We start from the raw sequence: 56,805 nt of genomic DNA, 5'->3' as shown, positions 1-56,805 counted from the left end.
GAATTCATCGTGCCCCCACACCGCGTCGAAGCGTGTCCGCACGCGCACGATCAGTTGTGCGATCAGCGCGCCGGCGAGTCCGCCCACCACGAGCCCCGCGACCGTTGCCCACACGAGGTCTATCGCCCACCACCGCCAGCCGCCGGTGCCGAGATCGTGCAAGCCGAGCAGGCCGAGTCCGAGCATGACGAAGGGAAACGCGGTGCCGTCGTTCAGGCCCCCTTCGCCGGCGAGACCAAAGCGAACGAGATCGGGCTCGCGCCCGCCGTGCGCCTGGACGCCCGAGGCGAGCACCGGGTCGGTCGGGGCGAGGATGGCGCCCAGCAGTACGGCGGCCCCCAGCGACAGGTCCAGCCCCAGAACGCCCACCGCGGCAATCAGGCCCACCGTGCCGGCCATGGAAACGAACGCCAACTGCAGCGGGAGCCGCCAGCGTGCGTCCGTCACCGGAACCCCGAGTCGCAGCCCCACCGCGAACAGCGATATCAGCACGGCAACCTCGGCCGCCAGCTCGAGTGCATACGCGTTGCGCAGCGGGTCCGGTGCGATGCTCAGCGGCGCGGCCCAACCGGCGGCCCAGCCGATTGCGAGATAGATCATCGCGCTGCTGAGTGGCAGGCGCGCGACCAATGTGCCGACCAGCACCATCGTGAGCAGTAGCAGGCCGAGAAGCAGGGACCACAAGGGAACGGACATCGGCGCGGGGACGTGCGGGACGCCCACCTCGTAGCAAGGCCAGGTTTCAGCATAGCCGTGGCCGCACAAGGGCGCCGGTCGTCCGTGGCCCCGCCGGGCCGGGCGGTCAGGGAGGTCGCCCGTCGTGGCCGCTTCTGCCGTCCCGTGTAACAACCGGTTCGAATCCACGATGCGGCGTGTATCGCCACCCGGGACGGTCTACAGTGAAAGTTCCGCTTCCGCTTCGAGCCCGGGATGAGGACGGGTGACGCATTCCGGCGCTCTTCCGCCCGGGCTGGCAGGACGGGGGAGAAGCACCATGTTGGAACATGCCATCCGCGCCATCGTCCAGAACCGGCGCTGCGTTACCGTTCCGGACGACATGTCCGTGCGCCGCGTTGCCGAGCTGATGAGGGTCAATCACATCAGCGCGGTGCTCGTAACCGACCTCCGCTCCAACACGCTGAAGGGCATCTGCACCGAGCGCGACATCGTGTTCGGCGTGGTGGCGAGCGGCAAGGACGCCGAAACGGTCGGGGTGGGTTCGATCATGACCCGCTCCCCGCAGGTGATCTCGCCCGACCGGCCGTTCAGCCACGCCCTGCACCTGATGTACGAAGGCCAGTTCCATCACGTGCCGGTGGTGGAGTGCGGCGCCGTGGTGGGCATCCTCAGCGCGAAGGACGCGGACGGCTACGATGCGCGGCAGTTCGAGGGCGAACTGGTGCGGCGGGAGGAGATTACCGCCATCCTGTAGCGGCGGCGGGCCGCGGGCGCGGATCGCCTCAGCGCCGCGCGGAACTCTCCAGCTGGTCGTACACCGCGGTGGCGATGCGGGCGAGCTGCGCCTTGTCGATCGCGGCGGACAGCGCATAGCCGAAGCGGCCATCCACCCAGTAGAACACCTTCACACCGTTCTCTTCGGCAAAGCGGAAGCCGGCGTCGCCGTGGCCGGCCACCTCGCCGGAGACATACAGCGTCAGGCGCTGGCCGCTCGGGTCCTGGTACATGAACAGCGCCACCGGCCCCTGCTGCCCCGGCAGCAGGCGGCCGCCCACCAGTTCGAAACCCAGCGCCCCCAGCCGCGGCGCATGCAGGGGCGCGCCCAGCCGCTTCGACAGCCAGGCCACCAGCTGCTCCTCGTGCGCGCCGTCCACTTCCACCGGGCGGCGCACTTCGGGCGTATAGACCGCGTGGGCGATCGCCGCCTGGCGCGAAAACTCGGCCACCGCCGGCGACGCCGGGGCCGTACCGAAGCGGGCGTGGCCCAGCCAGCCGGCGACCGCGCCGAGCACGCACAGCGCCACCATCGCGGCGGCGCGCAGCGCCGGGGCGGACCCCCACCGGCGCGGCGGGCTGCTGGCGGCAGGGGGCAACGCCGCCGCGCGGCGCAGCGCCGCGGGCAGCGGCTCTTCCAGCACCGGGTCGAAGGCGGCACGCAGCGCGCGGTTCTGCAGCCGGTAGTCGTGCAGGCGCGCGGCGTCGCCCGGATGGGCGGCGAGCCAGTCCTCCACCTCGGCGCGGCGCTCGTCCGCGAGCAGGTCGTCCGCCCAGGCGTGGAGATCGCCTTCGTTGATCTTGCGTTTGCTCATCGCACCACCCGCAGGCGGTTGGCCGCCGGCGCCTCGCCCATGATTGCGCGCAGTCGTTCGCGCCCGCGCGACAGCCGCGACATCACCGTGCCCAGCGGCACGCCCAGTGTCGCGGCGATGTCTTCGTAGCGCATGCCTTCCAGCGCCACCAGCAACAGCACCGCGCGCTGCTCCTCGGGCAGCCGGGCGAGCGCGGCGTCGAGATCGCCCACCTCGAGCGCGTCGCTCTGCGTCGCGCGCACCGGCAGCTCGAAATCCTCGTCCTCCAGCGGCCGGGTGTGGAGGCCGGGGCGGCGCAGCTGGTCGATGCGCAGGTTGTGCATGATGCCGAACAGCCAAGGGCGCAGCGGGTTCTCCGGGCGCCACTGGGCGGCGCGCCTCCAGGCGCGCTCCAGGGTGTCCTGCACCAGGTCGTCGGCGGCCGCGCGCTCGCCCACCAGCGCCCGCGCGTAGCGGCGCAGGCGGGGCAGTTCGGCCAGCAGCGCGGCGCCGTCCATGCCGGGCTCAGGGCTTGGCGGCGTGCCAGACGTTGTTGAAGTTATCGCCGGTCTTGTCGCCCGGCTTGCCGTCCTTGGCCCAGAAGTACAGCGGCTTGCCCTTGTGCGCCCACTGCTTCTTGCCGTCGTCGCGGGTGATGATGCTGAAGTCGCCGGTGGCGGTTTCGCCTTCCTTGACCATCAGCGGCGGCCAGTTGGTGGCGCAGGTGTCGTTGCACATGCTCTTGCCGCTGCCGGCGCTGTCCTTGTCGAAGGTGTACAGGGTCATGCCGTCGGTGCCGGTCAGCACACCGTCCAGCATCTTCACCGAGGGCGGCATCGCATCGGCGGCAAAGGCGGGGGTGGCGAGGGCGCCCAGCAGGGCGAAGGCGAGGGTGGTGGCAGCGCGTCTCATGGTGGTCTCCATCGGGTTGTGGGTGCTACACCCGCATATACGCAGGGGCCGCGTGTTTTATTCCCGCCAGCGCGTCGGGCGCGGGTGCCAGTTCATCAAAGCACGCCGCACGGCACTTTTCTGCCATCCGTACAAATGGAAACGGGGACCGCAGTCCCCGTTGTGGTGTCGCCGGCGCGTCAGTGCGCCGCGAACGGCGTGGGGCGCGGCGTGGAATCTGCCGAAGGCGGCAGGATGGGCAGCGTGAAGGTCGGCTGGTCGCCGGTGAGCGTCTTCAGGAAGGCGACGATCTTCGCATTCTCGTCGGGCGAGAACTTGCGCCCCAGCTGCAGGCGGCCCATCACGTCCACCGCCTCGCCCAGGGTGTTGGCGGCGCCGTCGTGGAAGTACGGGTAGGTGAGTTCGACGTTGCGCAGCGTCGGCACCTTGAAGTTGAAGCGGTCGCTGTCCTTGCCGGTCACCGCCGAGCGGCCCTCGGCCTTGCTCCTGGCCTTGTACGGCTCGATCAGACCCATCTTCTGGAAGGAGTTGCCGCCCACCGCCTCGCCGTTGTGGCAGGCCACGCAGCCGCTGGTCTTGAACAGCTCGTAGCCGGCGAGTTCGGTCGGCGTCAGCGCGTCTTTCTTGCCGAGCAACCACAGGTCGAAGCGCGAGTTGGGCGTCACCAGGGTTTTTTCGAACTCGGCGATCGCGAGCGTCACCTGCTCGATGTCGATCTTGTCCTTGCCGAACACCTGGCGGAACTCACGCGTATAGCCGGGGATGGACGACAGCACGTTGAGCGCCAGGGTGTGGGTGAAAGCCATCTCGCCCGGGTTGGCGATGGGGCCGCCGGCCTGTTCCTTCAGGTCGGCCGCGCGGCCGTCCCAGAACTGCGCGAGGTTGAGGCTGGCGTTGAGCACGGTGGGCGCGTTGATCGGGCCCTGCTGCCAGTGGTCGCCGATCGAGGTGGGAATGTTGTCGGTGCCGCCCATCGACAGGTTGTGACAGGAGTTGCAGGAGATGAAGCCGGACTTGGACAGGCGCGGGTCGAAGTACAGCTTCTTGCCCAGTTCGACCATGCCCAGGTTGATGTTCTGCGGCGCGCGGATCGGCTGGATGGGCTCGGAATCCGCGGCGTGCACCGCGCCCCAGGTGGCCAGGCCCGCCGCAAGGGCGACGGAAAGCGAGGTCAGTACGCGTTTCATCGGTGTTCCTCCCTGGTTGAAATCGCTCCCATTCTTTTCCTCGCCCACCCGGCGCTTCTTGACCTGAGTCAAGGCAGGCGGCCGAACTTACACGTCGTTGTAATTTTTCCTTTTCGCTCCGGCACGCAGCATGGGGTCGGCGCAGGGGCGGGCGCGGGCGGACGGCGGCACGTGGATTGCTGAATCCCGTAGAGGAAAAGGCCCGACCGCGCCGGGAGGTGCGGCGCCTTACCGCACACGGGCATGGACCCGTGTTTTGTTGCCACTCGAGGAGACGCCGAAATGAGATCGCAGCGCGAACAAGCTTACGGTCAGCAGGGCTACGACCAGGACGAAGATTACGGCCAGCAGTACGGGCAACAGTCCCGCCAGGGCAGTCAGCAAGGGTGGGGCCAGCAGCCGCAGCAGAACATCGGCCAGCAAGGCTATGGCCAGCAATACGGACAGGGCCAACAGGGCTACGGGCAACAGGGCTATGGCCAGCAAGGCTACGGCCAGCAGCACGAGCAGGGCATGGGGCAGCGTTACGGCCAGCAGCAGCCGCAGCAAAGCTATGGCCAGAGCTACGGTCAGCAGCATGACCAGGGCTTCGGCCAGAGCTACGGCCAGGGCAGCCAGCAGTACGGGCAGGACTACGGCCAGCGCTATGGCCAGCAGCAGCCGCAGCAGAACTACGGGCAGCAAGGCTATGGCCAGCAGGGCTTTGGTCAGCAGGGCTACGGCCAGCAGCAGCCCCAGCAGCACTTCGGCCAGCAGCATTACGGCCAGCAGCATTACGGCCAGCAGGGTGGCTTCGGCCAGAGCGGCGGTTATGGTCAGGGCAGCCAGCACGAGCAGGGCTTTGGCCAGCACTACGGCAGCAGCCAGCATCAGCAGCCGCAGCAGCACTATGGGCAGCAAGGCTACGGCCAGAGCCAGGCCGGTGGTTTCGGCCAGCAAGGCTACGGTCAGCAGCAGCCGCAGCAGAGCTTCGGCCAGCAGGGCGGCTACGGCCAGCGCGGCGGCATGGGCCAGCAGTACGGCTCAGGCAGCTACGGGGGCCAGGGCAGCTCCGGCAGCCAGGGCAGTCAGGGTTACGGCCAGATGAGCAGCGGCCAGCAGGACTGGGGCCAGCAGCCGCAGCAGTTCCTCGGCGGACAGACCTCGCAGGGCATGGGCGGCTACGGTGCCTTCCACGGCTCGACCCAGGGTCAGCAGTGGGGGCAGGCCGGCCAGCAGATGCGTAGCCGGCGCGGGCCGAAGAACTACGCCCGCTCCGACGAGCGTATCCGCGAGATGGTGTGCGAACGGCTGGTCGACGAGCAGGACATCGACGTCACCGAGGTGACCATCGACGTCAAGGACGGCCGCGTGGAGCTGGAAGGCACGGTACCGAGCCGGCAGATGCGCCACCGCATCGAGGACATCGTGGATGACTGCTGGGGCGTGAAGGACATCGAGAACCGGCTGCGCGTGCAGTCCCAGTCGCAAGGCCAGCAATCGCAATCCTCGCAGTCGGGCACGCAGTCGCAGGGCGGGCAGGAGTCGCGCAGCGCGGGCGGCAGCACTGGCGGGTCGTCGTCGGGCGGCTTCTCCGGCATGTCCGGCTCGTCGTCCAGCGGCCTGTCCGGCAGCAGCGGCACAAGCGCGTCGTCGAGCGACAAGTCGCGTACCGGCGGCAGCAGCGAAACCAGCCGGAGCAAGAAGGACGAATAAGTCAGGTCTGGCGCTTCGACTCCGCCCACGGGCACGGGGCGGGGTCGTCCGCGCCGGGGCCGGCCGCCAGCACGGGGCCGGCTCTTTTCATTCACGCCTCAGCTTTCGCGGCGCGCCTTGCGGCTGGCGCCGTCGCGTTCGCGCAGCGCTTCTGCGGTGAGGTGGATGCGCTCCCAGTCGGGGTCGGGCAGTTCGACGAAGGCATCGCGCAGGCGCTGGCTCCATTGCTTGCGGATCAGCTCGAAGTAGGCGTTGTCCTCGCGCAGCACGCAGTGATGGCCCACGCGGAAGGCGTCGCGCTCGTAGGTCAGCAGGTCGAGCGGCAGGCCCACCGACAGGTTGGAGCGGATGCTGGAGTCCATCGATACCAGCGCGCATTTCACCGCTTCGTCGATCGAGGTGCGGTGGGTGATCACGCGCACGATGATCGGCTTGCCGTACTTGGATTCACCGATCTGGAAGTAGGGCGTGTCCTGCGTGGCTTCGGTGAAATTGCCCGCGGCGTAGATCTGGAACAGCCGCGGCTCCTCACCCTTGATCTGGCCGCCGAGCAGCAGCCCGGCGGAAAAATCGACGCCGAACTCCTTCAGCGATTCGGCATCGCGGGCGTGCACCTCGCGCAGGCAGTCGCCCACGTGTTTGGCCGCCTCGAACATCGACGGCACGTTGCACAGGTTGCGCCCCTTGTTGGCCTCGATGCGTTCGCGCAGCGTGTTGACCACCGACTGACTGATCGACAGGTTGCCCGCGGTCATCAGCACCACCACGCGCTGCCCTTCGCGCTCGAAGAAATGCATCTTGCGGAAGGTGTTGATGTGGTCGACGCCGGCATAGGTGCGCGAGTCGGACAGGAACACCAGTCCGGCGTCCAGACGCATGGCGACACAGTAGGTCATGGGGCCCCCCATCATTTTGGGCGTTCCACACGCGTTACGCGGACAGGGCGGATCGCCGGGTGTTGTTGGGTCGATGATGCTGCGCTGCGCGGTTAGACCGCCTCGGGGTTGCGGCGATTCCACCGGTACTCGCCGAATGCAGTCGGCGTACCCGGCCGCTGCCGCCCGGAAGCCCACGCTGCCGGAGGCGATCCGGGGCAGGGCAGATCGCGCTTGCCGTTTCAAAAAAAGCGTTGGCAAGGACCGCCGCGGGGCGGTAAAACTCCGCATCTCTAGCTGTAAAGCATATGAAGACGGCGTCAAGGTGTGAGACTGCAATGAAGACCATGACACTCCGACCGCTTGCGCTTCAACAGCGCGACGGCACTTGGGTTCGCCAATGCGAGGTCCGGCGCGAAGGCGATGGAGAAGCGCCCCACACGGCCGCACTCTGGTTCGAGTCGGAGGCAAGCATCCCTCCGCCGGACGACGATGACTGCGACAGCTATGTGCTGGCGACGGTGATGGAGGCGATGCGCGAGGACCGCGCGCTGATCGTCGAGGGGCGCGTGTCGCACCGGCTGTTGAGCAATCTCACCGAGTTGCAATGGGCGTGGGCGAAGTGGCGGCCCCGGCTCTATCGTCCCGTTGAAATCCACGTGGACCACGAGGTGCGCGCAGAGACCGCTGGCGCGGCCGCGCCCGGCGCCGTGTGTGCTTTCTCGGGTGGAGTCGACGCCACGTTCTCGGTGTGGCGCCACAGCCAGGGCCTGGCCGGATACCGGAGCCAGGACATCCGGTTCTGCGCACTCGTTCATGGCTTCGACATCCCGCTTGCCGAGCACGAAGCCTTCGAGCGCGCCCGGCGTCGCGCTACTGCCACGCTGGCCGACATCGGTTTGAACCTGGTGCCGATACGCACCAATTACCGGGAAGTGGCGCGCGCAAGCTGGGAGCACTCGTTCTCGTGCGCCTTGGTCTCCGTGCTCGTTAACTTCCGTCGCGTTGCCGGCGCCTGCCTGGTGGGCAGCAGCGAACCCTACGATTCGCTGGTGATTCCGTGGGGGTCTTCGCCGATTACCGATCACCTGCTGGGCACCGAAGGCTTTGAAGTCATCCATGATGGCGCCAGCCACAGCCGCACAGAAAAGGTCGGGGTAATCAGTGGCTGGAAGGCTGGCGCAGAGAACCTCCGGGTGTGCTGGGAGGGCGACCTGAAGGATGCCAACTGCGGCCAGTGTGAGAAGTGCCTGCGTACCCGGCTCAACTTTCTTGCGACGGGACAACAGCCGCCGGGCTCGCTGCGCGGCGCCGACCTGATGAATGCGCTGCGCCACATCCGTTTGCGCAACGACGCGGTGCGCGCCGAATGGCGTCAGATTTACGAGTACGCCGTTGCCCACGGTGTGCACGGCGACTGGGTGGATTACCTGCCGCGCTTGTTCGACGCGCACGCCGACCACTGGCTGGGGCGGTTGATACCGGCGGGAAGCGTTGGCCGACGCTGGATCAACCGGCTGTTGCAGGGCTGATGACTACAGGCAGGGTCAGCCCGGCTGCGCTGGCACGCCGTCGTCCGCTTCAGCGCCGCGTGCAGTCCTCGGTGCCGTAGTTGCCGCCCTTGAATTCCGGCTCGTAGTAATACTTGTGGAAGCTCAGCTTGCCGTTCTTCTTGCTGAAACGGGCGATGCCGGTGCCGTAGTCGCGGGTGCTCTGGTCAGTGAGCGCGAAGTGGACCGCCATCTGTTGTCCGTGCGCCGCCGCCTGGCCGAGGTAGGTGCCGTAGCCGGGCACTTCCAGCTTGAAGCTGTAGGCGCCGTATTCGCCCACGCTCTGCGCGCGGTCCAGCGCCAGCGTGACGACGCCGGTGTATTTGCCTTCGTGGGCGTCGTCGCCGCTGCAGTCGTAGATGCCGCTGTAGTCGGTGCCGGTGAAGGCGGGCGCTGCCAGGGCGGGAACGGGGAGGAGGGCGGCGAGGAGGAGCGCGGTCAGTCGCATGGGTGTGCAGGGCTGTGGATGGAAAAGCGTGGTGTTAGCTCGGCCGGCGGCGCGGGTCAAGCGCGACGGGGAAAAACGGCGCGCGCGACCCGGCGCCGGCGAGAATGCGCTACAGCCCCGATTCCCGGATCACCACCATCAGCGCGTTGCGCAGGTAGCGCTGCAGCGGCGCTTCCCAGCGCGCGCGTATGGAAACCGTGCCGCGCAGCATCTGGTCGTGCCCGGCGGTGCCGGCGGCGGGGTCTTCGTCCACCGCCAGCACGACGTGGTAGACCGCATGTTCCGGGATGAGCTGGCGGTTGCGTTCGCGGACCAGGATGTGGCCGCCGGCGGGCGCGGCCAGGATGCCGCGGCCGAGCACGCGGCTGGCGTCGGCGTCGATCGCGCTGACCGCCAGCCGCAGCACCGGACCCTCGCCGCTGTCGGGCACGAAGACGCCGCGGTCGCCGACCGCGAGGCGCTTGACCGCCTCTTCGTCCAGCCAGGTTTCCACGATGCGCCCGCCGTCGCCCACCAGCAGCGCGATCTGCTCCTTGTTCGCCAGCCATTGCCCGGCCTGCAGGTCGGGGTCGAGGTCGCGCAGGCGGCCGGCGAAGGGCGCCGCGGGGCGGTAGCGCGCCGCTTCCTCGTCGATGCCGGCCAGCTCGGCCTCGGCGGTGGCGAGTTCTTCCTGGCTGCTCTGCAGCCGGCTGCGCGCCTCGGCATCGAAGCCGGCGGTCTGTGCCTGCCAGCGCAGGCGCTCGACCTTGGCCACCACCGCCTCGCGGCGGGCCGCGAGTTCCGGGTTGTCGAGCACGGCGATCACCGCGCCCTCGGCGACGGCGCTGCCCTCGCGCAGATCGAACTGCTGCAACCGGGCCGCGGCGGGCGCGAACACCGGCCACACCGCGGCGGCGCGCACCACGCCGCTGGCGGTCACCCGCCCCGGCAGCGGCAGCGCCAGCAGCACGAGCAGCGCCAGCAGCGCCGGAGCCACCAGGCGGATGCGCCGCCGCGCCCGGATTGCCGGCCAGCGCTGGCGCCAGGCCTGCAGTTCGTGGCGCACCGGTAGCGCGATGAACCAGGCGATCTCCACCAGGAACAGGAACACGCCGAGCAGCTTGAAGAAGAAGTGATAGACGAGCAGCGCGATGCCGATGAACACCACCAGCCGGTACAGCCACGTGGCCCACGCGAACAGGATCAGCCCGCGCGCGCGCGCCGGGGCAAAATGCTCCGGGCAGGGCTCGCGCAGGTCGAACAGCGCTTCGCGCAGCTTCCAGCGTGCGAGCGCGAAGCTGCGCTCGTGCAGGTTGGGCAGGTCCAGCCAGTCCGACAGGATGAAATAGCCGTCGAAGCGCATGAAGGGACTGGCGTTGATTGCGAGCGTGGCCACCCAGCTGGTGGTGGCGAGCACGAAAAAGGCCGAGCGCAGGCCGCCGTCCGGCAGCAGCGCCCACGCCAGCGTCGCCCATGCCGCGATCAGCAGTTCGGTGACGATGCCGGCCGCGGCCACCTGCAGCCGCTGGCCGCGCCGGGTCAGGCGCCAAGTTTCGTTGGTGTCGGTATAGGCCACCGGCCACATCACCAGAAAGGCCACGCCCATTGCCGGCACCCGGCAGCCGTGGCGCTTGGCGGTGAAGGCGTGCCCCAGCTCGTGCAGGAACTTCACCGCGATCAGCGCCACGCCGTAGGCCGCGAGCCCGGACCAGGTGAAGGTGTCCACCAGCGAGCCGACGAAACCGTCCCACTGGCGCGCGACCTGCCACGCGCCGAGCACGAAGGCCGCGAGCGTCAGCAGCAGGAAGCCGCGCGAGTAGAAGTGCTCGGCAAACGGCATCCAGCGCGTCAGCCAGGCGTCGGGCCGCAGCAGCGGCACGCGGAAGAACAGGTAGTGGTGCAGCAGCCATTTCAGCGTTCCGCCTTCGGCCCGCGCCAGGCTCTTCGTCATCCGGCGCGCGCTGTCGGCGCCGGAGGGGCGGACGAGCTGGTTGTCCGACAGGAAGCGCACGACTTCGAGCACGTCGTCCGCCTGCAGCTGCAGGGTGGTGTCGGCGGCGATGGAGGCGGCGATCGAGGCGGGGTCGTCGAAGGACCAGCGCTGCAGGATCTCGAAGGTGGGCCAGTCGATGCTGAAGAAGCGGCCGCGCACCGGGTCGTGCAGCGTCCAGCTCGGCTGGCCGTCGGCCAGCGCCGGGCCGGGCAGCAGCGCAAGCTCCTCGCGCAGCACGGGTAGCGCCATGCTTACCAGCCGAGGTAGGCGCGCGCGCTGGCCAGCGGCCGCCGCATTGCCCAGTAGGCCAGCGGCACCCAGCGTCCGCTGAGCTTGGCGGTGCCCTTGAGGCCGACCCGATGGTCGGTGTCGCCGACCAGGGTGGCGCGCAGGCGGTAAGCGTAGCTGCCGTCCGGGCGCTGCACTGCGTCGTGCGCCACGTAGCGCACCTCCGCTTCCACCGGGGAGAGCGGGCTGGCGGTGAGGTAGAGGCTGACGCGCGCCTGCGGCGCGAGCGGGATCGCATCGGCGACCGGCACCCAGGCTTCCACTTCGAGGTCACCCGGCTCGGCGATGCGCATGATGCGTTCGCCCACGCTGACCGGTCGCCCCAGCCATTCCGAGGGGTCGTCGAACAGCGCCACGCCGTCGCGCGGCGAGAGCACCCGCGCGCGGGCGAGTTGCGCCTCGACGAAGGCCGCCTCGGCGCGCCGTTCCTCGATCTTGCCGGTGAGCAGCGCGAGCTGGGCCTTGGAGCGGCCGTCGCTGAGCGCCTGCTGCGCGGCCTGGCGGTATTCCGCCTCCGCAGTGGCCTGCGCCTGGCGGCTGACGGCCAGCCTGGCCTGGATCAGCGCCTCGTCGAAACCGAACAGCGGCTGGTCCTGCTTGACGGTCTGGTTGGGCTGCACATGAAAGGTGTCGATGACGCCGTCGAGCGGGGCGCGGATCACCGCCGGATGGGCGGGCACCAGTTCGCCCGGCGCCAGCACCGTCAGCCGTACCGGCAGCGCAGCCAGCAGCAGCGCGCCTGTTACCCAGCGCAGCAGCGGGCGGCGCCACCAGGGGCGGCTGTCGTCCGCGGCGCCGCGGCGGCGTGCAACCAGCGCCCGCAGGGACCCGCGCGGCGGCCGGTGGAGCGCCCGCCAGGCGTGGGCCCAGGCATCGAGCCACTCACCCAGCAGCACGATCTCCGCTTCGGTCCAGGGCAGGTCGCGGGCAAGCAGCAGGCCACCGCCCGCGGCGCTGCCCGGCAGCGCCAGCCACAGGGCGTAGGCGGGCAGCCACTCGGCCCACTCGGCACCGAGTGCCGGCGGCAGCTCGGCGGCCGTCAGCCGCTGCGCCGTGTGGCCGGCTTCCGCCTGGGCGCGGCACACCTTGTCCAGCCACTGCACGTAGGGCACGTTGGCCTCGACCTGCAGCACCCCGGACAGGCCGTACACGCCGCTGCCTTCCAGCCACAGCGCCGCCTGGCGGTAGGGCGCCAGCGCATGGCTGTCGTTTACCGCGATGAAGCCGAGTTCGCGCGCCGATTCGGCGTGACGCGCCTTGCGCGTGAGATCGAGCAGCGAAAGGACCGCTGCGCCCGGCAGCGCGGTCTGCTCCGCCATCAGGCGCGGCCGCTAGGGCCCGTGGCGAGCGGGGCCGCCCGCAGGCTGGCGGCGAATCCGCCGCGCTGTGCGGCCTGGCGCAACTGCTCGCTCAGCGCGGCGCGGCCACGCTTGTCGAGCGCCTTCTCGCCGACCGTGAAGCGGAACAGCACGCTGACCTCGCGCCCCTTGCTGTCGCGCGCGGTGATCTTGATCACCATCTCGCCGACGAAGTCGTCCGGCGCGTCGTAGTCGAACTTGCCGCTCTGCGGATCGAAGCGCACCCAGCCGGGCAGGTTGCCACCGTCGGCGAGCTTGGCAGACAACACGATGCGCTCGTCCGGATCGGTATGGGCGAAGGCGTCGTACGGCACCGCAAAGCTGCTGCTCGCGCCGCGCTCGGCGTGCTGGTCCGCCACGCCGCGGTAGATGCTGAGCGTGGGCAGCGGCGCCTCGATCACGACGACGCGGAAGCCATCGACGCTGGTGAGTACGTCCTGCGGCAGCGCGCTGGAGCGGGTATCGAGCACCAGCCGTTCGAGCGGTGCGGAAACGAAAGGCGCGGGCGCCGCCGGTGCCGCCTGGGGCGCTTCGGGCGGTGCAGCAGCGGGCACCGGCACCGGCGGCGGCACCGGAACCGGGGCTTCGGGCAGCGGCGGCGGTTCGACCGGCGCGGTGTTCTCGGCGACGTCGGTCAGGTCCAGCGTCACCGCCACCCCGGCGGACCAGTTGCCGGCGGCGTCGCGCGCACGCACGGTGAGGGTGAAGCTGTTGGGGCCGGTTTCGTAGTCGTTGGCGGCGGCCAGCGCAGCCGCGCCGGCGGCGGTGAGGGTGACATTGCCCGCGGCGTCGATCGCGAAATAGCCGTCGGCATTGCCGGCGGTGATCTCGAAGGCGGTAACACCAACCGCGTCGGTGGCGACGACCTGTCCGATCACATGGCCGGCGGCGCGGTTTTCCGGGTAGGAGAACTGCTGGCCCGCGGGGATGACCGGTGCGGTGTCGTCGAGGTCGGTCAGCTCCAGCGTCACCGCCGCCCCGGCGGACCAGTTGCCGGCGGCGTCGCGCGCACGGATGGTGAGGGTGAAGCTGTTGGCGCCGGTCTCGTAGTCGTTGGCCGCGGCCAGCGCAGCCGCGCCGGCGGCGGTGAGGGTGACATTGCCCGCGGCGTCGATCGCGAAATAGCCGTCGCCATTGCCCGCGGTGATCTCGAAGGCGGTGACGCCGACCGCGTCGGTGGCGACGACCTGTCCGATCACATGGCCGGCGGCGCGGTTTTCCGCGTAGGAGAACTGCTGGCCCGCGGGGATGACCGGTGCGGTGTCGTCGAGGTCGGTCAGCTCCAGCGTCACCGCCGCCCCGGCGGACCAGTTGCCGGCGGCGTCGCGCGCACGGATGGTGAGGGTGAAGCTGTTGGCGCCGGTCTCGTAGTCGTTGGCCGCGGCCAGCGCAGCCGCGCCGGCGGCGGTGAGGGTGACATTGCCCGCGGCGTCGATCGCGAAATAGCCGTCGCCATTGCCCGCGGTGATCTCGAAGGCGGTGACGCCGACCGCGTCGGTGGCGACGACCTGTCCGATCACATGGCCGGCGGCGCGGTTTTCCGCGTAGGAGAACTGCTGGCCCGCGGGGATGACCGGTGCGGTGTCGTCGAGGTCGGTCAGCTCCAGCGTCACCGCCACCCCGGCGGACCAGTTGCCGGCGGCGTCGCGCGCACGGACGGTGAGGGTGAAGCTGTTGGGGCCGGTCTCGTAGTCGTTGGCCGCGGCCAGCGCCGCGGCGCCGGCGGCGGTGAGGGTGACGTTGCCCGCCGCGTCGATCGCGAAATAGCCGTCGGCGTTGCCGGCGGTGATCTCGAAGGCGGTGACGCCGACCGCGTCGGTGGCGACGACCTGTCCGATCACATGGCCGGCGGCGCGGTTTTCCGCGTAGGAGAACTGCTGGCCCGCGGGGATGACCGGTGCGGTGTCGTCGAGGTCGGTCAGCTCCAGCGTCACCGCCACCCCGGCGGACCAGTTGCCGGCGGCGTCGCGCGCACGGACGGTGAGGGTGAAGCTGTTGGGGCCGGTCTCGTAGTCGTTGGCCGCGGCCAGCGCCGCGGCGCCGGCGGCGGTGAGGGTGACGTTGCCCGCCGCGTCGATCGCGAAATAGCCGTCGGCGTTGCCGGCGGTGATCTCGAAGGCGGTGACGCCGACCGCGTCGGTGGCGACGACCTGTCCGATCACATGGCCGGCGGCGCGGTTTTCCGCGTAGCTGAACTGCTGGCCCGGCGGGACCACCGGCGCGATTTCGTCGAGGTCGGTCAGATTCAGCGTTACCGCGACGCCGGTGGACCAGGTGCCGCCCGCTTCGCGCGCACGCACGGTGAGGGTGAAGCTGTTGGCGCCGGTCTCGTAGTCGTTGGCCGCGGCCAGCGCCGCGGCGCCGGCGGCGGTGAGGCTGAGGTTGCCGGAGGCGTCGATCGCGAAATAGCCGTCGGCATTGCCGGCGGTGATCTCGAACTCGCTCACCCCGATCGGGTGTGTGGCCGCGACCTGGCCGATGACGAAGCCGCTGGCGCGGTTCTCGGGGTAGGAGAAGCTCTGCCCCGGCGTGACCACCGGGGCCGGCACGATGTCGTTGTCCGTGAGCGTGGCGGTGCCGGTGGCGCCGAAGGGGTTGGCGACGGTGCCGGAGATGTAGCCGGTGGACAGCGTGAATTGTTCGGACAGCTCGGCGGTCGGGTCGTCCACCGTGGCGATGCGCAGCATCACCGAAGATTCGCCGGCCGCGATCGTGACCGCACCCGAAAGCGCCACCCAGGTGGTGCCGCCGTCGGTCGAGACCTCCACCGTGCTGAGGGCGGCGGTGTCGGTGCCGAGCTGGGCGGTGAGGTTGGCGAACACCGGCGTGAAGCTGATCGGCGCGCTGGCGAGCTTGTCGATGCTGATGGTGAATTCGACCATGTCGCCTTCGACCACGGTGGGGCTGGAGACGCTGATCGTGGGGCGGTCGTCGTCGAGCGTCGGGAAGCCGGCGTCGCCCGGCGCGTTGGGCGTGCCGCCGGGGTTGGTGGCGAGGAAGACCTCGCCTTCGCCCTCGTCGCCGACCGTGCCCGTGCCGATGCTGGCGTTGCCGTCCGCCGTGGTGGCGGTCAGCGTGAAGGACTCGTTGCCTTCGTGGACGTCGTCCGGGTTCACAGCGACGCGCACGAAGAGCTGACCGCCCGCGGGCAGCGCGGGCGGGTTGAGCGCGTCGTACTGGACCCAGTTGCTGCCGTCGAAGTATTCCAGCTGGCTGCCGATGTCGGCGCCGGGGCCGGTGAGCGTGGCGCGGGTGTCGCTGGGGGCAAGCCCGCTGGTGTTGCCGAGTTCGAGGCTGACGACGACGCCTTCCGCGCCGCTGACGGTGAACACCGCGTAGGGCGAGGCCTCGTTCACGAACACGCTGTTGACCGCGACCGTATCCTCGGCGCCACTGAGGGTGATGGTGAGCACCGCGTCGTCGGAGAGGCCGGTGCCGCTGCGGTCGGTGACGGTGTAGTTGAAGGCTTCGACCAGGGTCTGCCCGGGCGCGAGCGCATTCACCGTCGGGTTGGTGTTGTCGACCACGTAGGTCCAGCTGCCGTTGGCGTTCAGCGTCAGGCGGCCGTAAAGGCCGACGATCTCCTGTCCGACCGTGCCGGCGGTGCCGGCGCCTTCCACCGCGCCGGTGCGCACCGCGGTGACGCGGAGTTCGCTGGCCGCGTCGTCCACATCGGTGACGTAGGCGAGCACGTTGCCGGCCGGGTTGTAGCCCGGCGTGGCATTGCCGGTGCCGCCGGCTTCCGTCGCGCTGGCGGAGACATCGGCTGCCACCGGCGCATCGTTGGCGCCGGCGATGGTCACCACCAGCGTGGCGGAATCGCGCAGCGGGTTGCCGCTGGCGGTGAGGCCGTTCTCGACGGTGTAGATGAAGGTGTCGCTGAGCGTGTCCGAGCTGTTGCGCAGCGCCTGCACCGCGGTGTCGCTGTTGTTGAGCGCGTAGCTGTAGCTGCCGTCGGCGTTGAGCGTGAGCACGCCGTAGCGGCCGGTGATCTGGGTATTGCTGCCGACCGCCGTATCTGCCGAGTTGCTGGCGCTGCGTGCCGACACCACGGTTTTGGTGCCGCCCGGCGTGGTGTCGTTGTCGAGCAGGTTGCCGCTGGGGTCGGTGCCCGGCGTGCCGTTGGCCACGCCGCCGGCCTCGGTCGCGGTGATGGCGTCGTTGACCGCGTTGGGGTCGTTGCTGCCGGAGCCGAGCACGCGGATGGTCAGCGTGGCGATGCTGCGCGACGTGGTGTCGGTGGCACCGGCCGCGTCGCGCATGGTGTAGGTGAAGGTCTCCACCCCGACCTGGCCTTCGGCCAGCGCCGCGTTGTTGGCGGTGGGGGTGTAGACGTAGGAACCGTCGGCGTTCAGGCGCAGCACGCCGTAGCGGCCGACGAGGTCGGTGCCGGCGCTGGCGGCGGCGGTGAAGCTGAGCGCCTGGTTGGTCAGCGCGACGGAGGCGCTGAGCGTCAGCGAGGTGATGTTGCCGCTGCCGTCGTACTGGATGGCCTGCACCGTGGGCGCGGTCGCCAGGCCGGTGCCGCCAACCGACATGCCCACGGCAATGGTGCCGCTGGGCGCCGAGATCAGCACCGAGGTGGAGGCAGCGACGGTGGTGTTGGTCACGGTGCCGAGGAAGTTGGTCCCCAGGCTGGCCGGGTTGCTGCTGGTGCTGACCGTGAAGCGGGTCACGCCGTTGAAGGCGGTGGGGTCGGAGAACGTGAAGCCGATGTTCTGCCCGGTGCCGCTCTTGGTCAGCACGGTGACGCGGGTCACGCCGTCGCTGTGGTACAGCGGCGTGATCGTGCTGCCGTCCACCTTGTAGGCGTAGTAGGTGTTGTTGCTCGGGTTGATGGAGTTGGTGTTCTGCGTGTCCATCGTTACCGAGAAGGTCACCGTGCCCTGCGAGAGCCCGGTCGCACTGCCTTCGATGCTGACGCCGACGACCCACTTCTCTTCGCCGGAGCGGTCCGGGTCGGTGTCGTTGGCCAGCACGTTGCCGGTGGCGAGCGTGCCGCTGCTGTCGCCTGCGCCGTACTGGCCGCTGCCGGCAATCGATTCCTTCGCCACCGCGTAGTCGTTGTTGGCCATCGGGGTGTCGTTGGCGCCGCGTATCGTCACCGTCAGCGTGGTGGTGGCGGTGCCGCCGGCGCCGTCAGCCATCGTGTAGGTGAAGCTCTCGGTCAGCGTGTTGCTGCTGCTGCGCAGCGCTTCCACTGCGGCGTTGCCGTTGTCGACCACGTAGCGGTAGCTGCCGTCGGCGCCGAGGGTGAGGGTGCCGTACTGCCCCTGCACCGCGGTGCCGTTGGCCGAGGTGGTGGTGGCGTTTACCGTCTGGCTGGCCGTGGTGGTGCCGACGCGGATCACGGTCTTGCTGGCGCTGCCATCGACGGTGTCGTTGGTCAGCACGTTGCCGAAGGCCTCATTGCCTGCGGTGCCGTTGTTCAACCCGCCCGCTTCGACCGCGGCGCCGCCGCTGGTGCCCGGCGTGCCGTTGGCCACGTCGGCGACCGCGGTGGGGGCGACATAGGCTTGCACCAGGCTGTTCAGCGCGGTGTCCACCCGGTCGGACGACGAACCGATGTTCTTCAGGTTGGCGGTCTGGTCGACCCAGCCCAGGCTGTCGAAATGAGCCTGGTCGACCACCAGGATGAAGCCGCGGTTGTCCGCCACGTTGCGGTCGCCGTCCTGGTTGCCGTCGGCCTGCGCGGCCGCGAGCGAGGTGAAGTCGGCGTCGGTCCAGAAGTAGAAGCCGCGCACCACGCCCTGCACCTTGATCGGCCGGCTCACCCAGCCGTAGTAGGTCTGGCCGCCGATGTTGATGCCGACCGCGGAGACGTCGTTGCCGCTGAAGTAGCGGCTGTTGGTGTCGTCGTTGATCACCGCGGCGCCGAGGCTGGTGAACACGAAGTCGTGCGAGTTGGCTTCCTTGCCGGCGGGCGTGGTTGCCGCATTGACCTCGTAGGCGTTGACGAAGCTGAGGTTGGCGGCCTCGATCTCGACCGGCGTGCCGTCCAGTTCCAGCGTGCGGTGGTCGTTGTCGAGCGCGAAGCCGGTGGCGCTGGTGGATTCGCCGAGCACGGTGGCCGCGAACAGCTGGCCTTCGTCGCCCGGGGTGTCGCCGCCGGGGTTGAGGCGGGCGTCGAGCGCGTGGCCGAGTTCCTCGACGAGTACGCGCTGGATCCACTCGGCGCCCGCGCCCGCATCCAGCCAGTCGCGGTTGAGGTAGATCACGGCCTCGCCCTGGGTGCCGCTGGCCGAGAAGCCGCCGAGCGCGCCCTGCAGTTCCGCGTCGGACCGCAGTTCCACCGAGATCTTCGCGTCACCGTCCGCGAGCGAGCCGAGCAGGGAGTCGACCGCCTGTTGCCATTGCGCGGAGGGTTCGCTCTGGCCGCCGTTGAACAGCGCGAAGAGCTGCTCGCGCGCGTCGGGCCGGGCGAGGAAGTCGCCCACCGCCTGCTCGGCCAGCGCCTCGGCCGCTTTGAGCGCCGCCGGGGCGTCGGCGGCAAAGCTCAGCAGGTCGGCCGCCGGCGCGGCGGCGCCCTCGACCACATGCGTGGCTTCGGCGACGGCGGCGCCGTCGAACATGAAGCGCTGCTCCAGCGCCAGCGGGCGCGGACTGCGGCGCACCAGGCGCGACGTGGGGACGCGGGAGGCGGGCGGGAGGACGATCGTCGGGGACGTTTTGTTGTTCATCTTCGAACTCGTGCGGCGCAGTGCCGACAGTGATGACGCGTTTGGGGGCGAGGTTCTCGGACGCGCGGGCTGCTCAGGGCGGCGTGATCCGCACCCGTCCGCTCATGCCGGTGATCAGCTCCGGAAAGCGGCCGTCGATGGCGGCGGCGACCTTGACCGACTGGCTGACCGGATCGACGCGCGCGCCGATGCGGGTGAACTTGGCCGGGTAGCTCTTGCGCGTCTCGTCGATATCCACCTGGAAGCGGACGCCGGGCTTGAGCCAGCCGAGCCACGCCGAGGGCACCAGGAATTCGAGTTCCAGCACGCTGTCGTCGAGGATGTCCAGCAGCGGCTGGCCGGGTTGCACGTACTGCTGCTCGCGCACCTTCTGTTCGGCGATGCGTCCGGCGAAGGGCGCGGCGACGCTGCACTTGGACAGCACCGCCTGCTGCGCGCCGACTTCGGCATTGGCCTTGGCGAGCGCCGCGCGGGCGAGGTCGACGTCGAGTTGGCCGATCGAGTTGAGTTCGAGCAGGCGGCGGTTGGCGGTGAAGGTGTGCTCCGCGGCGCTCTGTTCCGCGCGCGCCTTCTGCAACTGCGCCTGCTGCATCGAGCAGTCGAACTGCACCAGCAGCTGGCCGGCCTTGAAGGCGCCGCCTTCGGCCACCGGCAGGCGGCTGATCTTGGCGCCGATCTCGGCCGCGATCACGGTGAACTGGCGCGGCATCAACTGCGCGCGGATGTCCTGGCGCTCCATCGCCGAACGCGCGGCGGCCGGCTGCGCGGCGTCCTGCGCGGCGAGCGGGGTGGCAAGCAGCGCCAGCAGCGCGGCCAGCGAGGGGCGAAGGGCGGGCGTCCGCATCACTTGGCGGCGGCCCCGGTGGCGTCACTGGCTTCGGCGGCGCGCGGGCGGCTGGCGAGCGCGGCCCACACGTTGCGCGACTGGCTCACGTCGCGCGTGAGGTCGGCCAGCGGGATTTCGCCGACGCTACCGATGCCCGGCTCGATGCCGAGCGTGGCCTGCAGGCGTGCTTCCGCGGCCTGGGCCTGGGCCAGCGCCTGGTAGCGGCGCAGCAGGCTGAGGATGGCGGTGGTCTGGTTGGCGACGACGTCGAGCTTGCTCTGCGCCTGGCTGGCTTCGCGGTTGCGGGTGTGCTCGGCGATGCGGCGGTCGGTCTCCCAGATCGCGTCGGCGCGTTCGAACTGGTTGAGCGCGTTGGCGAGCTGCAGGCGGCCGACGTGGACCTGCGCGAGCACCGCCATTTGCGCCGCGACGCGGCGCTGGTCGGCCAGCGCCACGCCAGCGTCGGCCAGGCGCAGCTGGGTGGGGCCGGTGAAGAGGTTGAAGAGGTTGAACGAGAGCTGCACGCCGGCTTCGTTCCAGCGGTTGTTCACCAGATAGCTGTCGGTGTCGTAGCTCAGCCCGTAGTTGAAGCTGAGGTTGGGGAACAGGCGCACCAGCGTCTTGCGCGTTTCCTCGCGCGCGATGCGGGCGTTGTAGTGCTGCTCGCGCACATCGGCGTTGGAGGTCATCGCCACCTCTTCCATCAGCTCGGCCGAAATCTCCAGCGGCTGGCGGTCGACCATCGCGGGCGGTTCCACCAGCGTCAGCGACTGCCCGAGCGGGGCGTTGATCAGCGCCGCGAGTTCGATGCGGGCGGTGGACAGTTCCTGGTCGATCGCTTCGAGCAGGCGCAGGTTCTCCAGCACCTGGCGCTGGTAGCGCAGCGCGTCGATCGGGTTGCGCAGGCGCTCGGCTTCGGCCTTGCGCGAATCCGCCAGCGCCTCTTCGGCGGTGCGGGTTGCGGCGCGGACATCGGCCTGCAGCTTCTGCGCGCTCGCCGCGCGCCAGAACGCGGTGCGCACGTCCTGCATCAGCAGGTGCATCGCCTTGCGCCGCTTTTCGGTGGCGATCAGCACGCGGTCGGCCTGCTGGCGGGTATTGAAGTAGCCGACGCCAAGGTCGAGCAGGTTCCAGCTCACGCCGAGCGAGTTGAGGGTGTGCTCGCGGTCCTGCGAGATGAAGCCGATCTCGTTCACCACCCCAGTGTCGGGGTTGAGGCTGCGGCTGGTGCGGTCGTTGTTGCGCCAGCTGTAGCCGGCCTGCGCCAGCAGGCGCGGCAGCATGTCGTAGTGGGCGACGTCGAGCTGACGGAAGGTCAGCGCCTCTTCCATCATCTTCACGCGGCGGTCGAGGTTGTACTTCAGCGCGCGCGCGATCGCCTGGTCCAGCGTCAGCTCGGTGTCGAGCGGTTCGACGTCGGCGGCAGCGGCCGCGTGATCCTTCGCACCTTGTTCGCGCAGGGCCGCCTCGCCCAGCGGCTGGGGCTGGATGGTGCTGCAGGCAGAAAGGGTGAGTGCGGCGAGGGCGGCGAGGGCGAGCTTGCGATGGGCGATGAGCGTCATGAATGCGGCGGTCGGAAAAGGGGACTTGGAGCGGGCACCGGGAGGCGTTGGGGGCGGCCCGTGGAGCGCTGAGGGCGGCACGTCATGGTGCCACACGAAACTGCCTGGAAGATACAACAAAAGAAATAGATTGCGGGCCCGTGAAATTGTGCCCGTTACGCCGTGCGGCAAGGCATTCAGTACAGTTTGCCGCAGCACCGGAGCCAGGGGAAGTGGCCGGCCCGCACCGAGCGGTTTCCGGGGGCGGATCGACTCTGGCCGCCCGCCGGGACGCCGGGCGTGAGCTGCTTCACACCACCGGCGAGAGGCGGCGCACAGGGGTGGAGATCAGCGGCCGCAGGCCAGGCGCCACATCTCGTCCTTGTGCCAGCGTCGCTGCTCGCGCAGCCATTCCTGGCTCTCCGACGACTGGCCGCGGCGTGCGGCTTCGTCGATCCGCTTGATGTCCCGTTCGTGCATCGCGCACAGGGCTTCATTGCCTTCTCCCGGGCGCGGACCGCGGGCGATCAGTCCCACTTTCGGCGTGGGGGTTTCAACGCTCGCCGCAGGGGGTGGAAGCGGGCGCGGCGGCGGCACCGTCACGGTGCTCAACGTGCCGCCGCTGACTTCGGCCTGGCGGCTGCCGGGCGTGCAGGGATGGGACTGGTAGCTGGTGCCGGCGGGACCGTCGCAGTGGTAAAGGCCGTTGCGGGGGAGTGCCTGGACGGGCGCCGGCGCCGGGCGCGCGGCGGAGCGGGCGTCGATCGGGAAGGACGCGGGGTCGGGCGTGGGATGCGGCGTTGCGTTACGCCGGTAGTCCCACCACAGCGCGAGCCCGAGCAGGGCGGACAGCAACAGCGTGAGGGCGATGGCGAGCGCGTTGTGTTTCATCCCTTTGGCGTAATTCCGTTCGAATCACGCCGAGTGTAGGGCGAACGCCCGCCAAGGCCGCGTGCGCTGCGCCACGGCGACGCCAAAAGCGCGGCCTCGCCGCGCGGCCGTCATTCCAGCTTGAGTTCGGCCGTGGCGGCCGGCGGGGTTTTCTCCGGTTCCGGCTCCAGTTCCAGGCGGGGCTTCTGCTGTTCCTTCTGCTGGAATTCCTGGCGGTGGATTTCCTGGTTCTTCTGCTCCTCTTCGCGCATCGCCTCCAGCTCTTCCGGGGTCGGCGCCTGGTCGAAGCTCAGTTCCATGCCGGAGGCGGTGCCCGGTTCGCCGCGCTGGCTCTTGAGCTTGATCGCGAGGCGCAGCTCGTTCACCGAGTCCGCATTGCGGATCGCTTCCTCGTAGGAGATGTGGCCTTCGTTGTACAGCTCGAACAGCGCCCAGTCGAAGGTGCGCATGCCCAGCTCGCGCGACTTCTCCATGATCGCCTTGATGTCGTTGTACTGGCCCTTGAAGATGCGCTCGGCGATGGTCGAGGTGTTGAGCAGGATCTCGATCGCGGCGCGCCGGCCCTTGCCGTCCTCGGTCTTCACCAGGCGCTGCGAGATGATGCTGCGCAGGTTGGAGGAGAGGTCCATCAGCAGCTGGTTGCGCCGCTCTTCCGGGAAGAAGTTGATGATGCGGTCGATGGTCTGGTTGGCGTTGTTGGCGTGCAGCGTGCCCAGGCAGAGGTGGCCGGTCTCGGCGAAGGCGATCGCGTGTTCCATGGTTTCGGCGTCGCGGATCTCGCCGATCAGGATCACGTCGGGCGCCTGGCGCAGGGTGTTCTTCAGCGCGTGGTGCCAGCTGTGGGTGTCGACGCCGACCTCGCGGTGGGTGATCAGCGACTTCTTCGACTTGTGCACGTACTCCACCGGGTCTTCGATGGTGATGATGTGCCCGGCCGAATGGCTGTTGCGGTAGTCGATCATCGCCGCCAGCGTGGTCGACTTGCCCGAGCCGGTGCCGCCCACCACCAGCACCAGCCCGCGCTTGTTCATGATGACTTCCTTCAGCACCTCGGGCAGGCACAGCTTCTCGAAGTTGGGGATTTCCGCCGCGATGGTGCGGATGACCATGCCCACATAGGTCTGCTGCACGAACACGTTCACGCGGAAGCGCGACAGCCCCGGCACGCTGATCGCGAAGTTGCATTCCATCTCGCGCTCGAATTCCTCGCGCTGCGCCGCGTTCATCAGCGAATACGCCAGCGAGCGGGTGAGTTCGCCGGTGAGCTTCTGGTTGGTCATCGGCTGCATGCTGCCGTGCGACTTCATGCTGGGCGGGAAGTCGTGCGAGATGAAGAGGTCCGATCCGCCGGCGTTGCTCATCGCAGCCAGCAGCTTGTGCATGTAGGTACGGGCCTGTTCTTCGGTGAGGGCGGTCATGGGGGCGTCCTTGTGGAGCGCGGCGGCGCGGCGGGCGCATCCATCCGGCTTAGGCAATCGGGATTGCGGCCGAGTGTAGCAGCGCCCCCCGCGCGGTCCGCCGCCGCGGCGACGAACGCGCGGTGGCGCAGGCGGGGCGGCGGCGGACCGCCCCGCGCCCGCTCAGCGGCGGGCCCGCAGCAGCAGCGGCGCCACCGCGGTCCATTGATGCAGCGCAAGGCCGAGCATGATGACGCCGGCGCCCCACCATACACGCGCGTCGATCGCCTCGTTGTTCAGCGCGTGGCCCATCAGCAGCGCCATCACCGGCGTGATCAGCGTGATCAGCGCCACCTTGGCGGCTTCCAGGTGCTTGATCAGGTAGTAGTAGAGCGCGAAGCCGAGCACCGAGCCGACCACGCCCAGATAGACGATCGCCAGCCAGGCCTGCGGTGCCACCGCCGACAGCGGCGGGCCTTCGCCCAGCGCCCAGGTGAGTGCAAACAGCGGCACCGCCACCGCGAGCGAGCCGGCGGTGGTGGCGAGCGGCGGGCTGTCGTCGCCGATGCGCTTCACCCACACCATGCTGGCGGAGTAGATCAGCACCGCGCCAAGCAGCGCGGCGAGGCCGGGCAACGCGGTGCCGTGCGTGGCGCCGTCGCCGGGCGCGAAGATCACGCCGAGTCCGGCGACGCCGAGCACGATGCCCGCGATCTTGCCGGCGCCCAGCGACTGTTCGCCCAGCCACAGCGCGGCGAGGATGCCGGTCATCAGCGGGGTGAGGCCGAACAGCACGGAGATCAGCCCGGAATGCAGGTACTGGGCGCCCCAGTAGGTGAGGAACATGGCGCCGAAGGTTCCAAGCCCGCTGGCGAGATAGCTGCGGCGGGCGCGGGCATGGAGCGGAAAACCGATGCGTGCCACCGCGAGAATGGTCAGCGAAACCAGCAGGCCGATCAGCATGCGCGCGAGCACGGCGAAGGAGAAACCGCCGCCAATGGAACTCCACTGGATGGCGAGCGGGGTGGTGGACCAGATGAGGATGACGGTGAGATAGGCGAGAACGAGCGGCATGACGACTCCTGCGGGATCAGGGTTGCGGTGGCGGGGAGGGCGGCTGGCTGTGGTCGGTGCCGGGGCGCCACACCGGGCGGATCGTCGGGGCGGTACGGAATGCGGCAACGGCGGCGATGGCGCCAAAGGCGGGCAGGGTTCGGATGTTCATGGCGTGCTCCTGGGTGGGTGAAATGAAAAAGGCCGCGATCCTGTGCGGATTCGCGGCCCTTGCGCGGCGTCCTGGTGGTGGTGCTTCAACTCACCCGCGACGCGCTGTTTCCAGCCCCGAATCCATGACGAATTCGCCATACGCGCAGGGCGCGACGGCGGCAGGTGGCATTCGTTCGGGATAGGACGGCGGAAAACATGGACCGAGTGTAGGCGCGCGCCGGAAGGCGGGTCAAGACGTCCGCATCAACGCGCGTCGCGGCGTGCTAGATGAGCTGCAGCGCGCGCAGCGCGGTGATCGCCAGGCTGGTGGTCAGCAGCGAGGCGAGCGTGGTGAGCGCGACGATGTTGGCGGCTAGCGCCGCGTTGCCGCCCATCGCGCGCGCCATCACATAGCTGGCCGCGGCAGTGGGCGCGGAGGCGAGCAGCAGCATCACGCCCAGTTCGATGCCGCGAAAGCCGAAGGCGATGCCGCCGGCCGCAAACAGCAGCGGAATCGCCACCTGCTTGCCCACCACGGCAAAGGCGGTGTTGCGGAAGTCGGCGCGCAGGCTGCGGAAATTGAGCGAGGCGCCGGTGCACAGCAGCGCCAGCGGCAGCGTGAGGTCGGCAAGGTACTGGCCGGACTGCAGCAGCACCCGCGGCAACTGGATGCCGTTGGCGGAAACCGGCAGCGCCAGCACGATGCCGATGATCAGCGGATTGGTGGCGATGCCGCGCAGCATGCGCGCCGGACTGCTGCTCTTGTGCAGCGAACGGCTGAGCGTGATGACCGACAGCACGTTGAACACGATGGTGACGATGCCCACATACAGCGACGCGGTCGCGAGTCCGGCCTGGCCGTAGGCATTGACGCAGTAGGCCAGCCCGATGATGCCGAGATTGGAGCGGAACGCGCCCTGCACGACCACGCCGCGGTCCTCGGCCGGATGCACGGTGCGCGCCGCGAGCCACTCCAGCGCCAGCCACGACAGCACGGTGGCGCCCACGCCGTAGGCGATCAGGCCGGGGTTGGTGGTGTCCTCGATGCGGGTGCGGGCGATGCTGAGGAACAGCAGCGAGGGCAGCGCGAAGTTGAACACCACGCGCGAGCCGACCTCGATGAAGGCGTCGTTCACCATGCCGATGCGCAGCAGCCATACGCCCAGCGCGAGGATGACGAAGATCGGCCCGGTCACCGAGAACGAGAAGGCGAGGACATCGAGGAATGCAGACATGGCGGGCCGTGTGGCAGTGGCTCGCGCCCGGCGGCGCGACGAAGGGCCGCCACTCTACGCCCGGCGCCGCGGGGGCGACAATCCGCACTAACCGCCGCCGCGGGGCTTGCTGCGGCGCAATCACGCGCTACCATCATGGTTTTTCGCCCCTCGAGTTCGCGATGAGCACCGATCCTTCCCGCGGCCTGTTGTCGGCCACCCTGGGCGCCGTGCTGGCCAACCCCGCACTCAATGTGCTGCGCATCGCCGCGATGGCCGCCGGGCCGGATGGCGAGGTCGACCCCGAAACCGTGGAGATGATGCGGGCCCAGGTGGCGGCCGGCGCGCTTGCCACCCTGGCCCCGGCCGCTGCGTGGCCCGAACTGGAGCGCGGCCTGCTCGCGGCGGCGCCCTCGCGCATGCTGCGCGCGCTGCGAGACTGCGGCGCGCTGGCGGTGCTGCTGCCCGAAGTCGATGCCCTGTTCGGCGTGCCGCAAAGCGCGGACGACCCGGCCGAGGTCGACATCGGCGACCACATCCTGCGCGTCGTCGACGAGGCCGCGCGCTGCAACGCGCCGCTGGCGGTGCGCTTCGCGGCGCTGGTGTTCAACGTCGGCAAGGCAGATTCGCCGCGCGAGCACCTGCCCGCGCACTACAAGCACGTCGAGCGCGGCTGCCCGCGCATCGAAGCGATCTGCGCCCGGTTCGGCGTTGCGGCGGAATTTCTCGATCTTGCGCTGCTGGCGATCGCCGAATGCGAGCGCGTGCATCGCGCGGCCGAAATGCGCGCCGGCTCGATCGCCGCGATGCTGGAGCGGGTGGATGCCTTTGACCGCCCGGCGCGCTTCGAACAACTGCTCACCTTGTGTACCTGCGACTTCCGCGCCTTCCCCGGCCGCGCGTCGCTGGTGTATCCGAAAGCGCCGATGCTGCGCGTGGCGCTGCGCGCCTGCCTGGCGGTGGATGAAGGCGAGCTGGCCGACGAACACGAGGACGAGGCGGAGTTCGCCGCCGCGCTGCTCGAAGCCCGCGCACTGGCGGTGGCGGCGGCGCTGCGGTCCGAGCGCTGGGCCGATGCGGCCTGAGCGGCGCGCCAGCCAGACGCACGCCGCTAGTAAGATCACGTTTTCCAGAACCACGAGAACCACGGAGCTGCCATGAACCCTTTCCAGTCCGGCATCCTTGCGCCGCTGCCGCCGCTCGCACGTCACCTGTTCTTTTCAATTGCGGAGCCGCAGGGCCTGCCCGCGGCGCTCGATGCGCTGCTGCCGCTGGTCGATGGCGACCGCAGCGTGGCGGGGCTGGGTGAATCGCTGGTGCATGCGCTCGACGGCCGCGTCGCCGCGCTGCGCACCTTCCCGGCCTTGTCCGGCGCGGGCGTGGATGTGCCCTCCACCCAGCACGCGCTGTGGTGCTGGCTGCGCGGCAGCGATCGCGGCGAATTGCTGCATCGCGCCCGCGCGCTGCAGGCGGCAGTGGCACCGGCGCTGCGGCTCGAACTGGCCACCGACACCTTCGTCTATGACACCGGGCGCGACCTGACCGGCTACGAGGACGGCACCGAAAACCCGCAGGGTGAGGACGCCGTGGCGGCCGCCTTCGTGACCGGCGCCGCGGCGGGCGAGGACGGCTCCAGCTTCGTCGCCGTGCAGCACTGGACGCACGACCTCGATCGTTTCGCCGCGCTGCCGCCCGCGGCGCAGGACCATGTGATGGGCCGGCGCAAGAGCGACAACGAGGAACTGGACGACGCGCCGCCTTCGGCCCACGTCAAGCGCACCGCGCAGGAGAGCTTCGATCCCGAGGCCTTCGTGCTGCGCCGCTCGATGCCGTGGGCCGAAGGCGGCGCCGCCGGCCTGCTGTTCGTCGCCTTCGGCCGCTCGCTGGACGCCTACGAGGTCCAGATGCGGCGCATGGCGGGGCTGGACGACGGCATCGCCGATGCGCTGTTCGGCTTCAGCAAGCCCACCACCGGCGGCTACTACTGGTGCCCGCCGCTGCGCGAGGGCCGGCTCGACCTGCGCCTGATCGGCCGCTGATCCACGGCAAACGAAACGGCCCCCGCGAGTTGCCCGCGGGGGCCGTTGCTTTTTGCGCGACCGCCGGTTTCAGCCGGCGATGCGGAAGCGCTGCACGGTGTTGCGCAGTTCCTGCGAAAGCCCGGCGAGTTCGCGCGTCGCGCCCGCCACTTCGCGCGCGGACTGGCTGTTGCGGCCGCTCATCTGGGCGATGTCCTCGATGCCGCGGGCAATCTCGGTACTGGTGGTCGATTGCTCGGCAAGCGCGGCGGAAACGTCGCTGACCGTGGACACCACCTGTTCCGACGAGGACTTGATGCGTCCGATCGCTTCGCCCGCCTCGGCCGCCAGCGTGACGCTGGCCTGCACCCCGGCCACCTGTTCGTCCATCGCCCGCACCGCGGAGTCGGTGCCGGAGGTGATCAGGCCGACGATGCGCGCGATGTCCTCGGTGGAGGCGGCGGTGCGTTCGGCGAGCTTGCGCACCTCGTCCGCCACCACCGCGAAGCCGCGGCCCTGTTCGCCGGCGCGCGCGGCCTCGATTGCCGCGTTGAGCGCGAGCAGGTTGGTCTGGTCCGCCACTTCCTTGATCACGGTGACCACCGAGGCGATCTCCTTGGAGCGCTGGCCCAGCGTGCGGATCGCTGCGGCGGATTGATCCACCGACTGCGCGACGCGCTCGATGTCGTGCACCACGCGCTGGATCACCTCGGCGCCGGCGCGCGAGGTGTTGCCGGATTCGGTGGCGATGCCGCGCGCATCCGCGGTGAAGGCCGACACATGGTTGATCGAGGTCGTCATCTGCTCGATTGCCGCCGCGATCGCCTCCGCGGCGCTCGACTGCTGCTCGGTGGCGCGCGAGATTTCGCCGGTGTTGCCGGCCAGGTTCTCGCTTGCGGCAGCGATGCGCTCGGCGTTGTCCTGGATCATCCGCACCATGCTGCGCAGTTCCTGCTGCATCTTCTGCAGGGCGGCGGCGAGGCTGCCGATCTCGTCATCGCGATGGATCTGGATGCTGGTGCCGAGATTGCCCGCGGCGATGTCGTTGGCGAAGCGGCGGGCGTCGTCCAGCGGGCGCATCAGGAAGTTGCGCGCGAACACGAAGCCGCCCACGCCCGACAGCGCGGCGGCGCCGACGATGAAGGCCAGCATCACCAGCACCGCCTGGTTGAAGCCGCTCTGTTCGGCTTCGTAGCCCTGCCGCGCGAGGTCGAGCTGCAACTCGATCAGCTCGCGGATCGCCGCGGTGATCGGGTCCATCGTGGGGTAGAGCAGGCGTTCGGCGGTGGCGTGCACCTCGGACAGGGCGCCGAGCTTGAGCCGGTCCACCAGCGTGGCGATCAGCTCGTTGCCCTTCGCCATCAGCGGTTCGGCGGCGTCGGCCAGCTCGCGCTCGCGCGCCGAGAGCTGGCCGCTGCGGTAGGTCTTCCACTTCTCCGCGATCAGCTTCTGCGCGCCTTCCATCGCGGCGGCGCCGTCTTCCGGCGTCACCGTGCCGTCGCGCACCTTCTGGGTGGCGTTGACCACCGCCACCGCGTATTCGTCGGAAATCACCTTCAGATCGCGCAGCGGGATCACGCGCGCGGTGTAGACGTTGTCCAGCCCGTTCAGCGTGGAATACATGCCGCGCACGCCGAGTAGTCCGATCACCAGTGCCAGCACGATCTGCATGCCGATGGCGAGGTAGAGCAGGGTGCGTACGGATAGATTGCCGCCGCGCGTGGCGGTGCCTGTGTGCTTCATCGCGTTCTCCTCCAACCGCCCGCGCGGGCGGCGGCTTTTGTGATTTTGTATGGGGTCCGGCAGCGTGCGATGCCGTCGGCCGCTCGGGTTTTTACCACAGAGTTTCGCGGCCCCGACAGGGGCGACGGCTGCTTTAGCGGAATGGTTTTGCGATTTCTTGAGGGCCGCCGTGACATCTGCGGCATTCCGCCCGCATGGCGGCGATCATGCCGGCGTGATCAGGCGGGGGGCGATTTCGCGCAGCAGTTCGAGCATGGCCTGCTGGGTGCCGGTGGTCGGCCGGCGCGAGCTGGCCGCCATCGACAGCCTGGACTGCAGCCCGGGCTCGATGAAGGGACGCACGACGAATTCGGCCGCCTTGGCCGAGGTGGCGACCGCGTTCATCGACAGCACCGCGCTGCCCAGGCCATCGGCCACCAGGCCGAGGATCGGCGCCACGCCGTCGATCTCGATCGCGATCCGCGGCCGGCAGCCGAGGTTGGCGAGTTCGGTTTCCACCAGCATGCGCAGCGCATTGGGGCGGCTCGGGATCACCAGCGGATGGTCCGCGAGTTCGCGCAGCGGGATGGGCGCGGTGCTGCCGTGATCGGCGCGCTGGACGAGGAACAGCGGTTCGTCGAGCAGCGGGAACAGGTCGATGTCGGTGGAGGGCACGGCGTTGTAGAGCAGGGCGATGTCGAGCCGGCCGTTCATCAGCGCCTCGCGCATGGTCACCGACAGCCCTTCGGTGATCGACAGCGTGGCGCCGGGCATGCGCGCGCGGAATTCGCGCGTCACCGGCACCGTCAGCACGCGCGACAGGCTGGGCGGCAAGCCCACCGCGACCCGGCCCGACGGCGTGCCGCGCACCCGCTCCAGCTCCTCGCGGATGCGCTCGATCTGGTGCAGCACGCCGCGGCTGTGCTCCAGCAGCACCTTGCCCGCCTCGGTGAGCGTGACGCCGCGGCCGTTGCGCACCAGCAGGTTCTGGTGCAGCTCCACTTCCAGCAGCCGCACCTGGCGCGACAGCGCCGGCTGGGCGATGTCGAGCGCGATCGAGGCACGCGTGAAGCTGCCGAGTTCGGCCACGCGCACGAAGTATTCGAGTTGCTTCAGGTCCATGCGGCCAGTGTAGCGCGCAGCCGTCCGGCGGGTCAGCTATCGCAAAGCGGCATAGCTGATATCGCGCCGGCAGGCGGTCGGCAGCGGGGGCCTGCCCCATGATGGGGACGGATTCCCTCGCGCGTGCCGTTGTCATCCGCGGCGCGGCTTCGGCCGCGGCCCGCGTACGCCGGCTCGCATCCGGCGCCGCTTTTCCGGCAGCATAGGGCCCCGCCGCGCCGACCGATCGCACGCGGCCTTCGATAACGACTACAACGTATTCCATCCCCATCATGAATCCCGCTCTCGTCGTCGCGCTGCTGTCGCTGCTGCTGGGCATCCAGCCGCTGACCACCGACCTCTACCTGCCGGCGCTGCCGGCGATCACCGAAGCCTTCGGCGCGCCGCTGCAGCAGGCGCAGTTCACGCTGGCCGCGCTGTTGCTGGCGTTCGGTGCCTCGCAGCTGGTGTGGGGGCCGCTGTCCGACCGCTACGGCCGCCGTCCGGTGCTGCTGGCCGGGCTCGTCGCCTATACCGTGGCCGCGGTGGGCAGCAGCGCCGCCGGCTCGATGGAGGCGCTGATCGCGTGGCGGGTGGTGCAGGGCGCGGCGATGGGCGCGGCGGTGATGTGCGCGCGCGCCATGGTGCGCGACCTCTATTCGCCCGAACTGGGGCCGCGGGTGATGAGCAAGGGGCAGACCGGGCTGGGCGTGCTCGCCTGCCTCAGCGCCCCGGTCGGCGGCATCATTGCCGAATTCCTCGGCTGGCGCGCCACGCTGCTGTCGCTGGCGCTGGTGGGCGCGGGGACGCTGGCGCTGGTCGCCACGCGCTTCGTCGAACCCTTGCCGGCGCGCAACCCCCAGGCGCTGCATCCGCGCACGTTGCTGCGCACCTGGGCCGGCATCCTCGCCCATCCGGCGTTCCGGGCGTTCGGGCTGCTGTCGGCGTTTTCGTACGCGGGCCTGTTCACCTTCCTGGCCTCGTCGTCCTTCGTGTTCATCAAGGTGCTGGGGCTCAGCCGCATCGGCTACGGTGCGGTGATGCTGACGACCTCGATCGCCTACATCAGCGGCACTTTCCTGTGCCGCCGCCTGCTCGGCCGTCTGGGGCTGCGCCGCACGGTGGCGGTGGGCGGTTTGCTGACGCTGAGCGGCGGTGGCCTGGTCGCCGGGCTGGCGCTGCTCGGGCTGCGCGAGGTGTGGAGCATCCTGCTGCCCTTCCTGATCTACATGCTGGGGCACGGCATCCACCAACCCTGCGGGCAGAGCGGCGCGGTGGCGCCGTTTCCGCGCGCAGCCGGGGCGGCCTCCGCGCTGAGCGGTTTCCTGATGATGGTGACCACCTTTGCGATGGGGCTGTGGCTGGGCAGCCACATGGGCGAGGGGGTGTGGCCGCTCACCCACGGGCTGGGCTTCTGGAGCGTCGCGATCGCGGCGGTGGCGTGGGTGCTGGTGCCGCGCGCGATCGACGCGGGCGCCGCGGCTACCGCGCGCGAAACCGCGGCGGACGGGGGCACGGCGGACACGCCGCGCTAGGCCGCTCTGTCTTTCGGACTACGTATCGGTGAATAGCTGGGGTGCGGTTATCGCAAACCGAGATAGCTGCTAGAGCGTTTGCCTTCTATTGTGGGGAGGGCGGCATCGTGAGAATGCGCTCATGCAAAAGCCTGTTCCCACTCTCTTCATGCGCGGCGGCACCTCGCGCGGTCCCTTCTTCAAGGAATCGGACCTGCCCGCCGATGTGCCGACGCGTGATCGTGTCCTGCTCGCGGTGATGGGGTCGCCGGACCGGCGCCAGATCGACGGGCTGGGCGGCGCCCACCCGCTTACCAGCAAGGTCGGCATCGTGCGGCCGGGCAGCCAGCCGGGCGTCGATCTCGACTTCCTGTTCGCGCAGCTGCAGCCGGACAAGGACACCGTGGATACCACGCCCAACTGCGGCAACATGCTCGCCGCGGTGGTGCCCTTCGCGCTGGAAACCGGCATGGTGAAGGCGCAGGGCGAGACCTCCACCTTCCGCGTGCTGACGCTTAACACCGACATGCAGTGCGACATCACCGTGCACACGCCCGGCGGGGTGGTGAGCTACGAGGGCGATGCCCGCATCGACGGCGTGCCGGGCAGCTCGGCGCCGGTCACGATCAACTTCCTCGATACCGCCGGCTCGGTGTGCTCCGGCCTGCTGCCCACGGGCAAGGTGCGCGACGTGATCGACGGCGTCGAAGTCACCTGCATCGACAACGGCATGCCGCTGGTGATCTTCAAGGCCGCGGACGTGGGCCGCAGCGGCTACGAGAGCGTGGCCGAGCTGAACGCCGACACCGAACTCAAGGCCCGCATCGAGCGCTTGCGCATCGCCTGCGGTCACGCCATGGGGCTGGGCGACGTGACGGCGAAGAACTATCCCAAGATGACCCTGGTGGCGCCGCCGCAGCACGGCGGCAGCTTGGCCACGCGCAGCTTCATCCCGCATGTGTGCCACGACGCGATCGGCGTGCTCGCCGCGGTCACCGTGGCCACCGCCTGCGTGCTCAAGGGCGCGGTCACCGAGGGCATCGCGCAGGTGCCGGCCGGCAACGTCAAGACCGTGTCGGTGGAACATCCCACCGGCGAATTCTCGGTGGAGCTGGAACTCGACCCGGCCGACCCGCAAAACGTGACGCGCGCCGCGCTGCTGCGCACCGCCCGCCTGATCATGCGCGGCGAGGTGATGGTGCCGGCGGCGGTCTGGCCGGACTGACGGAGCGCACCCGCCGCACGAATTCGATCCACACCCAAGCCCGAGGGGTCCGCCGCCGCGGCGGGCCTGCGAGGCGCCGAAGAGCGCCCTTCACCCATCACGCTTTCGGAGACGCGTAATGAATCAGCAGCGGCCTGTCGATGTGCAGGCTTTCATCAACCAGCATCCCTTCTCGCGCTTCCAGTGGTCGGTGTTCGCGCTGTGCTTCGTCATCGTTCTGCTCGATGGTTTCGATACCGCCGCCATCGGTTACATCGCGCCGTCGCTGATCAATGAATGGGGCGTCTCGCGCCCGGCACTGGCGCCGGTGCTGAGCGCCGCGCTGTTCGGCCTGGCCGGCGGCGCGCTGTCCGCCGGGCCGCTGGCGGACCGCTTCGGGCGCAAGGAAGTGCTGGTGGGCTCGGTGCTGCTGTTCGGCGTCGCCTGCCTTGCGTCGGCTTTTGCGGCCGACCTGACGATGCTGACCGCGATGCGCTTCGTCACCGGGCTCGGCCTGGGTGCCGCGATGCCCAACGCGGTGACGCTGATGAGCGAATACTGCCCGGACCAGCGCCGCGCGATGCTGACCAACGCGATGTTCTGCGGCTTTCCGCTCGGCGCCGCCTTCGGCGGCTTCCTCGCCTCGTGGATGATTCCCCACTTCGGCTGGCGCAGCGTGCTGATGCTGGGCGGCATCGCGCCGCTGGTGCTGGTGCTGCTGCTGGTGCTGGTGCTGCCGGAATCGGTGCGCTACATGGTGGCGCGCGCCTATCCGGCCGAACGCATCCGCGCGGTGCTGAGCCGCATCTCCGCCACCGCGGCGCAGGCCGGTAGCTTCGTGATGAGCGAAACCCGTCCCGCGGCCAACGGGCGCCGCGGCCTGGGCGTGGTGTTCTCGCGCGAGTACCGCGTCGGCTCGCTGATGCTGTGGCTGGCCTACTTCATGGGGCTGGTGATCTTCTACGCGCTGATCAACTGGATGCCGATCCTGTTCAAGGACGCAGGCCTCGAACCGCAGCACGCCACGCTGATCTCCGCGCTGTTCCCGCTCGGCGGCGTGGGCGCGGTGTTTTTCGGCTGGCTGATGGACCGCTTCAACGGCAACTTCATCATCGCCGTCGGCTATGCCTTCACCGCGGTGTCGATCTACGCGATCGGCCAGGTCGCCGGCAATGTGGGTGCGCTGGTGGTGCTGGTGTTCGTCGCCGGCACCATCATGAACACCGCGCAGTCGTCGATGCCCGCGCTCGCCGCCGGCTTCTATCCCACCGCGGGGCGCGCCACGGGCGTGGCCTGGATGCTCGGCATCGGCCGCTTCGGCGGCATCGCCGGCTCCTTCCTGGTGGCCGAATTGTCCCGCCGCCAGCTCGCCTTCGACCAGATCTTCATGGTGGTCGCGCTGCCCGGGGCGATCGCCGCGATCGCGCTGCTGGTCAAGCAGTCCTCCCACCCCGAAACGCCGGACGAAGCCGGGGCGACCCGCGCCGAAGCGCACGCCCACTGAAGCGCCATGCCCGCATCCACGCCCATTCGATAAAGGACCAGAACATGATCATCGATTGCCACGGCCACTACACCACCGCGCCCAAGGCGCTGGAAGAATGGCGCAACAAGCAGATCGCCGGCATCAAGGATCCGGCCGTGATGCCCAAGGTGTCGGACCTGAAGATTTCCGACGACGAGCTGCGCGAGACCATCGAGACCAACCAGCTGCGCCTGATGAAGGAACGCGGTTCGGACCTCACCATCTTCTCGCCGCGCGCGAGCTTCATGGCGCACCACATCGGCGACTTCAACATCAGCTCCACCTGGGCCGCGATCTGCAACGAGCTGTGCTACCGCGTGTCGCAGCTGTTCCCGGACAACTTCATCGGCGCGGCCATGCTGCCGCAGTCGCCCGGCGTCGATCCGGCAACCTGCATCCCCGAGCTGGAGAAGTGCATCAAGGAATTCGGCTTCGTCGGCATCAACCTCAACCCGGACCCGTCCGGCGGCCACTGGACCAGCCCGCCGCTGTCCGACCGCCAGTGGTACCCGATCTACGAAAAGATGGTCGAGTACGACATCCCGGCGATGGTGCACGTGTCGACCAGCTGCAACGGCTGCTTCCACACCACCGGCGCGCACTACCTGAACGCGGACACCACCGCCTTCATGCAGTGCCTCACCTCCGACCTGTTCAAGGACTTCCCGACGCTGAAGTTCGTGATCCCGCACGGCGGCGGCGCGGTGCCCTACCACTGGGGCCGTTTCCGCGGCCTGGCGCAGGAACTCAAGAAGCCGCTGCTGAAGGATCACCTGCTGAACAACATCTTCTTCGACACCTGCGTGTATCACCAGCCGGGCATTGACCTGCTGACCAAGGTGATCCCGGTGGAGAACGTGCTGTTCGCCTCCGAGATGATCGGTGCCGTGCGCGGCATCGACCCCGAGACCGGCCACTACTACGACGACACCAAGCGCTACATCGAGGCTGCCGCGATCAGCGCCGAAGACCGCTACAAGATCTACGAAGGCAATGCCCGCCGCGTCTATCCGCGCCTGGATGCCGCCCTCAAGGCCAAGGGCCTGTAAGCCTCAGGAGAACACACCATGTCCGTGAACAACCTCGGCATCGTCAAGCGCAACATCGAGCGCACCGACAAGGCCACCGTCGAGCGCCTCTCCAAGTTCGGCGTCGCCACCATCCACGAGGCGATGGGTCGCGCCGGGCTGATGAAGCCCTACATCCGCCCGATCTACCAGGGTGCCTATGTGTGCGGCACCGCGGTCACCATCCTCGCCCAGCCGGGCGACAACTGGATGCTGCACGTCGCCGCCGAGCAGCTGCAGGACGGCGACGTGGCCGTGGTGGCCTGCACCGCCGACAGTACCGACGGCATGTTCGGCGATCTGCTGGCGACGTCCTACCGCGCCCGCGGCGCCCGCGGCCTGATCTCCGACGCCGGCGTGCGCGACGTCAAGGACCTCACCGCGATGCAGTTCCCGGTGTTCTCGCGCGCCATCAGCGCCAAGGGCTGCGTGCGTGCCACGCTGGGTTCGGTGAATGTGCCGGTGGTGTGCGCCGGCGCGGTGGTCAACCCGGGTGACGTGGTGGTGGCCGACGACGACGGCGTGGTGGTGGTGCCGCGTGAGGTCGCCGCCAAGGTGGCCGACGCCGCCGAAGCGCGCGAAGCCAACGAGGCCGCCAAGCGCGCCCGCTTCGCCGCCGGCGAACTGGGCCTGGACATGTACTCGCTGCGCGAGCCGCTGGCCAAGGCCGGCCTCAAGTACATCGACTGATCATGGCCGCGCCCGCCAATCCCATGCTGTGGCGCACCGGCCTCGTCGGTTACGGCGAGGTCGGCCGCATCCTCGCGGAGGATCTGCGCGATCAGGGGCTGCGGGTGCTCGCCTACGATCTCAAGCTGGACGGCCCGCAGGCTGCGCCGCTGCGCGAGCACGCTGCAAAGCAGGGTGTGGCGCTGGCTGGGTCGCATGCCGAACTGGCCGCCGAGGCGGACCTGATCGTTTCCGCCGTGACTGCCAGCCAGGCGGTGCCGGTGGCCGCGGCGTGCGCGCCGGCGATGCGCCAGGGCAGCTTCTTCCTCGATTTCAACTCGGCCTCGCCGGGCGCCAAGATTCGCGCCGCCGGGTTGATCGACGGGGCAGGGGGGCATTACGTCGAAGGCGCGGTGATGACCTCGGTGCCGCCGTACCGCATCCGCGTGCCGCTGCTGCTCGGCGGCCCGAGCGCGGTCGCGCTGGCGCCGGCGTTGAGCGAACTAGGCTTTTCCGCCCGCGTGGCGTCGGACCGGCTGGGCGTGGCCTCGGCCACCAAGATGTGCCGCAGCGTGATGATCAAGGGTCTGGAAGCGATGGTGATCGAGAGTTTCACCGCGGCGCGCGCCTATGGCGTGGAGGACGCGGTGGTGGCCTCGCTGCAGGAGACCTTTCCCGGCATCGACTGGGAAAAGCAGGCCAGCTACTTCTTCCAGCGCGTGATCGAGCACGGCCGCCGCCGCGCCGAGGAAGTGCGCGAAGTGGCGCAGACGGTGCGCGAGGCCGGCCTCACGCCGTGGTCCGCCACCGGCACCGCCGAGCGCCAGGCCTGGGTGGCGGACCTCGCCGACGCCGGCGTGTTCGGCGCGCGTGGCAGCAAGGGCTTTGCCCGCAGCGCCGACTGGCGTACCGAGGCCGACCGCATCCTGGCCGGCGTCGAATCGAATAACAAGGCGTGAGCCCACGGGCCGCGACATTCACACCTGCAAGGACAAAGACATGGAATTTGAGAAGACGCCCGGCTGGCTCGACTGGTACGCCGGCCCCTCCAGGCCCCGCTTCAAGCTGCCGGCCGGCGCGGTCGATGCGCACTGCCACGTGTTCGGCCCGGGTGCGGAGTTTCCGTACGCGCCGGAGCGCAAGTACACCCCGTGCGATGCGAGCAAGGTGCAACTCTTCGCGCTGCGCGACCACCTCGGCTTCGCCCGCAACGTGATCGTGCAGGCCACCTGCCACGGCGCCGACAACCGGGCGATGGTCGATGCCTGCAAGGCTTCGGGTGGCAAGGCGCGCGGGGTGGCGACGGTGCGCCGCACGATCACCGACCAGGAACTGCAGGACCTGCACGCCGCCGGCGTGCGCGGCGTGCGTTTCAACTTCGTCAAGCGCTTGGTGGATTTCACCCCCAAGGACGAGCTGCTGGAAATCGCCAACCGCATCGCGCCGCTGGGCTGGCATGTGGTGATCTATTTCGAGGCGGTGGATCTGCCCGAGCTGTGGGATTTCTTCACCGCGCTGCCGACCACGGTGGTGGTTGACCACATGGGCCGCCCGGATGTGTCCAAGCCGGTGGATGGCCCGGAGTTCGAGCTGTTCGTGAAGTTCATGCGGGACAATCCCAACGTCTGGTCCAAGGTGAGCTGCCCGGAACGCCTGTCGGTGACCGGCCCGAAGGCGCTCAACGGTGAGCAGGCCGCCTATCGCGACGTGGTGCCGTTCGCAAAGCGCATCGTCGAGGAATTCCCCGATCGCGTGCTGTGGGGCACCGACTGGCCGCATCCGAACCTGAAGGACCACATGCCGGACGACGGCCTGCTGGTGGACTTCATTCCGCATATCGCTGTCACGGCGGAACTGCAGCAGAAGCTGCTGGTGCATAACCCGATGCGGCTGTATTGGCCGGAAGAGGTTTGAGTTTGTTGTCTGGCTGTTGGGGCGCTTGATCGGCTCGGGGGCGAGCCGCGCCGCCGGGGGTGTTCCTTCCGTCCGGCTGCGGAACTCGCTCACTGCGCTCGCTCGGACAGTCCTCGCCGGCTCCAGGAACACCCCCACCGTCACGGCTCTGAGTGCCACGCCGGGCGTTTGATGGGCTGGAAGTACAGAGAAGCAGAGGCCGAGAGTTGAGTGGAGTTGCTCCGTCCCCTTCGAGGGGTGAGACAGGGGTTTCGGCAAGCACTGCTTGCCGCCTGTCGAACGACGGAGCGAAGCGAGGGCTACCGGGTTGGCCTGATTTGCTCCCTCCCCTTCAAGGGGAGGGTTGGGGTGGGGATGGGGTTGTGTGGTGGCGCTGAACGATACCCCATCCCCCTCCCAGCCTCCCCCTTGAAGGGGGAGGGGAAAGACACCTAGCCGCCCGCCGCGATTTAGTCGCACAAACCGTTGAGCAGCGCCGGTTCTGAACAGAAAGGACCGCCTTCAACGAAAGAAAAGGAGGAGAACCAACATGGCTCTCGACAAACCGTACAAGGACATCCCCGGCACGATCATTTTCGATGCCGACCAGTCCCGCAAAGGCTACTGGCTCAACCAGTTCTGCATGTCGCTGATGAAGGCCGAGAACCGCGCCCGCTTCAAGGCGGACGAGCGTGCCTATCTCGACGAATGGCCGATGACCGAGGAACAGAAGCAGGCGGTGCTCGCCCGCGACCTCAACTGGTGCATGCGCACCGGCGGCAACATCTACTTCCTCGCCAAGATCGGCGCCACCGACGGCCTGAGCTTCCAGCAGATGGCCGGCAGCATGACCGGCATGACCGAAGCCGAATACCGCGACATGATGATCAAGGGCGGTCGCAGCCCAGAAGGCAACCGCTACCTCGGCGAGGATGGCGACGCCCAGGCCCACCGCCAGCCGCAAGGCGCCGCCGGCAAGCACAAGGACTGAACATGGCCAAGATCACCGCATCCGTCTATACCTCGCACGTGCCCGCCATCGGCGCCGCGATCGACCTCAAGAAGACCGGCGAGGCTTACTGGCAGCCGCTGTTCGCTGGTTACGAGTACTCCAAGCAGTGGATGAAGGAGAACACGCCCGACGTGATCTTCCTGGTCTACAACGACCACGCCACCGCCTTCAGCCTGGATTTCATCCCCACGTTCGCGATCGGCACCGCGGCGGAATTCACCCCGGCGGATGAAGGCTGGGGCCCGCGTCCGGTGCCCAAGGTCATCGGCCATCCGGAACTCGCCTCGCACATCGCGCAGAGCGTGATCCAGCAGGATTTCGACCTCACCATCGTCAACAAGATGGACGTCGACCACGGCCTGACGGTGCCGCTGTCGTTGATGTGCGGCGAACCCCAGGCCTGGCCGTGCCCGGTGATTCCGTTCGCGGTGAATGTGGTGCAGTACCCGGTGCCGTCCGGCCGCCGCTGCTTCCAGCTCGGGCAGGCGATCCGCAAGGCGGTGGAATCGTATGACGACGACCTCAAGGTGCAGATCTGGGGCACGGGCGGCATGAGCCACCAGCTGCAGGGCGCGCGCGCCGGGCTGATCAATGCCGAGTGGGACAACCGCTTCCTCGACCGCCTGATCGCCGACCCCGCCGACCTCGCGCAGATGCCGCACATCGACTACGTGCGCGAAGCCGGCTCAGAGGGCATCGAACTGGTGATGTGGCTGATCGCGCGCGGCGCGATGAGCGACGTGGCTGGCGGCCCGGCGCCCACGGTGAAGCACCGCTTCTTCCACGTGCCGGCGTCCAATACCGCGGTCGGTCACCTGATCCTGGAAAACAACTAGGCGTTCCGGCCTGGCCGGAATCGACGAGGTCGCTCCGGCGCAGGCGATGCCCCGCAACAGGGGCTGCTTCGCACACATGACAAACGGGGGTATTCAATGAGCAAGACGATCAAGGTTGCGCTGGCCGGCGCCGGCGCTTTCGGCATCAAGCACCTGGACGGCATCAAGAACATCGACGGCGTGGAAGTGGTGTCGCTGATCAGCCGCGACCTGGAAAAGACGAAGGAAGTGGCCGACAAGTACGGCATCGGCCACGTCACCACCGACCTCGCCGACAGCCTCGCGCTGCCGGAAGTCGACGCGGTGATCCTGTGCACCCCGACCCAGATGCACGCTGCCCAGGCCATCCAGTGCATGAAGGCCGGCAAGCACGTGCAGGTCGAAATCCCGCTGTGCGACAAGCTCTCCGACGGCGAGGAAGTCGCCCGCCTGCAGAAGGAAACCGGGCTGGTGGCGATGGTCGGCCACACCCGCCGCTTCAACCCCAGCCACCAGTGGGTGCACAAGAAGATCGAAGCCGGCGAGTTCAACGTCCAGCAGATGGACGTGCAGACCTACTTCTTCCGCCGCACCAACATGAACGCGCTCGGCCAGCCGCGCAGCTGGACCGACCACCTGCTGTGGCACCACGCCGCCCACACCGTGGACCTGTTCGCCTACCAGGCCGGCAGCCCGATCGTGAAGGCCAACGCCATCCAGGGCCCCATCCATCCGACCCTGGGCATCGCGATGGACATGAGCATCCAGCTGAAGGCCGCCAACGGCGCGATCTGCACGCTGAGCCTGTCCTTCAACAACGACGGCCCCCTCGGCACCTTCTTCCGCTACATCGGCGACACCGGCACCTACATCGCGCGCTACGACGATCTGGTGAACGGCAAGGAAGAGAAGATCGACGTCAGCAAGGTCGACGTCTCGATGAACGGCATCGAACTGCAGGACCGCGAATTCTTCGCCGCCATCCGCGAAGGCCGCGAGCCGAACTCCAGCGTGGCCTCGGTGTTCGCCTGCTACAAGGTGCTGCACGATCTGGAACAGCAGCTCAACGCGGGTTGAGCCGCTGCGGACGACGCCGCCCTCCCTCCTCTCGGGGCGGCGTCGTCTTTCCTTTTTTGTGGGAAGGGTCGCGGGCTGGAGTCGTTGCTTCTGGCCCTTCACGGGGTGCGGCAGGGGTTTCGGCAAGCACTTCGTGCCGTCGACCGAACGGACGGTGGCTCTTGGCACCGGCTCCCGGGCTGGCCGGACCTGCTCCCTCCCCTTCAAGGGGAGGGCTGGGGTGGGGATGGGGTTAGCGCGACACTAAAGGCAGTTTGGCGCTCAACCCAACCCCATCCCCATCCTATCCTTCCCCTTGAAGGGGAAGGGACCTTCTAACTGACGTGGTTGTAATGTGGATTGCATGCGGGGGCCAAGGCTCAGCAGCGATAGCCTCTGCGGCACATTGATTGTTGTTCGAATGTCCATAACAGGAGCCCCCATGCACCACCGCACTCTCGGCCCCTTCCAGGTCGGCGCCATCGGCCTGGGCTGCATGAATCTCTCGCACGCCTATGGCGTCCCGCCGTCACCCGAGCAGGCGGAGGCGGTGTTGCTGCGGGCGCTCGATCTTGGCGTCACCCATTTCGATACCGCCGCGCTGTACGGCTTCGGCGCCAACGAAACCCTCGTCGGCCGCGTGCTCTCCCCGTATCGCTCGCGCTTCACGCTGGCGAGCAAGTGCGGCATGACTGGCGTGGATGGCAAGCGCGTCATCGACGGCCGCCCCGAAACCCTCAAGCGCACCTGCGAAGAGGCGCTCGCCCGCCTGCACACCGACGTCATCGACCTCTACTATCTGCACCGCTGGGACAAGCAGGTGCCGGTGGAGGACAGCGTGGGCGCGCTCGCCGACCTGGTGCGCGAAGGCAAGATCCGCGCGATCGGCCTCTCGGAAGTGTCCGCCGACACCCTGCGCCGCGCCCACGCGGTGCACCCGATTGCCGCGCTGCAGACCGAATATTCGCTGTGGACCCGTAACGCCGAGATCGCGGCGCTCGATGCCTGCCGCGAACTGGGGGTGAGCTTCGTTGCCTTCAGCCCGGTGGGGCGCGGCTTCCTGGCCGCGGCGCTGTCGTCGCCGGCCGACGTCGCCGCGTTCGACGCCAAGGACATCCGCCGCGCGATGCCGCGCTTCCAGGGCGACAACTTCATCGCCAACCTGCGCCTGCTCGAGGGCTACAAGGCGCTGGCGGCGGAAGCCGGCTGCACACCGGCGCAGCTCGCGCTGGCATGGCTGCTGGCCAAGGGCGGGCACATCCTGCCGATCCCGGGTACCACCCGCATCGCCCACCTGGAAGAGAACCTCGCCGCCGCCGAAGTCCGCCTGAGCGCCGGGCTGATCGAGCAGGTGGAGGCGCTGATCAACCAGGCCACCGTTGCCGGCCCGCGCTACAACGCTGCGACGCAGACCGAGATCGACACCGAGGAATTCTGATTTCCTTCCGCGCGGCGGCGCTGCGCACTGCGCAGGCCGCCGCTTCCGGGCCGCGCCGCGCCTTCGGGCGGGGCGCGGCCTGTTTTTCGAGGAGCGTGTCGTGCTCGACATCCTGGCCATCACCGGGCCGATCTTCATCGTCATCGCAATCGGCTTTGCCGCGGTGCGCAGCGGGCTGTTCGCCAAGGCGGATACGCGCGCGCTCGGCGCCTTCGTCATCAACATCGCGCTGCCGGCGGTGCTGTTCAAGGCGCTGTCGCAGCGCAGCTTCGGCGAGGTGATGAACCCGACCCATCTCGCCGCCTACGCCATCGGATCGCTCGCCGCCTTCGGCGTTGGCGTGATGGTGATGCGGGTGCTGCGCCGCCAGCCCATGCCCAAGGCCGCCATCGTCGGCATGGGAATGGCGATGTCCAACAGCGCCTTCATCGGCTTTCCGGTGGCGCTGCAGCTTTTCGGCCAGGTGGCGGCGGTGGGGCTTGCGCTGGCGCTGATCGTCGAGAACCTGATCCTGCTGCCACTGGTGATCGCGCTGGCGGAAAGCAGCGGCGACAACGGTGCCAAGCTCGGCCGGGTGGTGGCGCAGACCTTCGCGCGGCTGCTGAAGAACCCGATCGTGCTCGCCATCCTCGCCGGCTTCGGTGCCTCCCTCCTCGGGCTGCGCCCGCCGCTGATGCTGGCGAAGGCGATCGACATGCTGGCGCTGGCGTCGGCGCCGGTGGCCCTGTTCGTGATCGGCGGCGCGCTGGTCGGCCAGAAGGTGGGCGGCATGGTGGCCGACCTCGGCCTGATCGCCGCCGGCAAGCTGGTACTGCATCCGCTGGCGGTGCTGACAATGTTCTGGCTGCTGCCGCCGGTCGATCCGGTGCTGCAGATGGCCGGGGTGCTGTTCGCCAGCGCGCCGATGGCGACGGTCTATCCGATCATCGGCCAGAAGTACGGCCAGGATGGGATGTGCTCGGCGGCGCTGGTGGTGACCACGGTTGCCTCCTTCGTCACCCTCAGCGTGGTGGTGGGCGTGCTGCGGGCAGGCGCGCCGATAGCGGCGGGTTAGCCGAGCAGTTGCAGCGCGAGCTGCGGGATGGCGTTGGCCTGGGTGGTCATCGCAATGCCCGCGTTCTGCAGGATGGTCTGCCGGGTGAGGTTGGCGGTTTCGGCGGCGAAGTCGGTGTCGCGGATGCGCGAGCGCGAGGCGCTGGCGTTCTCGGCCGCGTTTTCGAGCCGCGAGATGGTGGATTCCATGCGCGACTGCAGTGCGCCGACGCGCGCGCGCTGCCGGTTCACATAGTCGAGTGCGCGGTCCACCGCGCGGATCGCGCTCTGCGGGCTGGTGGTGAGGTCGGTGCCGGCGAGACCGAGCGCGCCGATGTTCATCGCTCCGATCATCGCGGTGATGTCCTCGCCGCCCTTGGCACCCACCTGGAAGATGAACTCGTTCTGGCCGGCACCGCCGCCGATTTCCGGCATTTTCAGGTTGAAGCCGAAGAAGCTGCCGCTGTCGGCGACGATGCTGGCCGCGGTGTAGGTGTTGCCGCCATTGGCGTCTGCACCGCCGATTGCGCCGGTATCGCTGTTCGACAGATCGACGCCGAAGGCGGACTTGAGCGAGGCGCTGACACTGGCCTGGCTGGTGGTGTCGATGCTGGCGAAGGCGGAATTCACCGCCGCCTTGAAGGCGGCTTCGTTGGCATAGGTGCCGCCGCTGGCGCTGTTGATCGCCTGGTCCAGCGTGTCGCCGGCCGCGAGCCGCGCCATCACCGCCTTCACGCCCATGCCGCGGTCCATGAAACGCATCGCCAGGTAGCCGGCGGAATAGCCGGGCGAACCGGAGACGTCGTCCGCGGCGAAGGCGCCCGACACCGCAGTCAGGTTGGCGGCGTAGGTGCCGCCGCCGAGCAGGTCGCCGGCCACGCGTTCGTCCGCGCCGTGGATGTATTCCGCCGCGCCTTCCTTGAACCAGCTCGGCAGCGAGCTGAAGTTCATCGTGCGGCCCATCACCGCGTGCACCATCTCGTGCGTGATGATGCGGTCGTTGTACATCGGCGCCGAGCCGCCGTTGGGCGGATTGGCCGGCACGAAATCCGCCATGTCGATGTTGAGCGTGAGGTTGAGCGAGCGGCCCTGGCCATCCACGCCCACGTAGCTCACCGAGGCGAGCACGCCGCCGGCGGCATCCTCGTACAGGTTCACGTCCATGTCGGCGCCGTCGCCCTGCAGGCCGTAGAAGTCGCGGATGCGTTCGGTCGCGGCGCCGGCCCAGTCCTGCAGGCTGTCGAGCACCGCACGCTTGTCGGGGTCGCCGCCGATGGAGCTGCGGCCCTGCGAGAACAGCTTCTGGCCGTTGAATTGGGTATGGGTGCCGATCTGGTCCACGCCCTGCAGCAGCTGGTTGACCTCCTGCTGCAGCGCCGCCTTGTCGCTGGCGGAGTTGGTGGCGTTGGCCGCCTGCACGGCGAGTTCGCGCACTCGCTGCAGCGCGTCCGACACGCTGCCCATCGCGCCTTCGGCGGTCATCAGCAGCGAGATGCTGTCGTTGGCGTTGCGCCGCGCCTGGTTCAGACCCTTGATCTGCGCGGTCATGCGCTCGCTGATCGCCAGCCCCGCGGCGTCATCCTTGGCGGAATTGATGCGCAGGCCGGACGACAGCCGCTGCAGGCTGGTCGCCAGCCCTTGCGAGGACTGGGTCAACTGGCGCTGCGAGAACAACGTGGCGGTGTTGGTCTGGATTCGCATCGAAGGCGGGGAAACTCGGCTCGCATGATTGCGTCGAGCCTCATATCGGCCGCCCTCGGCGAATATTTAGCACTTCGGTTACAACTCCGCGGGCCGCCCGGTGCCCGCCCACGCGCTGGCGCGTGTGCTGCGCGGGTTACTCCCGCAGCCCGGTTTCCAGGTCGCCCGCGCGGCGTTCGCGCAGGCGCCATTCCTCGGCGAGCCGGACGATGCTGCTGCGTAGCGCCGCACCCATGCCGGTGTCCGCGCTGTGGCTCAGCGCCTCCAGGCTGCGCGCGATCTGGCGGGCGTCGCTGTGGGAGGGCGCGATCGCCTGACGCGACAGCAGGCCGAGCAGGTCGGCGAGCGCCGGCTGGTGCTCGATGTTGCCGCCGCCGCAGGCCGCGGTGCGGCCGGCGTTGTCGAGCAGCGCGCCCAGGCGTGCCAGCGCGCGGCGGCCGTTGTCAGCGGAGCGCGCGCTGCCGGTGGCGAGATGATGGGCGATGCTCGCGCGCAGTTCGTCGATCAGCGGGTCGAGTTCGCGGGGCGAAGGCGGGGCGTCATCGGTGGCGGTGGACATGCGGACATCCTGCGTAAAACGGGGGGGATGAGGCAGTTTCGGCGACAAGTCGACGCGCGGTCAATGCCCCGCCGGCAAGTCTGGTGGCATGATCGGGACAGCGCCGGCGCGCGGGCAATCCAACCCGCGGTGCACTTGCCGCCGGCATCGCACTTCCCTCGCTTGCGGAGAATCGCGTCATGAAGAAATGCATCGCGTTGCGCCACGTCGCCTTCGAAGACCTCGGCGTGTTCGAACCGGTCCTGCATCAGGCCGGCTACCACATCGACTATCGCCAGGCGGGCATCGACCGCATCGGCGCGGCCGAAGCCGCTGAAGCCGACCTGCTGGTCATCCTCGGCGGCCCGATCGGGGTCTATGAGACCGAGGCCTATCCCTTCGTCGCCGACGAGATCGAACTCGCCCGCGCCCGGCTGGCAAGCGGCAAGCCGCTGCTCGGCATCTGCCTCGGCGCCCAGCTGATCGCCGCCGCTGCCGGCGCGCGGGTGTATCCCGGTCCGGCCAAGGAGATCGGCTGGAGCGCGCTGACGCTGAGCGCGGCGGGGCGCGACTCGGTGCTGGCTCCACTCGGCGCACCCGGCGTGGCGGTGCTGCACTGGCACGGCGACACCTTCGATCTGCCCGAAGGTGCCACGCTGCTGGCCTCCACGCCGCTCACGCCGCACCAGGCCTTCCAGCTTGGCGAGGCAGTGCTGGCCTTGCAGTTCCATCCCGAGGCCGACCCTGCCGGCATCGAGCGCTGGCTGATCGGCCACGCCTGCGAACTTGCCCACGCCCGGGTTTCGCTGGCCGCGCTGCGGGCCGACACCGAACGCTACGGCGCGGCCTGCGCCACCGCCGCGGGCACCTTGCTGCGCGACTGGCTCGTGCGTGCCGCCGGCTGAGCCTACAGCAGGTTCAGCGGCAGCTTGAGGTAGCGCACGCCGTTGTCCTCCGGCGGCGGCAGGTGGCCGGCGCGCACGTTCACCTGCACCGCCGGCAGTATCAGCACCGGCATCGCCAGGGTCGCGTCGCGCGCGTTGCGCAGCGCCACGAAGGCGGCCTCGCTGTTGCCGTCTCCCACGTGGATGTTGCCTGCCCGCTGTTCGGCCACGGTGCTGACCCAGGCCGGCGCGCGACCGTCAGGCGGGTAGTCGTGGCACAGGTGCAGCCGGGTGTGCGGCGGCAGCGCCAGCAGCTTCTGGATGGAACGGTACAGCGTGGCCGCATCGCCGCCGGGAAAGTCGCAGCGCGCGGTGCCGTAGTCAGGCATGAACAGGGTGTCGCCGACGAAGACGTCGTCGCCCACGCGGTAGCTGATGCAGGCTGGCGTGTGGCCCGGGGTGTGCATCACCTCCACTTCGAGCTCGCCGATGTGAAAGCGCTCGCCGTCGGCGAACAGGCGGTCGAACTCGCGGCCCTCGGTGCCGAGGTCGTGGGCATTGAAGATGCGCTTGAACACCGCCTGCACCTCGCGGATGTGCTCGCCGATGGCGGTGCGGCCGCCCAGCGCCTGCTGCAGGTAGGGCGCGGCGCTGAGGTGGTCGGCGTGGGCGTGGGTTTCCAGCAGCCACTCCACCGTCAGTCCGGCCGCGCGCACGTGCCCGATCACGCGGTCCGCCTGCGTGTGGCGGGTGCGCCCGGACTTGGGGTCGAAGTCGAGCACGCTGTCGATGATGGCCGCGCGCCGCGTCTGCGGGCAGGCCACCACGTGCGTGACGGTGCAGGTTTCGTCGTCGAAGAAGGACCGGATGTCGGCGGGCTGCGGCGCGGAGGTCGTCATGGTCAGCTGGAATATAAAGAAGTGCTTATATTCTAGCTGCTGATTTCGGACATATCACGTCCGCCGCCGCGTTTCGGCCTCCGGCCTGGAGGGGAACCAACCCGAGGACCGACCGTGGAACCCGATCCTGAAGCAGGGAGCGGCTGGCCGCTCCCTGCTTCAGGCCGCAGCCCCCGCGAGATCGAACGCCGGGTCTGCCGCCTGTGCCGCCGTCAGGCTGTTGCCCTTGTCGAGCAGTTTGCGGCCGAGCATGTGTACCTGTGGCTGGTTGATCGAATCGATCGCCACCAGTTTGCCGGTGCGGAAGTAGAACACCGAGAAGCGCTGGCTTTCGACCTCGCCACGGCTGACGACCTGGTCGTAGCCGGCGGACAAGCCCACCATCTGCAGCTTGACGTCGTACTGGTCGGACCAGAACCAGGGGGCGGCGTCGAAGCGGCGTTCCTTGCCGAGCAGCGCGGCGGCGGCCGATTTGCCCTGTTCCACCGCGTTCTGCACCGATTCCAGCCGCAGCAGGCTGCCGTCTTCCAGCCGCCGCGCGGTGCAGTCGCCGCTGGCGACGATGCGCGGGTCGGCGGTGCGCGAGCAGCCGTCGACCACGATGCCGCGGTTGCAGGCGAGTCCGGCCGCTTCGGCGAGTTCGCTGTTGGGCAGGATGCCGATGCCGACGATCACCAGGTCGGCGGGGAATTCGCGGCCGTCGGCGGTGCATACGGCGGCGACCGCGTCCTGCGCCGGGCCGGCCTTGCCGCGCAGCGCCGACACGGCTGCACCGAGTTCGATGGCGACGCCGTGGCCGCGGTGCAGCGCGGCGTAGAAATCCGACACCGGCGGTGCCACCACCCGCGCCATCAACCGCCCGGCGGCCTCCAGCACGGTGACCTGTTTGCCCTGCTTGGCGGCGACCGCGGCGAATTCCAGGCCGATGAAGCCGCCGCCGATCACCACCACGCGCTGTGCCGCGGCCAGCGCGGCGGCGATGCGGCGGGTGTCCTCCAGCGTGCGCAGCGCGAACACGTTGGCGAGGTCGGCGCCGGGCACCGGCAGCGGCCGCGCGCGCGAGCCGGTGGCGAGCGCGAGCGCGGCGTAGGCGAGCTTGCGGCCGTCGGTCAGCGTGAGCAGGGTGTTGGCGCGGTCGATGGACTCCACGCCGACGCCGGCGACGAACTCGATCTGCTTCTTCGCGAGCGCCTCGGGCGCGCGGATGGTGAGCTGCGCCTCGCTCGCCTCACCGGCGAGATAGGCCTTGGACAGCGGCGGGCGATGGTAGGGCGGGCAGGGCTCGTCGCCGATCATGACGATCACGCCGGCATAGCCCTCGCTGCGCAGCGATTCGGCCACCTGCAGCCCGGACTGGCCGGCGCCGACGATGACCACCGGGCCGTTGCCCGGCAGGCCGGCGCCCTCGGGGCCGGCGATGAGCGGCGCGTCCATGCCTCAGCTCTGGTTGACGGGCAGGCGCAGCACGATGCCTTCCAGCGCCGCGGTGGCCTTGATCTGGCAGGACAGGCGGCTGGTCGGGCGGCGTTCGGCGGCGACGTTGTCGAGCATCGCCAGTTCGTTTTCGGCGGCGGCCGGCACGCGCTCGGCCCAGGCCTCGTCCACGTAGCAATGACAGGTGGCGCAGGCGCAGGAGCCGCCGCATTCGGCCTCCATGCCGTCCACGCCGTTCGACATGGCGGCCTGCATCAGGCTCCAGCCTTCGGGGACGTCGATCTGCTGTTCGTTGCCGTTGGGTTCGATGTAGGTGACGGTGACCATGGTTGTCTCCTCTGTTCTGGGTGGGGTGAATGCGAAAACATCCGCCGCGGTGCGCACGGCGCCGCGGCGGATAGGGCAGGGCGGATCAGGCGCGCGCCAGTTCCAGCCGCAGCGGGCTGCGGAAGGTGGAGGACGGCATCCACGGCAGGTGTTCCTGCACGCGCACGTAGTCCGGCACCACGCGGTGGAAGGCGTTCATCGCCGCCTTCACCGAGATGCGGGCGATGGTGGTGCCGAGGCAGGCATGCACCGCACCGCCAAAGCCGAGGTGGCCCTTGGGCTTGCGGCCGATGTCATACACGTCCGGATTGGGGAACTGGCGTTCGTCGCGGTTTCCGGAGCCGTAGGCGAGACAGACGAAGTCGCCTTCACGCATGGTCTGACCGTGCAGGGTGTGGTCGCGCGTGAGGCAGCGGCGGAAGCGCTGCGCCGAGGTGTTGAAGCGCAGCGACTCCTCGATCGCATCCACCAGCAGGTCGGGATTGGCGACGCACTGGCGTCGGGCGTCGGCGTGGTCGGCCATGTTGAGCGCGAACATGCCCATGAAGCCGCCGAGCGATTCGATGCCGGCCATGATCAGCGTCGTCACGGTGAGCAGCACCTCGCGCTCGTCGAGGCGGTCGCCGTCGATTTCGGCCATCGAGAAGTGCGAGATGAGGTCGTCCTTCGGGTTGGCGCGGCGCTCGGCGATGACCTTGCTGGCGTAGTCCTGCATCCAGTTGTAGGCGGCGATGTGCTCCGGGCCCTTCTGCCGGGTGGCGGCGTCGGACTGCACCATGGTCACCGCCTTCTCGCGCACCAGCGCCTCGTCGCCGAGTGGCAGCCCGAGCGCGGCGAACAGCACCCGCACGGTGAACTTCGACGAGAAGTCCTCGATGAAATCGAACTGCTTGAGGTCGGCCAACGGAGCCGCGGTTTCGCGCGCGATCTGGCGGATCGGCTCGGCCAGGCTTTCCAGGTTGCGCTTCATGAAGGCGTGCTGGACCAGGCCGCGCAGGCGGTCGTGGCGCGGGGGATCGGTGGTGCCCAGGGTGGCGCCGGCACGGTTGGGCAGCTCGGTCATCAGGTTGCCCTTGGCCGAGGAAAAGGTCTGCCAGTCGTTGAGCGCGGTGACGATGTCGGCGTAGCGCGACAGCACCCACATATTGGCTTCCTTGCTCCAGAAGCAGGGATGCTCATCGCGCAGCGTCTTGTAAAAAGGAAACGGATCCGCATCCACGGCGGGGGAGTACGGGTCGAAGCTGAACATCGTGTGTCTCCGTTCGTTATTGGTAGATTCCGCTTGAAATCGCCACTTGCCGGCGATCGCGTGGATACACTATAGGGAGTGTGGTTATTCGAGTCAGTGCAATAAAGTCGGAACGAATTGCACTTTTCGATCAAAACGGTTTCGCTTTTCACGGTGCGCCGCAGCATGACGACCCCTTCGCCCGCCGCCGTCCGGCTGCCTCCTTCCGCCGCCCGCCAGCGCGCCGTGCCCGACTTCGCGCTGTACGGCGAAACCGCGACCTCCGCGCTGGAGCTGATGCATATCGAGGAAATCGAACTGCGCAGCAGCCTGTACGAATGGGAGATCGAGCCGCATGTGCACCGCGGCCTCTACCAGGTGATCTGGGTGGGCGACGGCATGGCGCAGGTGGCGCTGGACGAATGCCAGGAGCAGGTGGCGGGGCCGGCGGCCATCGTCATCCCGCCCGGTGCGGTGCATGGCTTCCGCTTCGCGCCCGGCACCCAGGGCATGGTGCTCACGCTGGACGGCCGCTTCCTGGTGGAAGGCGATCTCGAAACCGCGGGCGAATCCCTGCGCCAGCTCTTCGCCGCGCCGCGGCTGCTGCGCCTGGACGGCGGCGAGGAGGGCGACGCCGCCACCGCGCGCCGGCTGGACGGCTTGCTGCGCCAGCTCGCCGAGGAATTCCCCGCGCCCGATGCCGCCGATGCGCCAGTGGCGCGCTGGCTGGCGCAAGCGGTGGTGTGGCGGCTGGCGCAGGGCTGCGCGCGCAGCGTGTCGGCGGCGGCCGCCGGCAAGCGCGGCCGGCATCACCAGGCACTGCTCACCCGCTTCCTGCTGCTGGTGGAGGAGAACTTCCTGGCGCATTGGCCGCTGTCGCGCTACGCCGCGCAGCTAGGCCTCAGCACCCCCAGCCTCAACCGCCTGACGCGGGCCGCGAGCGGCCGCCCCGCGCTGGAATACCTTCACGACCGCCTCACCCGCGAGGCCTGCCGCCGGCTGGTGTATACCGCGGCGCCGGTTAGCCGCATCGCGCTCGACCTCGGCTTCGAAGACCCGGCCTACTTCTGCCGGTTTTTCAAGCGCCGAACCGGGGATAGCCCGAGTGGATACCGCGAGCGGCAGGGGAGGTGAGGAGGGCGGCGGGGCTGGTTGGGGTCTGGCCGACGCTGGGGGAAGGGCCTGGAGGATGGGGTTCGGCCACGCGCGGCGGGTCACGTTTTTTATCAAACCACCATTTGAGAGGCAGGTCCGCTCCGGCGGCCGTTATCCACTCAGTGGCGGCCTTCGGCCGGAGCGGACGCCCAGTTGACGGAACATGACTGGCCGGGCTCGGCCAGCAAGAGACATTCGTGCCTTCGGAAAGATGGTCAGCAAGCGGCAGCTACTGGGTTTGGAAGCCGCCGTTCGCTGTACCTACCGTTTGCTGCTGGTAGAGAGCGCCGAAGTCGAATCCGACAGGATGCTCTGGGGTCCGTTCCAGCCTCCCCTTCCGCGCGGCGTTGGCGCTGCTCGACGGTTCTTTGACCCTCGGGACGTGACAACGACCCCCACGGCCGTCACACCAGCGAGCTAAACATTCGTCGGTATGCAATGTCCTAGCAATTGTTTTCATGCGTCACCGCCACACCCCCCTCCGCAGCCGGCCGGAGAGCGAGGAGGAAGGAAACGATGAGACATGATGAATCCGATAGCGTGAGGGGCCCGCTTGCCCCATCGGTGTATAGACGGGTGTTTGAAGCGACCCCTGCGCCGTATTTGCTCATGGCACCCGATTTCACCATCGTCGCGGTCAATGAGGCCTACCTGAAGGCGACCCTGACCCGGCGCGAAGAAATCCTTGGGCGGTACATGTTCGAGGTCTTCCCCGACAACCCGGCGGACCCGTTTGCCCAAGGCGTCGCTGCCCTGAAGGCATCGTTGGAACGCGTGCTGCAGACCGGCAAGACGGACACCATGCCGGTGCAGAAGTACGACGTCCGGCGGCCGGCCGAGCAGGGGGGCGGTTTCGACGAACGCTACTGGAGCCCGGTCAATTCTCCGGTCCTCGGCGATGACGGCCGAGTCCTCTACATCATTCACCGCGTCGAGGACGTCACGGACTTCATGCGCATGAAGCAGCAGGCCGCCGCCGAGACCAAGGATAGCGAGGCCTTGAGCCGACGCATCCATGAGCTGGAAGCCGAGATGTTTCAGCGCGCTCGGGAACGCGTCGAGACCAACCGACGGCTGCACGAAGCGAACCAGAGCCTGGCCGCGCTCGACCGGGCGAAGACGGCCTTCTTCAGCAACGTCAGTCATGAGTTACGCACCCCGCTGACGCTGATGCTCGGCCCGCTCGAAGACATCCTGCAGCAAGCAAGCGGCCTCGACGACGCACAGCGCGAAGAACTGGAGCTCGCCCATCGCAACGCGCTGCGTCTGCTCAAGCTCGTCAACACGCTGCTCGAATTCGCCCGCATCGAAGCCGGACGCGTCGCCGCGCGCTACGAGCCGACCGACCTTGCAAGTTTCACCAGTGAGCTTGCGAGCGTCTTTCGCAGCGCAGTCGAACGCGCCGGGCTGAGCCTGATTGTCGATTGCCCGCCGCTGTCCGAAATGGTTTACGTCGATCGCGGCATGTGGGAGCAGATTGTCCTAAATCTAATCTCGAATGCGTTCAAGTTCACGCTGCACGGGGAGATCGTGGTGCGTCTGCGCGCCCGGGGCGATCACGTCGAGCTGCGGGTCCGTGATACCGGCACCGGGATTCCCGAGCATGATCTACCCCATCTGTTCGAGCGGTTTTATCAGGCCGAGGGCCGTCACGGGCGCACGCAGGAAGGCGCGGGGATCGGACTCGCACTCGTCCACGAGCTAGTCCATTTGCATGGGGGGACGGTCCGCGCATATAGCCGCGAGGGCGAGGGCTCGATGTTCTTCGTCAGCATTCCCTTCGGCGACACCCACCTGCCCGCTGAACACGTGTTTGCCGAACAGCTCCGCACCAGCGTTTCCCGCGGCGCCGAGCTGTATGCGGGCGAAGCGCTCGCCTGGCTGTCGCCGGCGGCCTCGCCGAACCTGCCGGCCAACGCCCAGGTACTTACCGCGCCGCGAGCGCGCATTTTGCTCGTGGAAGACAACGCCGACCTGCGTGGCTACCTCTGCCGTATGCTCGGCCAGCACTACGAGGTCGAAACGGTGGCCGACGGCCAAACTGCGCTGGCTACCATCCACTCCCGTCGGCCGGACCTCGTCGTCGCCGATGTGATGATGCCCGGGATCACCGGCATCGCGCTTGTCCGTGCACTGCGCAAGGATTCCCGCACACTGACTCTGCCGATCATCATCCTCTCGGCACGTGCCACGGAAGAGGCCCGGATCGAGGGCATCCAGGCTGGAGCCGACGATTACCTCGTCAAGCCGTTCAGTACCCGCGAGCTGCTTGCTCGTGTCGCCGGCCTGCTTGCGCAGTCCGAGCACGCCCGGCGCATCCAGGTGTTGCGGGCCGAGGCCGAGGCTATCAAGGCGCACTTGGAGATGATCCTCGAAAGCATCAGCGATGCTTTCGTCGCCGTCGATCGGGACTGGCGAATTACCTTCGTGAATAACAAGGCGGCGCAGGAGTCCGGTCAGGCGAGAGAGACCTTGATCGGCAAGGATCCGCGACAAGCATTCCCGGCCGCTCAGAGGGACCCGGTCAGGACGCTGCTCGAGCATACGATGCAGGCGCGCACGCCGGAGCGCATCGATTACCTCAATCCGACGACCAAGCGCTGGTGGGAGGTACGCGTCTTTCCGTCGCCCGAAGGGCTCGTCGTGTTCTGCACCGACATTACCGAACGGAAGGCGGCGGAAAGGATCGCCCAGCACGATCCGCTGACGGGCCTGCCCAACCGTGCGCTGCTGTACGAATTCGCCGAGCATCTGCTGGCGGCCGCGACCCGTGAAAGGGCAGGCGCCGCGGTCCTCTTCGTCGACCTCGACCGCTTCAAGCCGATCAACGATACCTACGGCCATCAGATCGGCGACGCGGTGCTCAAACAGGTGGCAACTCGGCTCGGTGAGTGCATCCGCGGCGGCGACCTGATTGCCCGTCTCGGCGGTGACGAGTTCCTCGCCGTGCTGGCGAAGATCGGCAGGGCGGAGGATGCGGCGAGCGTGGCGCGCCACGCCCTCGATCACCTCCGACAGCCTTATCGGGTCGACGGCCTCGAACTGACCGTGACCCCGAGCATCGGCATCAGCCTGTTCCCGCAGGATGGCGAGGAGATCGAGGAGCTGATCCGAAATGCAGATGCCGCGATGTACCACGCCAAGGAGAACGGGCAGAACGACTTCCAGTTCTTCCGCGCCGAGTTCAACGATCGAATGCGCGAGGCCTTGCGCATCGAAAGCCGCTTGCGTCAGGGCTTGGCCGACCGGGAATTCGTCCTCTTTTACCAGCCCGTGGTCGACACCGAAACAGTTGAAGTGGTCGGTGCCGAAGCCCTGCTGCGCTGGCCGGCAATGAACTCGGAGCCCGGACAGTTCATTCCCGTCGCCGAAAAGGCAGGAATGATCCGGCCCTTGGGCAATTGGGTGTTGCAGGAAGCCTGCCGGCAGCAGCGCGAGTGGGCGGACAAAGGCGGCCCGTCCGTGCCGATCGCGGTGAATGTATCGCCGCTGCAGTTCCGGCAGAAAAATTTCGTGGCCAGCGTCGGCGATGCGCTCCAACGCAATGGCTTGTCGCCCGCGAGCCTGCGCGTCGAGGTAACTGAGGGCACGCTGATGGCGGATGCCGAGGCAGCCCGCCACATTCTGTCCGGCTTGCAGGCGATCGGGGTCAAGGTGGCGCTCGACGATTTCGGCACCGGCTATTCGAGCCTCGGCTATCTGAGCCGGCTGCCGATCGACATCCTCAAGCTCGACCAAACGTTCGTCCAGGGGATCGGGCGTCACGACGCCAGTACCGCGGTGGTCGAAGGCATCATCGCCCTCGGCCGTTCACTCGGACTGGAAGTAATCGCCGAAGGTGTCGAGTCGGCTGAAGTCGCAGCCTTTTTGCGCGAGCATCACTGTGATCGCAGCCAAGGCTTTCACTTCTCGCCGCCGATGCCGCCGGAACAGTTCGAGCGGTGGTGGGCAGATCGGGCGGTGTGACCGAACAGTCATATTGCCGGAAAGCCCGCTATGCGATCAAAAAGCCGCCACAGATGTTGCGAACGTCATACGTCTGTTTAGGGTCGGTAGCTGCCTGAGAGTCGCACCTAAATGGCCGGCAGCTGAGGCCGAGCTGCCGCCTCTCGTGCAATTCGCTGTCGTACGACAATCCCTGACGAAGGCCAGATCCGGTACTGAGCCATCCCATCCGGCATCTTGCCGTAGCTGGATTCCGACGGACCTTCCCCCTCAGCCCGCCGACCGCATCGCACCCCCACTCCCCACTTCCCCCACCACCGCCTCCAGCTCCGCCCGCAACCA

General features: G+C 68.7%; 46 protein-coding genes (2 of these 46 only partly in view). 20 read left to right on the top strand and 26 right to left on the bottom strand.

Annotation, left to right across the window (positions count from 1 at the left end; genetic code table 11):
• Positions 1 to 696, bottom strand: the 5' portion of a protein-coding gene (locus dqs_RS13430) for a cation:proton antiporter (protein WP_065340810.1). Its footprint begins 603 nt before the window's first position; only the first 696 of its 1,299 coding nucleotides appear in the window; the start codon lies at positions 694 to 696; the stop codon falls past the left edge of the window.
• A 298-nt stretch (positions 697 to 994) separates the two neighbouring features.
• Here dqs_RS13430 and dqs_RS13425 point away from each other — a divergent pair, with 298 nt between their 5' ends.
• Positions 995 to 1,432, top strand: coding sequence for a CBS domain-containing protein (locus dqs_RS13425; RefSeq protein ID WP_065340809.1), 438 nt, complete (start codon positions 995 to 997; stop codon positions 1,430 to 1,432).
• A 28-nt stretch (positions 1,433 to 1,460) separates the two neighbouring features.
• Here the strand turns inward: dqs_RS13425 and dqs_RS13420 are convergent, their stop codons facing one another.
• From dqs_RS13420 to dqs_RS13405, 4 genes are all read right to left on the bottom strand, one after another.
• Positions 1,461 to 2,267, bottom strand: coding sequence for an anti-sigma factor family protein (locus dqs_RS13420; RefSeq protein WP_065340808.1), 807 nt, complete (start codon positions 2,265 to 2,267; stop codon positions 1,461 to 1,463).
• Entirely contained in the window at positions 2,264 to 2,764 is a 501-nt protein-coding gene (locus tag dqs_RS13415) for an RNA polymerase sigma factor (RefSeq protein WP_065340807.1), read from the bottom strand. Before dqs_RS13415 ends, dqs_RS13420 begins: the two co-directional genes overlap by 4 nt.
• Positions 2,765 to 2,771: 7 nt before the next feature.
• Positions 2,772 to 3,158 carry a COG4315 family predicted lipoprotein gene (locus tag dqs_RS13410; protein WP_011766290.1) on the bottom strand — a complete coding sequence of 129 codons (387 nt, stop codon included), beginning with the start codon at positions 3,156 to 3,158 and terminating at the stop codon, positions 2,772 to 2,774.
• A 179-nt stretch (positions 3,159 to 3,337) separates the two neighbouring features.
• Positions 3,338 to 4,345: a cytochrome-c peroxidase gene (locus tag dqs_RS13405; RefSeq protein WP_065340806.1), complete on the bottom strand. Its 1,008-nt coding sequence runs from the start codon at positions 4,343 to 4,345 to the stop codon at positions 3,338 to 3,340.
• A gap of 282 nt (positions 4,346 to 4,627) precedes the next feature.
• Here dqs_RS13405 and dqs_RS13400 point away from each other — a divergent pair, with 282 nt between their 5' ends.
• The gene (locus tag dqs_RS13400) at positions 4,628 to 6,040 is read left to right on the top strand and encodes a BON domain-containing protein (RefSeq protein WP_065340805.1); all 1,413 of its coding nucleotides are present in this window, start codon (positions 4,628 to 4,630) and stop codon (positions 6,038 to 6,040) included.
• A 98-nt stretch (positions 6,041 to 6,138) separates the two neighbouring features.
• Here dqs_RS13400 and dqs_RS13395 read toward each other — a convergent pair whose 3' ends face one another.
• Positions 6,139 to 6,936 carry a proteasome-type protease gene (locus dqs_RS13395; protein WP_011766287.1) on the bottom strand — a complete coding sequence of 266 codons (798 nt, stop codon included), beginning with the start codon at positions 6,934 to 6,936 and terminating at the stop codon, positions 6,139 to 6,141.
• Positions 6,937 to 7,253: 317 nt separating this feature from the next.
• Here dqs_RS13395 and dqs_RS13390 point away from each other — a divergent pair, with 317 nt between their 5' ends.
• Positions 7,254 to 8,447, top strand: coding sequence for a hypothetical protein (locus dqs_RS13390; protein WP_065340804.1), 1,194 nt, complete (start codon positions 7,254 to 7,256; stop codon positions 8,445 to 8,447).
• Between the two features lie 49 nt (positions 8,448 to 8,496).
• On the opposite strand, the gene dqs_RS13385 is transcribed toward dqs_RS13390, so the two are convergent.
• The 11 genes from dqs_RS13385 to dqs_RS13340 all read right to left on the bottom strand — a co-directional run bounded on the left by dqs_RS13385 (position 8,497) and on the right by dqs_RS13340 (position 26,307).
• Positions 8,497 to 8,913, bottom strand: coding sequence for a hypothetical protein (locus dqs_RS13385; protein ID WP_065340803.1), 417 nt, complete (start codon positions 8,911 to 8,913; stop codon positions 8,497 to 8,499).
• Between the two features lie 109 nt (positions 8,914 to 9,022).
• A complete protein-coding gene (locus tag dqs_RS13380) occupies positions 9,023 to 11,134 on the bottom strand; it encodes a site-2 protease family protein (RefSeq protein ID WP_065340802.1) in 2,112 nt (703 codons plus the stop codon).
• Between the two features lie 2 nt (positions 11,135 to 11,136).
• Positions 11,137 to 12,492, bottom strand: a complete 1,356-nt coding sequence (locus dqs_RS13375; RefSeq protein ID WP_065340801.1) for an efflux RND transporter periplasmic adaptor subunit — start codon at positions 12,490 to 12,492, stop codon at positions 11,137 to 11,139.
• Positions 12,492 to 19,211: a VCBS domain-containing protein gene (locus dqs_RS13370; protein ID WP_065340800.1), complete on the bottom strand. Its 6,720-nt coding sequence runs from the start codon at positions 19,209 to 19,211 to the stop codon at positions 12,492 to 12,494. Before dqs_RS13370 ends, dqs_RS13375 begins: the two co-directional genes overlap by 1 nt.
• 73 nt (positions 19,212 to 19,284) lie before the next feature.
• Positions 19,285 to 20,055: an efflux RND transporter periplasmic adaptor subunit gene (locus dqs_RS13365; protein WP_065340799.1), complete on the bottom strand. Its 771-nt coding sequence runs from the start codon at positions 20,053 to 20,055 to the stop codon at positions 19,285 to 19,287.
• Positions 20,055 to 21,599 carry a TolC family protein gene (locus dqs_RS13360; protein WP_065340798.1) on the bottom strand — a complete coding sequence of 515 codons (1,545 nt, stop codon included), beginning with the start codon at positions 21,597 to 21,599 and terminating at the stop codon, positions 20,055 to 20,057. The genes dqs_RS13365 and dqs_RS13360 overlap by 1 nt, the downstream gene beginning before the upstream one ends.
• Before the next feature lie 327 nt (positions 21,600 to 21,926).
• On the bottom strand, positions 21,927 to 22,469 hold the full coding sequence (locus dqs_RS13355) for a hypothetical protein (protein WP_065340797.1): 543 nt from the start codon (positions 22,467 to 22,469) through the stop codon (positions 21,927 to 21,929).
• Positions 22,470 to 22,579: 110 nt separating this feature from the next.
• Complete coding sequence (locus dqs_RS13350) at positions 22,580 to 23,887, bottom strand: PilT/PilU family type 4a pilus ATPase (protein WP_065340796.1); 1,308 nt, start codon at positions 23,885 to 23,887, stop codon at positions 22,580 to 22,582.
• Positions 23,888 to 24,049: 162 nt separating this feature from the next.
• A complete protein-coding gene (locus dqs_RS13345; protein ID WP_065340795.1) occupies positions 24,050 to 24,940 on the bottom strand; it encodes a DMT family transporter in 891 nt (296 codons plus the stop codon).
• Positions 24,941 to 24,956: 16 nt separating this feature from the next.
• Positions 24,957 to 25,091 carry a hypothetical protein gene (locus dqs_RS21195; RefSeq protein ID WP_257737097.1) on the bottom strand — a complete coding sequence of 45 codons (135 nt, stop codon included), beginning with the start codon at positions 25,089 to 25,091 and terminating at the stop codon, positions 24,957 to 24,959.
• 265 nt (positions 25,092 to 25,356) lie between these two features.
• Positions 25,357 to 26,307, bottom strand: coding sequence for an AEC family transporter (locus dqs_RS13340; RefSeq protein ID WP_065340794.1), 951 nt, complete (start codon positions 26,305 to 26,307; stop codon positions 25,357 to 25,359).
• Between the two features lie 161 nt (positions 26,308 to 26,468).
• Between dqs_RS13340 and dqs_RS13335 the strand changes: the two genes are divergently transcribed.
• Both dqs_RS13335 and dqs_RS13330 read left to right on the top strand, forming a co-directional pair.
• Positions 26,469 to 27,371 carry a tRNA nucleotidyltransferase/poly(A) polymerase-related protein gene (locus dqs_RS13335; protein WP_065340793.1) on the top strand — a complete coding sequence of 301 codons (903 nt, stop codon included), beginning with the start codon at positions 26,469 to 26,471 and terminating at the stop codon, positions 27,369 to 27,371.
• A 72-nt stretch (positions 27,372 to 27,443) separates the two neighbouring features.
• Complete coding sequence (locus tag dqs_RS13330; RefSeq protein ID WP_011766275.1) at positions 27,444 to 28,325, top strand: Dyp-type peroxidase; 882 nt, start codon at positions 27,444 to 27,446, stop codon at positions 28,323 to 28,325.
• A gap of 69 nt (positions 28,326 to 28,394) precedes the next feature.
• Here dqs_RS13330 and dqs_RS13325 read toward each other — a convergent pair whose 3' ends face one another.
• Positions 28,395 to 30,047, bottom strand: coding sequence for a methyl-accepting chemotaxis protein (locus tag dqs_RS13325; protein ID WP_011766274.1), 1,653 nt, complete (start codon positions 30,045 to 30,047; stop codon positions 28,395 to 28,397).
• A 204-nt stretch (positions 30,048 to 30,251) separates the two neighbouring features.
• On the bottom strand, positions 30,252 to 31,148 hold the full coding sequence (locus dqs_RS13320) for a LysR family transcriptional regulator (protein ID WP_065340792.1): 897 nt from the start codon (positions 31,146 to 31,148) through the stop codon (positions 30,252 to 30,254).
• A gap of 272 nt (positions 31,149 to 31,420) precedes the next feature.
• Between dqs_RS13320 and dqs_RS13315 the strand changes: the two genes are divergently transcribed.
• The 12 genes from dqs_RS13315 to dqs_RS13260 all read left to right on the top strand — a co-directional run bounded on the left by dqs_RS13315 (position 31,421) and on the right by dqs_RS13260 (position 44,374).
• Entirely contained in the window at positions 31,421 to 32,662 is a 1,242-nt protein-coding gene (locus tag dqs_RS13315) for a Bcr/CflA family efflux MFS transporter (protein WP_065340791.1), read from the top strand.
• A 121-nt stretch (positions 32,663 to 32,783) separates the two neighbouring features.
• Positions 32,784 to 33,866 carry a 4-oxalomesaconate tautomerase gene (locus dqs_RS13310; protein ID WP_011766271.1) on the top strand — a complete coding sequence of 361 codons (1,083 nt, stop codon included), beginning with the start codon at positions 32,784 to 32,786 and terminating at the stop codon, positions 33,864 to 33,866.
• Between the two features lie 118 nt (positions 33,867 to 33,984).
• Positions 33,985 to 35,349: an MFS transporter gene (locus tag dqs_RS13305; RefSeq protein WP_065340790.1), complete on the top strand. Its 1,365-nt coding sequence runs from the start codon at positions 33,985 to 33,987 to the stop codon at positions 35,347 to 35,349.
• Positions 35,350 to 35,393: 44 nt separating this feature from the next.
• On the top strand, positions 35,394 to 36,419 hold the full coding sequence (locus dqs_RS13300; RefSeq protein WP_011766269.1) for an amidohydrolase family protein: 1,026 nt from the start codon (positions 35,394 to 35,396) through the stop codon (positions 36,417 to 36,419).
• A gap of 18 nt (positions 36,420 to 36,437) precedes the next feature.
• Complete coding sequence (gene ligK / locus dqs_RS13295) at positions 36,438 to 37,127, top strand: 4-carboxy-4-hydroxy-2-oxoadipate aldolase/oxaloacetate decarboxylase (protein ID WP_065340789.1); 690 nt, start codon at positions 36,438 to 36,440, stop codon at positions 37,125 to 37,127.
• Between the two features lie 2 nt (positions 37,128 to 37,129).
• Positions 37,130 to 38,065, top strand: coding sequence for a DUF1932 domain-containing protein (locus tag dqs_RS13290; RefSeq protein ID WP_065340788.1), 936 nt, complete (start codon positions 37,130 to 37,132; stop codon positions 38,063 to 38,065).
• 40 nt (positions 38,066 to 38,105) lie between these two features.
• Entirely contained in the window at positions 38,106 to 39,020 is a 915-nt protein-coding gene (locus dqs_RS13285) for an amidohydrolase family protein (RefSeq protein WP_065340787.1), read from the top strand.
• A gap of 529 nt (positions 39,021 to 39,549) precedes the next feature.
• The gene (ligA, locus tag dqs_RS13280) at positions 39,550 to 39,990 is read left to right on the top strand and encodes a protocatechuate 4,5-dioxygenase subunit alpha (protein WP_011766265.1); all 441 of its coding nucleotides are present in this window, start codon (positions 39,550 to 39,552) and stop codon (positions 39,988 to 39,990) included.
• Positions 39,991 to 39,992: 2 nt separating this feature from the next.
• Positions 39,993 to 40,847 carry a class III extradiol dioxygenase subunit beta gene (locus dqs_RS13275; protein WP_065340786.1) on the top strand — a complete coding sequence of 285 codons (855 nt, stop codon included), beginning with the start codon at positions 39,993 to 39,995 and terminating at the stop codon, positions 40,845 to 40,847.
• Between the two features lie 96 nt (positions 40,848 to 40,943).
• Positions 40,944 to 41,903, top strand: coding sequence for a Gfo/Idh/MocA family oxidoreductase (locus dqs_RS13270; protein WP_011766263.1), 960 nt, complete (start codon positions 40,944 to 40,946; stop codon positions 41,901 to 41,903).
• 421 nt (positions 41,904 to 42,324) lie between these two features.
• Positions 42,325 to 43,320 carry an aldo/keto reductase gene (locus dqs_RS13265; RefSeq protein WP_065340785.1) on the top strand — a complete coding sequence of 332 codons (996 nt, stop codon included), beginning with the start codon at positions 42,325 to 42,327 and terminating at the stop codon, positions 43,318 to 43,320.
• 100 nt (positions 43,321 to 43,420) lie between these two features.
• Entirely contained in the window at positions 43,421 to 44,374 is a 954-nt protein-coding gene (locus dqs_RS13260; RefSeq protein WP_065340784.1) for an AEC family transporter, read from the top strand.
• Here the strand turns inward: dqs_RS13260 and dqs_RS13255 are convergent.
• Together dqs_RS13255 and dqs_RS13250 are read right to left on the bottom strand one after the other, a co-directional pair.
• Positions 44,371 to 46,053, bottom strand: a complete 1,683-nt coding sequence (locus tag dqs_RS13255; RefSeq protein ID WP_065340783.1) for a flagellinolysin — start codon at positions 46,051 to 46,053, stop codon at positions 44,371 to 44,373. The genes dqs_RS13260 and dqs_RS13255 overlap by 4 nt on opposite strands.
• Positions 46,054 to 46,189: 136 nt before the next feature.
• Positions 46,190 to 46,612, bottom strand: a complete 423-nt coding sequence (locus tag dqs_RS13250; protein ID WP_011766259.1) for a hypothetical protein — start codon at positions 46,610 to 46,612, stop codon at positions 46,190 to 46,192.
• A gap of 179 nt (positions 46,613 to 46,791) precedes the next feature.
• Between dqs_RS13250 and dqs_RS13245 the strand changes: the two genes are divergently transcribed.
• Positions 46,792 to 47,496, top strand: a complete 705-nt coding sequence (locus dqs_RS13245; protein ID WP_065340782.1) for a glutamine amidotransferase — start codon at positions 46,792 to 46,794, stop codon at positions 47,494 to 47,496.
• A 2-nt stretch (positions 47,497 to 47,498) separates the two neighbouring features.
• Here dqs_RS13245 and dqs_RS13240 read toward each other — a convergent pair whose 3' ends face one another.
• The 4 genes from dqs_RS13240 to dqs_RS13225 form a co-directional block, all read right to left on the bottom strand.
• Positions 47,499 to 48,374, bottom strand: coding sequence for an MBL fold metallo-hydrolase (locus dqs_RS13240; RefSeq protein WP_065340781.1), 876 nt, complete (start codon positions 48,372 to 48,374; stop codon positions 47,499 to 47,501).
• Between the two features lie 159 nt (positions 48,375 to 48,533).
• On the bottom strand, positions 48,534 to 49,808 hold the full coding sequence (locus tag dqs_RS13235; protein ID WP_065340780.1) for an NAD(P)/FAD-dependent oxidoreductase: 1,275 nt from the start codon (positions 49,806 to 49,808) through the stop codon (positions 48,534 to 48,536).
• 3 nt (positions 49,809 to 49,811) lie between these two features.
• Positions 49,812 to 50,135 carry a 2Fe-2S iron-sulfur cluster-binding protein gene (locus dqs_RS13230; RefSeq protein WP_011766255.1) on the bottom strand — a complete coding sequence of 108 codons (324 nt, stop codon included), beginning with the start codon at positions 50,133 to 50,135 and terminating at the stop codon, positions 49,812 to 49,814.
• 85 nt (positions 50,136 to 50,220) lie between these two features.
• Positions 50,221 to 51,384 (bottom strand): cytochrome P450, encoded by a 1,164-nt coding sequence (locus dqs_RS13225; protein ID WP_065340779.1) that lies wholly within the window; start codon positions 51,382 to 51,384, stop codon positions 50,221 to 50,223.
• Positions 51,385 to 51,549: 165 nt separating this feature from the next.
• Between dqs_RS13225 and dqs_RS13220 the strand changes: the two genes are divergently transcribed.
• Together dqs_RS13220 and dqs_RS13215 are read left to right on the top strand one after the other, a co-directional pair.
• Entirely contained in the window at positions 51,550 to 52,497 is a 948-nt protein-coding gene (locus tag dqs_RS13220; RefSeq protein WP_065341736.1) for a helix-turn-helix domain-containing protein, read from the top strand.
• A 630-nt stretch (positions 52,498 to 53,127) separates the two neighbouring features.
• Positions 53,128 to 56,484 carry an EAL domain-containing protein gene (locus dqs_RS13215; protein ID WP_065340778.1) on the top strand — a complete coding sequence of 1,119 codons (3,357 nt, stop codon included), beginning with the start codon at positions 53,128 to 53,130 and terminating at the stop codon, positions 56,482 to 56,484.
• 249 nt (positions 56,485 to 56,733) lie between these two features.
• Here dqs_RS13215 and dqs_RS13210 read toward each other — a convergent pair whose 3' ends face one another.
• Positions 56,734 to 56,805, bottom strand: the end of a protein-coding gene (locus dqs_RS13210; RefSeq protein WP_065340777.1) for a LysR family transcriptional regulator. 891 nt of this gene lie beyond the right edge of the window; the window shows 72 of its 963 coding nt (coding positions 892-963); its start codon lies off the right edge, out of view — the gene reads right to left on this strand; it ends in the stop codon at positions 56,734 to 56,736.

The sequence above is a fragment of the Azoarcus olearius genome (genome assembly GCF_001682385.1).
In the GTDB taxonomy this organism is placed as follows: domain Bacteria; phylum Pseudomonadota; class Gammaproteobacteria; order Burkholderiales; family Rhodocyclaceae; genus Azoarcus; species Azoarcus olearius.
This window is presented reverse-complemented; position numbering and strand designations above follow the sequence as displayed.

What these genes read in the sequence shown, in the direction of transcription:
- dqs_RS13425 (WP_065340809.1), top strand. Translation starts at nt 995, where the DNA reads ATGTTGGAACATGCCATCCGCGCCATCGTCCAGAACCGGCGCTGCGTT.
- dqs_RS13420 (WP_065340808.1), bottom strand. Translation starts at nt 2,267, where the DNA reads ATGAGCAAACGCAAGATCAACGAAGGCGATCTCCACGCCTGGGCGGAC.
- dqs_RS13415 (WP_065340807.1), bottom strand. Translation starts at nt 2,764, where the DNA reads ATGGACGGCGCCGCGCTGCTGGCCGAACTGCCCCGCCTGCGCCGCTAC.
- dqs_RS13410 (WP_011766290.1), bottom strand. Translation starts at nt 3,158, where the DNA reads ATGAGACGCGCTGCCACCACCCTCGCCTTCGCCCTGCTGGGCGCCCTC.
- dqs_RS13405 (WP_065340806.1), bottom strand. Translation starts at nt 4,345, where the DNA reads ATGAAACGCGTACTGACCTCGCTTTCCGTCGCCCTTGCGGCGGGCCTG.
- dqs_RS13400 (WP_065340805.1), top strand. Translation starts at nt 4,628, where the DNA reads ATGAGATCGCAGCGCGAACAAGCTTACGGTCAGCAGGGCTACGACCAG.
- dqs_RS13395 (WP_011766287.1), bottom strand. Translation starts at nt 6,936, where the DNA reads ATGACCTACTGTGTCGCCATGCGTCTGGACGCCGGACTGGTGTTCCTG.
- dqs_RS13390 (WP_065340804.1), top strand. Translation starts at nt 7,254, where the DNA reads ATGAAGACCATGACACTCCGACCGCTTGCGCTTCAACAGCGCGACGGC.
- dqs_RS13385 (WP_065340803.1), bottom strand. Translation starts at nt 8,913, where the DNA reads ATGCGACTGACCGCGCTCCTCCTCGCCGCCCTCCTCCCCGTTCCCGCC.
- dqs_RS13380 (WP_065340802.1), bottom strand. Translation starts at nt 11,134, where the DNA reads ATGGCGCTACCCGTGCTGCGCGAGGAGCTTGCGCTGCTGCCCGGCCCG.
- dqs_RS13375 (WP_065340801.1), bottom strand. Translation starts at nt 12,492, where the DNA reads ATGGCGGAGCAGACCGCGCTGCCGGGCGCAGCGGTCCTTTCGCTGCTC.
- dqs_RS13370 (WP_065340800.1), bottom strand. Translation starts at nt 19,211, where the DNA reads ATGAACAACAAAACGTCCCCGACGATCGTCCTCCCGCCCGCCTCCCGC.
- dqs_RS13365 (WP_065340799.1), bottom strand. Translation starts at nt 20,055, where the DNA reads ATGCGGACGCCCGCCCTTCGCCCCTCGCTGGCCGCGCTGCTGGCGCTG.
- dqs_RS13360 (WP_065340798.1), bottom strand. Translation starts at nt 21,599, where the DNA reads ATGACGCTCATCGCCCATCGCAAGCTCGCCCTCGCCGCCCTCGCCGCA.
- dqs_RS13355 (WP_065340797.1), bottom strand. Translation starts at nt 22,469, where the DNA reads ATGAAACACAACGCGCTCGCCATCGCCCTCACGCTGTTGCTGTCCGCC.
- dqs_RS13350 (WP_065340796.1), bottom strand. Translation starts at nt 23,887, where the DNA reads ATGACCGCCCTCACCGAAGAACAGGCCCGTACCTACATGCACAAGCTG.
- dqs_RS13345 (WP_065340795.1), bottom strand. Translation starts at nt 24,940, where the DNA reads ATGCCGCTCGTTCTCGCCTATCTCACCGTCATCCTCATCTGGTCCACC.
- dqs_RS21195 (WP_257737097.1), bottom strand. Translation starts at nt 25,091, where the DNA reads ATGAACATCCGAACCCTGCCCGCCTTTGGCGCCATCGCCGCCGTTGCC.
- dqs_RS13340 (WP_065340794.1), bottom strand. Translation starts at nt 26,307, where the DNA reads ATGTCTGCATTCCTCGATGTCCTCGCCTTCTCGTTCTCGGTGACCGGG.
- dqs_RS13335 (WP_065340793.1), top strand. Translation starts at nt 26,469, where the DNA reads ATGAGCACCGATCCTTCCCGCGGCCTGTTGTCGGCCACCCTGGGCGCC.
- dqs_RS13330 (WP_011766275.1), top strand. Translation starts at nt 27,444, where the DNA reads ATGAACCCTTTCCAGTCCGGCATCCTTGCGCCGCTGCCGCCGCTCGCA.
- dqs_RS13325 (WP_011766274.1), bottom strand. Translation starts at nt 30,047, where the DNA reads ATGAAGCACACAGGCACCGCCACGCGCGGCGGCAATCTATCCGTACGC.
- dqs_RS13320 (WP_065340792.1), bottom strand. Translation starts at nt 31,148, where the DNA reads ATGGACCTGAAGCAACTCGAATACTTCGTGCGCGTGGCCGAACTCGGC.
- dqs_RS13315 (WP_065340791.1), top strand. Translation starts at nt 31,421, where the DNA reads ATGAATCCCGCTCTCGTCGTCGCGCTGCTGTCGCTGCTGCTGGGCATC.
- dqs_RS13310 (WP_011766271.1), top strand. Translation starts at nt 32,784, where the DNA reads ATGCAAAAGCCTGTTCCCACTCTCTTCATGCGCGGCGGCACCTCGCGC.
- dqs_RS13305 (WP_065340790.1), top strand. Translation starts at nt 33,985, where the DNA reads ATGAATCAGCAGCGGCCTGTCGATGTGCAGGCTTTCATCAACCAGCAT.
- dqs_RS13300 (WP_011766269.1), top strand. Translation starts at nt 35,394, where the DNA reads ATGATCATCGATTGCCACGGCCACTACACCACCGCGCCCAAGGCGCTG.
- ligK (WP_065340789.1), top strand. Translation starts at nt 36,438, where the DNA reads ATGTCCGTGAACAACCTCGGCATCGTCAAGCGCAACATCGAGCGCACC.
- dqs_RS13290 (WP_065340788.1), top strand. Translation starts at nt 37,130, where the DNA reads ATGGCCGCGCCCGCCAATCCCATGCTGTGGCGCACCGGCCTCGTCGGT.
- dqs_RS13285 (WP_065340787.1), top strand. Translation starts at nt 38,106, where the DNA reads ATGGAATTTGAGAAGACGCCCGGCTGGCTCGACTGGTACGCCGGCCCC.
- ligA (WP_011766265.1), top strand. Translation starts at nt 39,550, where the DNA reads ATGGCTCTCGACAAACCGTACAAGGACATCCCCGGCACGATCATTTTC.
- dqs_RS13275 (WP_065340786.1), top strand. Translation starts at nt 39,993, where the DNA reads ATGGCCAAGATCACCGCATCCGTCTATACCTCGCACGTGCCCGCCATC.
- dqs_RS13270 (WP_011766263.1), top strand. Translation starts at nt 40,944, where the DNA reads ATGAGCAAGACGATCAAGGTTGCGCTGGCCGGCGCCGGCGCTTTCGGC.
- dqs_RS13265 (WP_065340785.1), top strand. Translation starts at nt 42,325, where the DNA reads ATGCACCACCGCACTCTCGGCCCCTTCCAGGTCGGCGCCATCGGCCTG.
- dqs_RS13255 (WP_065340783.1), bottom strand. Translation starts at nt 46,053, where the DNA reads ATGCGAATCCAGACCAACACCGCCACGTTGTTCTCGCAGCGCCAGTTG.
- dqs_RS13250 (WP_011766259.1), bottom strand. Translation starts at nt 46,612, where the DNA reads ATGTCCACCGCCACCGATGACGCCCCGCCTTCGCCCCGCGAACTCGAC.
- dqs_RS13245 (WP_065340782.1), top strand. Translation starts at nt 46,792, where the DNA reads ATGAAGAAATGCATCGCGTTGCGCCACGTCGCCTTCGAAGACCTCGGC.
- dqs_RS13240 (WP_065340781.1), bottom strand. Translation starts at nt 48,374, where the DNA reads ATGACGACCTCCGCGCCGCAGCCCGCCGACATCCGGTCCTTCTTCGAC.
- dqs_RS13235 (WP_065340780.1), bottom strand. Translation starts at nt 49,808, where the DNA reads ATGGACGCGCCGCTCATCGCCGGCCCCGAGGGCGCCGGCCTGCCGGGC.
- dqs_RS13230 (WP_011766255.1), bottom strand. Translation starts at nt 50,135, where the DNA reads ATGGTCACCGTCACCTACATCGAACCCAACGGCAACGAACAGCAGATC.
- dqs_RS13225 (WP_065340779.1), bottom strand. Translation starts at nt 51,384, where the DNA reads ATGTTCAGCTTCGACCCGTACTCCCCCGCCGTGGATGCGGATCCGTTT.
- dqs_RS13220 (WP_065341736.1), top strand. Translation starts at nt 51,550, where the DNA reads ATGACGACCCCTTCGCCCGCCGCCGTCCGGCTGCCTCCTTCCGCCGCC.
- dqs_RS13215 (WP_065340778.1), top strand. Translation starts at nt 53,128, where the DNA reads ATGGCACCCGATTTCACCATCGTCGCGGTCAATGAGGCCTACCTGAAG.